The sequence below is a fragment of the Marinomonas rhizomae genome (assembly GCF_003315485.1).
Classification (GTDB): Bacteria; Pseudomonadota; Gammaproteobacteria; order Pseudomonadales; family Marinomonadaceae; genus Marinomonas; species Marinomonas rhizomae.
Map to the genome: position 1 here is coordinate 1 of NZ_QNSE01000012.1, position 57,671 is coordinate 57,671.

A 57,671-nucleotide genomic window follows, 5' to 3' on the forward strand; every position below is an offset into this window, starting at 1 on the left:
TTACCTAAGTAAGTTGCTCACTTTCGTTTGCGTTGTTGTCCGTGTCAGTGGGTGCGTATAATACATTCCAAAATTTTCTATGCAAGCTCTTTTTTGAAATTCTTTTAATTTATTTATATTTCACTTAACAAGCCATAGATAAACAAAAAGACACCGAAGTGCCTTTTTGTCAAAGTCGCTTTAAACACTAACCACCAACGTAGCTCAGCATTACACCAGCCGCCACGGCAGAACCTATAACACCAGCAACGTTAGGACCCATTGCATGCATCAATAAGAAATTTTGTTTATTCGCTTCAAGACCCACTTTATTAGCAACACGTGCAGCCATTGGTACAGCCGACACACCCGCTGCACCAATCAATGGGTTAATTGCTTCTTTCGAGTATCGATTCATTAACTTCGCCATTAAAACACCAGCGGCTGTACCGATAGAAAACGCGATCAAACCTAAACTCAAGATACCTAACGTTTCCAGGTTTAAAAAGGCTTCTGAACTCAACTTAGAGCCAACCCCCAAGCCCAAAAAGATCGTCACAATATTAATCAATGCATTTTGAGCAGTATCACTTAAGCGGTCAACAACACCACACTCACGCATTAAATTACCAAAACAGAACATCCCAAGCAGAGGAGCCGCCGACGGTAAAAACATCGCAACCAGAATAATCACTACGATTGGAAAGACTATTTTTTCTTTCTTCGTAACAGGCCTAAGCTGCTCCATCTTAATAGAACGCTCCTCTTTCGATGTCAGCGCTCGCATGATTGGTGGCTGAATAAGCGGTACTAGGGCCATATAAGAGTAAGCAGCTACCGCAATCGCACCCAATAAATCTGGCGCCAGTCGGCTAGCAACGAAAATAGCTGTTGGACCATCGGCACCACCAATAATACCTATTGCCGCCGCATCAGCTAAGGAGAAATCCATAATGCCAGATGCACTTAATAGCACTGCACCAATAACAGTAGCAAAGATACCAAACTGTGCAGCCGCACCAAGAAGCAAGGTTTTCGGGTTGGCAAGCATAGGACCAAAGTCCGTCATAGCACCAACACCCATAAAGATAATCAAAGGGAACAAGCCTGTTTCAATACCACCATGATAAATATAGTATTGAAGGCCGCCCGGAGAAACCATATGCCCAGTTGCATCATAAACAGGTGCAGCCATAAAGCCTGCACCTGGAATATTAACTAAAACCGCACCAATACCAATAGGTAAAAGAAGGAGCGGCTCAAAACCTTTTTTTATTGCCAAATAAACCAACAGCAAACCAACACAGATCATCACAAACTGTCCAAGTTCCAGTTGATAAATCCCTGTATCGTGATAAAGATTTAATAATTTATTTTCCATTGTCGATCAATTCCCTTAATTACAACGTAAGAAGTGACTGACCAACTTGCACGGAGTCACCTTCTTTTACATTAATAGAACCAACGACACCGGACTTAGGAGCAGAAATTTCTGTCTCCATCTTCATCGCTTCGAGAATCATGACAGTATCACCCTCTTCAACTTGCTGCCCTTGAGATACCAACACTTTAAAGATATTTCCAGACAATGGAGAAGGAACGTCTTCGCCAGATGACGCAGCAGGAGCCGCAGGTGCCTGACTTGCAGCTTTTTGAACATTCGCAACAGGCTGGATATCACTAACATCACCGCCCTCCGACACCTGAACAACAAAACTCTGCCCAGAAACAGAAACCGTATAAACACTCGCATCACCAGAGGAAACACTTGCAACCGCAGGCTTACTATCAACTGCATCCTCAAGTGTCGGAACAGGTTCAAAAGCACTAGCGTCACCACGATTCTGTAAGAACTTAAGACCTATTTGAGGAAACAAAGCAAAAGTTAACACATCATCAATCTGATCATCAGATAACTGAATATTTTTTTCTTTCGATAGATCAACCAACTCCTCAGTCAACTTATCCATTTCCGGCGATAGCAAATCCGCTGGTCGACAAGTAATCGCCTCAGCCCCATCTAAAACTCTTGCCTGCAACTCTTTATTAAACTCCGCAGGAGCGGCACCATACTCCCCCTTCAAAATACCCGCCGTCTCTTTTGAGATAGATTTATAGCGCTCACCAGTAAGAACATTCAAAACAGCCTGAGTACCAACAATCTGTGACGTCGGCGTGACAAGAGGAATCAAGCCTAAATCTTCGCGGACTTTTGGAATTTCTTTTAATACTTCGTCAAACTTATCAGCCGCACCTTGCTCTTTAAGCTGACTCTCCATATTGGTCAACATACCGCCAGGCACTTGAGCAATCAAGATACGAGAATCTGTACCGCGAAGAGACCCTTCAAATTTCGCGTATTTCTTTCTAACTTCTCGGAAATAAGCCGCAATCTCTTCTAACAACTCTAGATTTAAGCCTGTATCCCTATCCGTTCCTTGCAAAGCGGCAACAACAGATTCTGTCGCACTATGACCATAAGTCATCGACATAGAAGAAATAGCAGTATCAACTCTATCCACACCTGCTTCAACCGCCTTCAAAATGGTCATATCCGACAGGCCAGACGTAGCATGCGCGTGCAACTGCACCTCTAGCTGAGTCTGCGCCTTCAACAAACCAACCAATTCAAAAGCATCGTATGGCGTCAAAATGCCAGACATATCTTTTATAGCGATAGAGTCTGCCCCCATATCCTCCAGAGTCTTTGCATAGTCTACCCAGTTCTTAGTGGTATGAACTCGACTCTTGGTGTAAGAAATTGTTCCTTGAGCATGCTTACCTTGCTGCTTAACAGCTTTAATGGCCGTTTCCAAATTGCGCGGATCATTCATGGCATCAAAAATTCGAAAAACATCAACACCATTGAAAGCGGCTCGCTCAACGAATTTATTCACAACATCATCGGCATAGTGACGATAGCCAAGAAGGTTCTGCCCGCGCAACAACATTTGTTGAGGCGTTTTAGGCATAGCCTTTTTCAACTCACGAATCCGCTCCCAAGGATCCTCCCCGATAAAGCGAATACAAGAATCAAATGTTGCACCACCCCACGATTCAAGTGACCAAAAACCAACCTGATCGAGTTTTTCAGCAATGGGAAGCATATCGTCAATACGCATACGCGTTGCAAACAAAGATTGATGAGCATCACGCAAAACGACATCAGTAATGCCAAGAGGTTGCTTTGTTGTTGTCATATTTCAGCCTCAAAGAAATTAAGATTAGTATTAAGAAATTAAGAGTTTTTATTATTTCTGTGTTGATGAACCGCAGCTGTAATAACTGCAGCCATTTGCGCATCGACACCAGAAGTAGAAAGATTTTTAGCGGCAAGCTTTGGTGCTGCAACAGCAGGAGCTTCAGGAAATAAATAATTAAGCAGTCGCGACATGTAACCTGTCGCAAAAATCAATACCACCAAAAATAGAAATACAAACCCCATCCCTAGCACCATCAAACCCACACCATCTTCCAACAGCCCATTCATAACATAGCCACCTTTTTTTCTCGTCTTGTTTGTACCCTTCTAATGTGATCAGATGCGCACTCAAGAACACTATTTATTTTTGATAGTTAGTTTTTACCACAAACCAGAACAGTTTCATATTTTTATTGCATAACAGTTAGACTTATTTCGTGAACAATTCTCTAAAAGCGACCACACTTTGAAAAAACCAACAGACAACAACAGCATTGTACTGGCCGTTGCACCAATGGAAGGTGTCATGGATCACACAATGAGAGCATTACTATCAGAAATTGGCGGCATGGACTATTTGGTCTCAGAATTCATTCGAGTCACTCAATATCCAATCCCTGCAACAACATTCAGACGCCTTATTCCAGAAAATACCAACGAAGCAAAAACGAAACACAACCACCCAGTTCACACTCAACTACTCGGCAGCAATGCAGAACTTATGGCAGAGAGCGCTTTAAATGCCACCGAAGCTGGCGCCACGCATATCGATGTAAACTTTGGGTGTCCTGCCAAACGTGTAAATGGCCACGGCGGCGGTTCGGTTTTACTACAAAACCCCAATGTACTTTATGACATCATGAGCGCGATTCGAAGGATACTACCCACCGAAATCCCCGTGTCAGCCAAAATACGCCTAGGTTTCGAAAATGAAGATCTACTGTTTGACAATGTCGCCGCCATTGAAGCCGCTGGAGTCGGAACACTCACCATTCACGGCAGAACAAAAAAAGATGGCTACAAACCACCAGCAAGATGGGAAAAAATAGGCGAAATTCAAGATAAAACAAACATGATAGTGATTGCCAATGGTGACATCAAAGACACAGAGTCTTTACTACGCTGCCAATCCATTACTGGCTGCCAACATTTTATGATAGGCAGGGGCTCACTTAATAATCCGTTTATTTTCCAACAAATAAGAGAGGGGCTAAATGGAGAAAGCAGCACAATAGACACACTAAACCTAAACACACTGTTCATTAGTTACAGCTCTCAACTACAAGAACATTATGATGAAATAGCCACACTAGGTAGACTAAAACAGTGGTGTGGACATTTAAGGTTTGGTTTTGAAGAAGTTAAAGAAAACCTTCAAACATTAAGACGCTGCAAAAGCGTAAACGAATTGATGCAAACCTTTGAAAGGGCAGTAACTAGCACATGACGAGAGATTTTATACAAAGAAGAGAAACAGAGAAGAAATAGAAATGGTGCACCCGAGAGGATTCGAACCTCTGACCGCTCGGTTCGTAGCCGAGTACTCTATCCAGCTGAGCTACGGGTGCATAGCAAAATATTCACAACCACATTTTAAATAGGATAGTTTTAAAATGTTTTTTTTGGAATGGTGCACCCGAGAGGATTCGAACCTCTGACCGCTCGGTTCGTAGCCGAGTACTCTATCCAGCTGAGCTACGGGTGCATAGCAAAATATTCACAACCACATTTTAAATAGGATAGTTTTAAAATGTTTTTTTTGGAATGGTGCACCCGAGAGGATTCGAACCTCTGACCGCTCGGTTCGTAGCCGAGTACTCTATCCAGCTGAGCTACGGGTGCACAATGACAATTCCAATCTTTTTTCAATTAGAGGGGATAGACTCTAAAAGACAACTTGAAATGGCGGAGAGTGAGGGATTCGAACCCTCGATGAGTGTTAACCCATACACCCTTAGCAGGGGCGCGCCTTCAGCCACTCGGCCAACTCTCCGTAACAAGTGGTGCGCATTATATACGACACATTTGTCTTGTAAAGCCTTTTTTAAAAATTAATCTTCAGAAATTTGATCGTCTTGCTCTTTCTGAATACGAAGGTAAATCTCTTCACGGTGAACAGAGACATCTTTAGGCGCATTGATACCAATACGAACTTGATTTCCTTTCACACCTAACACAGTGACAGAAACTTCGTCACCAACCATTAAAGTTTCACCGACTCGACGAGTAAGAATAAGCATAAGAATATCTCCCTGTTATAGCTTTTAAATTTTTTTAGATGAATTGCCCGACAGTCAGTGTAGGGCAATTCCTACAAAATCAATTGTAGCCTCTCAACAAAAATTAAACTACGTATAACTAAAGGATTTTATGTATCCAATTGTTAAGCCTCTCGAACCCCTGATGCGACTTCACTCAACTTAAAAGCTGAATGCAGCGCACGAACCGCCAGCTCCATGTATTTTTCATCAATAATGACAGACACTTTGATTTCAGAAGTAGAGATTAACTGAATATTAATGGATTCGGCCGCAAGAGCCTTAAACATAGTACTTGCTACGCCCGCATGAGAGCGCATACCCACACCAACAATAGAGACCTTAGCAATTTTAGAATTAGAAAGTACAGCGCTAGCACCAAGCTCTTTAGAGATAATATTCAAAGTGGATAAGGCCTGGTCATATTCATTGCGATGCACCGTAAAGGTAAAATCCGTTGTACCATCAACCGATACGTTCTGAACAATCATATCCACTTCAATATTGGCATCACTAATAGGACCAAGAATACGAGAAGCAATACCTGGGATATCAGGAACACCTTTCAACGTTAATTTTGCTTCATCTCTATTAAACGCAATTCCAGAAACCGCTGGCTGCTCCATACCCTTACTCCCCTCAGTTGTAATCAACGTACCTTCACCTTCAACAAAACTAGACAGCACCCTAAGCGGCACTTGATATTTACCAGCAAACTCTACCGAGCGAATTTGTAGCACCTTAGAACCAAGGCTAGCCATTTCTAGCATTTCTTCAAAGGTGATTTTTTCCAAGCGTCGAGCACTATCCACAACACGAGGGTCCGTCGTATAAACGCCATCCACATCAGTATAGATTTGACATTCATCTGCCTTTAATGCGGCAGCAAGAGCCACACCAGTAGTGTCGGAACCACCTCGACCTAATGTCGTAATGTTGCCAAACTCATCTGCCCCTTGAAAACCGGCTGCGACAATCACTCGCCCCGCATCTAAATCTGCGCGCATTGCTTCGGTATCAATCTTTTGAATTCGAGCTTTACCATGAGCGCTGTCAGTCGTAATACGGATTTGCGAACCTGTATAAGAACGAGCATCAAGACCACGCTTCATTAACGCCATAGACAAAAGTGCAATAGTTACTTGCTCCCCTGTCGATAGCAGTACGTCCATTTCACGCGCACTTGGCGAAGCATTAATATTTTTCGCAAGATCAATCAGCCTATTGGTTTCACCACTCATAGCCGAAACCACGACAACTATGTCGTCACCTTGCTGCTTATGCTTTAACACTCGATCTGCAACAGCCTCGATACGCTCAATTGTACCTACCGAGGTACCACCGTATTTTTGAACTAACAACGCCATAATTCTTCCACTATTTAAATCAAAAAAATCGCAATCAACGCTTTTAAGGAAGGATTCAATTTAAACTCTTTCAGCAACCCAACCTGGCACCAACTCAAGAGCAGCAGACAAGCCATCTGGATTATTACCTCCAGCTTGAGCCATATCAGGACGACCACCGCCTTTACCATCAACATAAGGCGCAACCATCTTAATAAGATCACCCGCCTTCACATTTTTAGTCAGCTCTTTAGTCACACCGGCGATTAAACTTACCTTACCATCATTAACAGCAGCCAATAAAATCACAGCGGACTGAAGCTTACTTTTCAGTTCATCAAGCAAATCACGCAATGCTTTTGGATTTTCCACTTCAACCTGAGCAACCAACAACTTACCGCCATTGATATCAACTGCTTGAGAAGCCAAATCAGCGCCAGCCAAAGCCGCCATCTTACCTTTCAATACATCCAATTCTTTCTGCAAACTGCGCGCTTGATCATTCAAGGCAACAACCTTGTCTAACACACTGTCTTTATTACCTTTAACAAGACTAGCGATACCATCAAGAACCGACTCAGTCTGGCGTGTTGTATCAATTGCAACTTTGCCTGTAACCGCTTCAATACGACGAACGCCAGCAGCAATGCCACTTTCTGCAATGATTTTAAAGAAGCCAATATCCCCAGTACGGCTAACATGAGTACCGCCACACAACTCTATCGAATAATCCGCCCCCATCGTTAACACTCGCACTTCGCTGTCATATTTTTCGCCAAACAACGCCATCGCGCCTTTCGCTTTAGCAGACTCAACATCCATGATGTCTGTTTCCACCAAACGGTTTAAGCGAATTTGTTCGTTAACCATGTCTTCGATTTGTTCAATTTCTGTTGCCGTCACACCTTCAAAATGCGAAAAATCAAAACGCAAACGTTCAGGATTCACCAAAGAACCTTTTTGCGAAACATGATCACCCAAAACACGACGCAGCGCTTCATGCATTAGATGAGTAGCTGAGTGATTCAACGTAGTCGCCATACGCAAAGTACGGTCCACTTCACCTGTTACCTGATCGCCTATTGCCAAACGGCCTTCTTTTAGTTCACCGTAATGCAAATGCGCTTTAGCTTGCTTGGTTGTGTTAGACACTTTGAATGCTACAGCGCCACGCAACCAACCTTGATCGCCAACTTGACCACCAGATTCCGCATAAAAGGGTGTTGATTTCAAAACGACTGCCGCAACTTGACCCGCCTCAATAAACTCAACAGCCCCCCCATCGACAAGAATCATCTCAACTTCACAGGTAGCATGTAGATTCTCATAACCCGTAAACTCAGTAACAGAATCCAATTTAACACTGCTCGACATGTCCATAGAGAAGTTACTTGCTGAACGAGCACGAGCACGCTGAGCGTCCATCGCGACGTCAAATCCAACTTCATCTATTTCCAAGTCATTTTCACGCGCAACATCGTTGGTTAAATCCGCAGGAAAACCATACGTGTCGTAAAGTTTGAAAACAGTCTCGCCAGGGATAACTTTTTTATCGCCTAATTCGGATATCGCCTCTTCAAGAATCTTCATGCCTTGATCAAGAGTTTTGGCAAACTGCTCTTCTTCTTTTAACAGAATAGAAGCAACACGATCTTTTAACTTGGTTAACTCTGGGTAAGCTTGCCCCATTTCAACATCAAGCGCTTCTACCAACTTATGGAAGAACACACCTTTCTGTCCTAACTTATTACCGTGACGGATTGCTCGACGAATAATACGACGCAACACATAACCACGACCTTCATTTGACGGAATGACACCATCAACAATCATAAAGGAACAAGAGCGAATGTGGTCAGCGATAACACGTAGTGACTGCGCACTCAAATCTTGAGTACCTACTACCTGCGCCGCTGCTTTAATAAGGTTTTGAAACAAATCGATTTCGTAGTTACTGTGAACACCTTGCAAAATAGCAGCAATACGCTCCAAGCCCATTCCAGTATCAACAGAAGGTTTTGGCAAAGGCGTCATAGCACCATCAGCCGAGCGATTGAACTGCATGAAGACCACGTTCCAAATTTCAATAAAGCGATCACCATCTTCTTCAGGAGAGCCTGGAGGCCCACCCCAAATATGTTCACCGTGATCATAAAACACTTCAGAACAAGGGCCACAAGGGCCAGTATCACCCATTGCCCAGAAGTTGTCAGACTGATATCGACCGCCTTTGTTATCACCAATACGGATGATCTTTTCTGCAGCAAGACCTATGTCTTTATTCCAAATATCAAACGCTTCATCATCGTCTGCGTAAACCGTTACCAACAACTTTTCTGTTGGCAATTTCAACACTACTGTTAAAAACTCCCACGCATAATGAATCGCCTCTTTTTTGAAGTAATCACCAAAACTGAAGTTACCCAACATTTCAAAAAAGGTATGGTGCCGCGCGGTATAACCGACGTTTTCTAAGTCATTGTGTTTACCACCTGCTCGAACACAACGCTGAGACGTTGTGGCTCGTGAGTATGGGCGAAGATCTTCCCCCAAAAACACATCTTTAAACTGGACCATACCAGCGTTTGTAAATAGTAGTGTTGGATCATTTCCAGGAATCAACGAGCTGGATTCCACGATCTGATGCTGCTTACTTTCAAAGTACGATAAAAATGACTGGCGTAACTCAGAACTCTTCATAATGGGATGAGTCTCTATCTCTATTTTTCTGGACGAATTGGATTGCGTGAATGGCAGATTAACAGGCGCCGATTCGATGCAACGAAAAGCACAAAATAGTACACGCAAAGGATAGGTGTTTTCAAAAGAAACCGTAGTAATTTAAAGCTTATTTTGTGCACAACTTAAGCAAAAGTAGGATTTAAAGGCATAAACCCACTTTTACTTAAGAATTTTAGGGAAGAGATTATTGAGAACCTGCATCGCGAATATAGCGATAATGAGGTCGAGCTGTCATTCGAGTCACTAACTCATAACCGATAGTTCCGGCATAATTCGCAACTTCCTCAACTGGCACATCCCCCCCCCAAAGCACAACTTCTTGCCCCATAGCTGGATCATCTGCCAAGTCTTGCATTCGCACAGTAATCATATCCATGGAAACACGGCCAGCTAAACAAGCAGCTCTCCCATCGATTCGAAGTGGCGTACCATTTTCAGCATGGCGGGGATAGCCATCACCGTAACCTACAGCAACAGTTGCTAACACATGATCATCTTCGGCTATATAACCAAGACCATACCCAACTCTATCACCTTGCGTAAGCTTACGTGTCGAAATCACTTTTGACGATAAGGTCATCGCTGGGCGCAAGCCTACTGCTCGGCCACTTACTTCGGCAAAAGGCGAGATTCCATACAACATAATACCCGGACGAATCCAACCACCTTCTGGCACACTCCACTTCATGATCGCCGCAGAGTTCGCTACACTGGCTTCAATATCACCAATCGACTGGCGCGTTTGTTCAAAATAAGCGAGCTGCTGCATGGTTGCCAAATCTGACAAGTCATCCGCGCAAGAAAAATGCGTCATTAAAACAACCTCTCCCACTTGGCCGCTGTCTTTCAACGCCGTCACAAACGCTGGAGCCGTTTCTTTATCCACGCCAAGACGATGCATTCCGGAATCCAATTTCAGAAAAACCTTTTCGATTTTGGCGTGACTAGCGTGTAATTCATCCAGCTGCTGAGCATTTTCTAGAGCAGACCAAAAACCATGCTTCTCACATAGCGCCCACTCTTCCCCTTCAAATACACCTTCCAACAGCAAAATAGGCGAAACAATACCCGCTTCACGCAATGTGATTGCCTCCTCAATAGCCGCCACAGCAAAAGCATCCACTTCTTCATCTAAATAACGTGAAACTTCAACAGCACCATGCCCATACGCATTGCTTTTAACTACAGCAAACGCCTTGCAAGTTGGTTGTAATTTTTTTGCATAGCGGTAATTTTGAAGAATCGCGTCCAAATCTACCGTTGCCGAGAGTGGCCTTGCCATTTTTGCCCCTTAAACTTTCAAAACGTTTTATTACTTATAACGCTGAACAGAAAAATCTTGTGAATCGATCTCAGTTTTGTCACCAGCCATAATGTCGGCAATCACGGCAGCGGAACCGCAGCTCATAGTCCAACCTAATGTTCCGTGCCCGGTATTCAAATATAAACCATCAATACCTGTGCGACCGACAACTGGCGTACCATCTGGAGTCATTGGGCGAAGACCCGTCCAATAATCCGACTGAGATAAATCGCAACTCTGATTGAACAAATCATGCACAACATGAGTGATAGTTTCTGTACGCACTTTTGGCAAATCAAGGTTGTAGCCATTCAGCTCTGCGGTTCCGGCAGCACGAATCCGACCACCAAGTCGAGTCACTGCAACTTTATAGGTCTCATCCATTACAGTAGAAACTGGTGCAAACTGCTCATCCGTAATCGCTACTGTTAAGGAATAACCTTTTACCGGGTAAACAGGAATAGAAATATCAATCGCTTTAAGCAACTCTTTTGAGTAACTGCCCATAGATACCAGAACGTTATCAAATTCAAAGTCCCCCTGATCGGTTTTAACGGCGCGTATTTTACCACCTTCTACAACTAATCGATCAACTTCCACACCAAATGTGAATTTAACGCCCAATTCATCACAGTGTTTCCTAAGTTCTTGGCAAAAAACAAAACAATCTCCGGTTTCATCGCCAACCAAACGGAGCCCACCTTTGAACTTATTAATCACTGGAGCAAGACCCGGCTCAACGTCTAGAATTTGTGCCGGTGTTAATACTTGATGCGGCACATTCAAAGCCTTTAATACCTTGATGTCTTTTTCAGATGCCTCGACCTGTTCATCTTTACGAAAAAGCTGGGTCAAACCGCCCTGCCCATCATCATATTTAATACCAATATCTTTTCGCATAGCGATAAATTGATCGCGGCTGTATTCCGCCAATGCCACCATACGAGATTTGTTTACGTCGTAAGCTTTTTCATTGCAATTCGCTAGCATTTTCCCCATCCAAGCCAATTTTTTAAGCTCAGGATCAGCACTCACTTTCAACGGCGCATGTTTTTGCATTAGCCATTTAACCGCTTTAAGAGGAATCCCTGGCGCCGCCCAAGGTGCAGAGTAACCAGGCGAAATTTGTCCTGCATTTGCAAAGCTCGTCTCAAGAGCAACCCCTTCCTGGCGGTCAATCACTGTTACTTCAAAACCTTTTTTTGCTAAATAATAGGCTGAAGTTAACCCCACAACACCTGCACCTAACACGCAAACACGCATAAAAAACCTCAAATAAAGATAAAGTCATATCACCTATAATCACACAATAAATTCAGTTTTATCATCTTATTTTTTAAAAAATAAAAGAATAAAAAACTACAAAATAAAAAAAATAAAGTCGATTACAAAACGAATGTAAAAGCATTAATCAGCTGATAAAATAACAACTTCATAAAGATTCGCCGAGAAGCAGATATGAAAGAGCACCAAACGTCCATTTTTGACCAAGCTTTATCACTGCTCAGCCATAGAGAACACAGTAAAAAGGAACTGAGCACTAAACTAAAAATAAGAGGTCATGGCGAAGAAGAAATCGAATCCATTATTGAACGCCTTGAAGAAATGAACTATCTCAACGACGCACGTTTTGCAGAAATTTTTGTCAGAGGACGTATAAACAAACCCCTTGGCGCAAATCGTATAAGGCAAGAACTAATACAAAAAGGGATCAGTAGCGAATTAGCAAAAACAACCATACTAGAAGCCGGTGTCGACTGGTTCGAATTAGCAAAACAATTAAAAAAGAGGAGATTCGGGGAGGCGCCCAGCATGGACTTTAAAGAAAAGGCCAAACAATCACGCTACCTTCAATATAGAGGATTTGACTTCGAGCAAATAAAATATGCCCTCTCCTCCAAAGATGAGTATTAAGAACTTCTGATTTAAAACCAAGATTACTGGTAGATCAGCTCTGAACCAATACATCAGAGCTAGCATACATGAGTAAAATGGAGCTGAATATTATGCGTTATCCTCTTTTTCAATGAGTGCAGCTAAATAACGCTCTTCCATATCAACATAATTTTTTTGAACTATTTCTATCTTTTCATCCAATTCGTTGACTTTTTTTTCTAAGACTTCAAATTCTTCTAGCTGGTCTTGTTTATCAAACAACTCTGCTTCTAAACGTTTTCGCTCCTCTTCTAGCTCTTCATTTATCTCACGAAGATTGTCGACCTCTTCTTGATCTTGACTGGCTAGAATATCTTCATTACCTATAACTTCGTCATCAATTTTTTCAGGATGGAGCAGCTTATCCTCTAAGTTTTCACGCAAAATTCTCGCCTTATCCAAATCTCGTTCAAGCATTTCCACATACAGTTCCGACTCATTTACCATTAAACGTAAAGAACTTAATTTTGATGCCTGCTCATTAGCAAAGGCATCTGACTCTTCGGTGAATGAGTTCTGATGGAGCAAGTCTTCCATACTTTTCATAGCATTACGTTCTTCCTCCATGACATCATAAATATCTATAGCTTGAACATCATTTCCATGCTGCTTTTCAAGCATTGCTTTTTTCTGTTTTAGAGCCTCATCACGCTTAATATTATCAATATTAAGGTTGTATTTAATGGCCTGTAAACTGTCTAATTTACCTTCTAATCGTTTAACCACACGGCTACTTTCTAAAAGTACCTTCTCTAGTCGAACAATAGTAATATCGTAAATACCAATGTGTTTTCCATCACCTTCATAGTCCACTTTTACTTTACGAACTTGTTGTTTTAAATCTGCAATTATTATTTTTTGGTAGGCCGCCAGTTGCTTAAGATCTGACACTTTTTCATCCAACTCTGAACGAACAGAGTGCACAAAATCAGATTGGTCTGCACCACTCAAATATTCTTCTAAGGCATCAACATACAGTGGATTATCACCTTCTTCCTTGACTTCCGCTAAATGCAGTTTCAAACGCTCTGCAAACTCATAGAGACTGGCTATTTCAGAGCGAAGCACAGCGAGCGACTCATCAAGTTCAGCTTCTATATCAAGTTGTTTTTGAAGCTTCCCAAGCTGTGAGTTTAATTCAGATGTAACATTTACTTGCGCAAAGACCTTTTCACCAGCCTTTTGAATCACTTTATTCAACTCTCGAAGTAAAGACTGGTTTACTTTCAATGACTTCAAAAGTGCCTCTATTTCTTGGGCATGATCAACTTTATCCAAAAGACTTTTGAATGCTTCTAGCATTGCTAACACTTCAGAATTAGGCACTGAACGTTCAATAATTTTTATTTCGACATCCAAAAAAATAGCCCAACAGGACAAAGCTGCACGCCCCTGAAAATCAGATTTGGGTAATTCAACAAGTAGCTGAGCGCATATGTTTTTTTGTTGTTCCAACAATGCTAGCCACTGTCTTTTTTCACTTTCCGTTGCATCATGACCGCTTTCATGAGATTCAGCTGGTTCCAACACATCATCAGCACCTTGATCTGATACCTTTTTCCGTAGAGAAAAATACCTCATCAAGACAAATGCAAGCACCACAAACAAAAGTGCGCTCGACGCAATAAGTCCCCATTGCCAAATCAACATAGTATGACAGCCTTATAAAATGCAAAACTCAAAAAATAATCATAGAGGGATATGAATCAAGAAACCATAAAACCTACATTTTTTAACGCACTCACCACAAAAACAAAAAAAGCAGGTACAAGACCTGCTTTAAAAAACACTGTGTTTTATAAAAGAATTTAGAAGTCTAACTGTTCGGCTTCAGCTTCTTTATCATCAGTTTTACCATCGGCTTTAACCGTTTTTGGTAATAAATCTTCACGGATCTTAGCTTCAATCTCTTTCGCCATCTCAGGATTATCAGCTAAGAACTGAGCTGCATTGGCCTTACCTTGTCCAATTTTATTACCATTGTAAGCGTACCAAGCACCCGCTTTATCAACAAAACCTTGTTTAACACCTAAGTCAATCACTTCCCCCATACGGTAAATACCAGCACCATACATGATTTGAAATTCGGTCTGTTTAAACGGTGGTGCAATCTTATTTTTCACCACTTTAACGCGGGTTTCATTACCTATAACTTCATCGCCCTGCTTCACAGATCCAATACGACGAATATCCAAACGAACAGAAGAGTAGAACTTAAGCGCATTACCACCTGTCGTTGTTTCTGGGCTTCCAAACATCACACCAATTTTCATACGAATTTGGTTAATAAAGACAACAAGACAATTAGCGTTCTTAATAGAACCTGTCAGTTTACGCATTGCTTGAGAAAGTAGACGTGCTTGAACACCAACAGAAGAGCTTCCCATCTCACCTTCAATCTCAGATTTAGGAACCAAAGCCGCTACGGAGTCAACAATAACCACATCAACACTGTTAGAACGAACCAACATATCAACAATTTCAAGCGCTTGCTCACCAGTATCTGGCTGAGAGATCAAAAGGTCAGCAATATTTACGCCAAGCTTTTCTGCATAAGATGGATCTAAAGCGTGTTCGGCATCGATAAAAGCACACGTTTTACCTTGCTTCTGAGCTTCGGCAATCACGCTCAATGTTAGAGTGGTTTTACCAGAAGACTCTGGTCCATAGATTTCACAAATACGACCATAAGGAAGACCACCAGCACCTAGTGCAATATCCAGACCTAGCGATCCAGTAGAAACTGTATCAATATCAAGCTTGGCTCCTTCACCCATCTTCATGATGGCGCCTTTACCAAATTGACGCTCGATTTGAGACAGCGCTGCATCCAGCGCTTTTTTCTTGTTGTCTGCAATAGATGACATAATGAAATCCTTGTGGCTACTTTTCGTTGTGATTAATTGTCGTTGTGGGTAACTCTATCGTTTTTTTAGGGTAATCTCAAGAAATACTGTATATAAAAACAGTATTATTTTTGGCCGCTTTTAAGCCTCTCTTTCACACCATTCAATGCCGCCAAAACAGTCGCTTCCCTGACCGCTGAACGGTCCCCAGGAAACTCAAATCGCTCGACTGTGGCTTCTTGTCCCGAGACTTGCCAGCCGATATAGACACAACCTACCGGTTTTTCTAGTGAGCCCCCTCCAGGTCCCGCTACACCACTCACCGCAACAGCAACATCACCGCCTAATTGTAACGCACCAGCACACATTTCTTGCACAGTTTGTTCAGATACCGCGCCAAAGGATGATAAGGTCTCTTCTTTGACAGATAAGCCACGTACTTTGGCTTCATTTGCGTAGCTGATCACGCCACCAAAAAACCATGCAGAACTGCCCGCTATTTCGGTGCATACCGCACCTATTAAGCCACCAGTACAAGATTCCGCCGTGACGAGCAACAGCCCGCTTGCTTGTAAGAATTCACCAGCTTGCTGTGCGACCTGTGTCATTTTTTGCATGTGATTCATTATCGTTATCCCTTAAATCCTAGGAAAATATCCCGTAGAATACCCCTCTATTTTTTGGATCACAATCGAGCTTCCCGAATGAGTAAAACACCAGCAGATAATCACACGCCTATGATGCGCCAATACTTCGGCCTTAAATCACAGCATCCAAACCAGCTGCTCTTTTATCGTATGGGAGATTTTTACGAGCTTTTTTACGATGACGCCAAACGTGCGTCACAATTGCTTGATATTACACTTACGGCTCGAGGCCATTCAGGAGGAATGCCAATTCCAATGGCTGGTATTCCCTTCCACGCCGCGGAAAACTACATTGCACGCTTGGTTCGCATGGGCGAATCGGTAGTCGTTGCAGAGCAAACAGGTGATCCAGCCACCAGTAAAGGCCCAGTTGAACGAAAAATCGCTCGTATCGTCACTCCAGGCACGATCAGCGATGAAGCTTTCTTAGAAGAAAAACGCGAGAACTTATTACTTTCCCTAGCCCATCAATCCCGCAAAGGCCTCGATATTTTTGGTTTTTCCTATTTAGATATGGCCAGTGGTCGTTTTTGTCTATTCGAAGTGGATGGTCACGAAGCGCTTTCTAGTGAACTACAGCGTTTATCCCCTAGAGAAATTTTGATCTCTGAAGATTTTCCGATGCGAGCAGCACTAAAACTCGAAAAAGGAGTCGCTGAGCTTGGCCCTTGGCATTTTGATTATGAATCTAGCTATCGTCAATTGATTCAGCAATTCAACACCAAGGATTTATCTGGCTTTGGTTGTGAATCATTAACGGCAGCCATCTCATCAGCCGGCGCACTATTACAATATGCTAAAGATACACAACGCTCCGCTTTGCCACACATTCAATCCATTATGGTGGAGCATAAAGATGACTCGGTATTAATAGACGGTGCGACTCGACGCAATTTAGAAATTGACGTCAATCTTACTGGAGGCACCAGCAACACAGTAGTAGAAGTCTTAGATAAATGCTCTACTCCAATGGGGAGTCGTTTATTAAAACGCTGGCTGCACACACCAATTCGTGATTTAAATGAAATTCAGGCTCGCCAACAGGTCGTTTCGGAGCTACAGCAAAACCAGACGTATGAAACCTTTGAAGTACCGCTTAAAAAAATCGGTGATTTAGAACGCATATTGTCACGAGTTGCCTTACGCTCTGCTCGCCCGAGAGATTTATTGCGACTCCGACTTGCTCTTGAAGCGACCCCAGAAATCAACAATTTACTTGCTAACGCAACATCTGAGCGACTACAAGGGCTCAATCAACGTATTCATGCTCAACCTACTATCACCGAAAGGCTAGCAAAAGCCCTTGTCGAAAATCCGCCATCAGTTGTGCGTGATGGTGGTATTTTTGCAAAAGGATATGATGATGAGTTAGACGAGCTGTTAGCGCTATCCACCAACGCAACAGACTTCTTAGCGGAAATGGAACGTAGTGAAAAAGCTCGCACAGGTATTAGCTCATTAAAAGTTGGTTTTAATCGAGTTCATGGCTATTACATTGAAATTAGTCGTCTGCATTCTGACCAAGCACCCGTAGAGTACATTCGTCGCCAGACACTGAAAAATGCCGAACGCTTTATTACTCCCGAACTAAAAGCCTTTGAAGACAAAGCACTCAGTGCAAAATCCAAATCCCTTGCTCGAGAAAAAGAACTTTACGAAGCACTTTTAGAACAACTCAATGAGATCCTTGGCGAGTTACAAACCACCAGCCAAGCCTTGGCACAACTTGATGTGCTGAACAACTTTGCGGAGCGAGCTAGCACACTTAGCTTTACCTGCCCTGAGTTACACAATCGCGGTGGCATTAACATTGTTGGCGGCCGTCACCCTGTAGTGGAAGCGGTGATTTCAGAACCCTTCGTGCCAAACGACCTCAATCTAAATGATAAACGCTCATTACTGATGATTACAGGCCCAAACATGGGTGGTAAATCGACCTACATGCGTCAAATCGCCTTAATCTCTTTATTGGCACACACGGGCTGTTTTGTGCCAGCAGAATCGGCGTCGATTTCAGTGGTAGACCGAATTTTTACGCGGATGGGCTCATCCGATGACCTTGCAGGCGGTCGGTCTACCTTCATGGTAGAAATGACAGAAACCGCCAACATCCTAAATAACGCCAGCAAGAACAGCTTGGTATTAATGGATGAAGTCGGGCGTGGTACCAGTACTTTTGACGGTCTGTCATTGGCTTGGGCTGCTGTGGACTATTTAGCCAACCAGCTAAAATGTCACGTATTATTCGCAACGCATTACTTTGAACTCACGACATTAGCGGACCAACTAGAAAATGCCGCCAACGTCCATTTAACAGCAACGGAGTATGAAGATGAAATCGTCTTTTTACATAAAGTTCATGAAGGCCCAGCTAGCCAATCCTATGGCTTACAAGTTGCGCAATTAGCAGGGGTTCCTCGCGATGTTATTGGGCATGCAAAACAAAAGCTTAAAGAGCTGGAAGTCATCACAGGCATTGAGTTTGATACAAACGTCCAAGCAATTAAAACAGACTCAACCCAGTCCAAGACTAAGGTCAAAGAAAGCAAGTGTGACTATCAACCTCAACAAGTAGATATGTTTGCTCAAGCAGAACAAAATGCATTGAAAAATTCCATTGAAGAATTGGATATAGACAATATGACGCCATTAGAAGCCATTAGCGCTCTCTACCAATTGAAATCTCAACTGTAATGATAAACGACTGTTGGTATAAGCTAATAGCAGATAAATGTAGAATATTGACGATTGTCGCTTGCCGCGAAATGGCCTATACCTCTAAAATAGCCCGCAATCATTTTTATAGCTTGTAAGGAGAAGTCGAATGGCTTTCATCGTTACCGATAACTGCATTCGCTGCAAATACACTGACTGTGTCGAAGTTTGTCCTGTTGACTGCTTCTATGAAGGCCCTAATTTTTTGGCTATCAACCCTGATGAGTGTATAGACTGCGCATTGTGCGAACCAGAATGTCCAGCCAATGCCATCTTCTCTGAAGACGAATTGCCTGAAGATCAAGAAGTATTTGTCGAACTGAACAGAGACTTATCTCTGATCTGGCCAAATATCGCTGAGAAAAAAGATGCTCTTTCCGATGCTACGCAATGGGATGGTGTTGAAGATAAATTAGAGCACTTAGAACGCTAACTTACCGCCCTCGTAAAATAGCAAAAATTAAAAAGCGACTTAATTGTCGCTTTTTTTATGCCTCACCTTATACCGATAAAAACTGATAAATGACAAATTTTAGGCAAAAAAAAGGGCGCCTATTGGCAACCCTACTTTTTGCTCACATCCTGTTAAGCGACTCTTCCGATGAGTAAACATCACTGTTTGCTCCATCCTGAAGCATCCAAACTATCCTTTCGCATGGTGCATTCCATCAAACCACGTTATTCCTTTGAACAATCCATTGCTCTCGAACATCCGGTTCAATCCTCAACACCCTCAATGGTATTTCATTAAGCACCTCATGCGCTTTTCATCCATGAATTCCGTTTGGATAAGACACAATTTACCAGCTAAAAAATATATATCAACTTTTCAAAAAAAAACCAAAAATAAAAATTTTCTTATAAATCAAAAAGATAAAAACCTACTACAGAATAGAATGACATTTAGCCACATAACAAACGGGAAACACCTACAGGCATGTAAGAAAAGGACTACAAAGACTCAAGATTTATTGAAAACACACTCTCATCACACCATAACAAGAAACTCATCAGCCCACCTAATCGCATCTAAATAGGTTTTTTTCAGATCATCTAAATCTTGAGAGTTCTTTATGGCTTGACCATTACCATAATGCTCGACTAGATCAAGCGTATTACCTACTCTTCCTGATCGATGCACTATCGCATTAATAAATTCATTGGGTAAAGGCAACTCTCCGAGCACTTCGCCTAGCTTCATTCCGGTGCAGACATCAATCATTGATAACATCCCGGCTAAAAAGTATTTATCTTGATTGTTATAGCCTCGACGATGAGCAAACAATTCCGCATGTTTCGCACGAACCATAATTTGCTCCAGTAATACATGTCTATCACCAATCATTTCAGACATTAACAATAAATTAGTTAATGATTTAAGCTTTTCCACACCGATCAGCATGATAGCTAAGCGAACAGAATCTACCGAGGCGACTAAACCAGTAATAGGAGAGTTTAAGTAACGTAATAATTTATGAACAAGACCAGCATCTTGGCTGACTATCCGCTCCAATTCATCAATACTTAAAACAGAGGTATTTAACAGCGAGGACATTAGCTGAAGCAATGTCATACTGTTTACTTTAGATGCCTTACTGGTCACCATCTCAGGCTTTTCAAAAAAGTATCCCTGAAAATATTCGATGCCTAACAAACGACAAAATTGGTAGTCTTCCCATGTTTCAACTTTTTCAGCAATAATCTTGACGTTAAAGCCTCTAAGCGCTTCAAATTGTTTATGAAAATCATCATGACCTAAAGCCAATATATCTAATTTGATGTAGTCTGCCAGCTCAATAAAAGGGGTCAACTTACTACTGAATACAAAATCGTCTAATGCAATAGAGCAGCCAGCGTTTACCCAGCGACGCAAAGACGACAGTAAGACCGCATCAAAACCGGAATCCTCCAACACCTCAATCACAATATTTTCTTTGTTGATAGGCATGCCACTTGGGCTCAGCAAATAGGCACGAGGAAAATTAATAAATGCCTTGCTTGTTCCAACAAGGTTTTCCATACCTAATTCAAAAAGACTAGCAGCAATGACCTGAGCCGTTGCACCAACTTCATCAATGACATTGGCCTGTGTCGCAAGCGCATTATTGCGATAAAGGAGCTCATACCCCATTACAGCAAGGCGGCTATCCACAATTGGCTGTCTTGCCAATGCAACATTAGAGTGAGCTGATAGTGAATTTTCGGCCATATCGTTTCCGTTCAATAAAAGTATCAGTATTCATTCATACAGTGTCTCAATATTGCCTAAAAATTGCCATTGGGCATAGACAATAATCTTGGTAACATGGAGCCATTACATGTAGACAACTATATAAAACAAGATAAAGCAAAAATCTGTGGGGAAAATAATGCCAATATACCGTTCCAAGACAACCACCTCAGGCCGCAACATGGCAGGAGCTCGCGCTCTATGGCGTGCAACCGGAATGACAGACGATGATTTTCAAAAACCAATCATAGCAGTGGTCAACTCTTTCACTCAATTTGTACCAGGCCATGTTCACCTCAAAGACATGGGGCAATTAGTTGCTCGTGAAATTGAAGCCGCAGGTGGTGTAGCAAAAGAATTTAACACTATCGCTGTCGATGACGGTATCGCCATGGGACATGATGGCATGCTTTATAGCCTCCCCTCTCGTGATTTAATCGCTGACTCTGTTGAATACATGGTTAATGCCCATTGCGCCGATGCTATGGTTTGTATTTCTAACTGTGACAAAATCACACCAGGAATGTTAATGGCTGCGATGCGCATAAACATTCCGGTTATTTTTGTGTCTGGCGGCCCTATGGAAGCGGGCAAAACAAAACTGTCCGAGAACAAACTTGACCTAGTCGATGCCATGGTTATCGCAGCAGACCCAACGGCAACGGATGAAAAAGTCGCCGAGTACGAGCGCTCTGCATGTCCAACCTGTGGTTCTTGCTCAGGCATGTTTACGGCGAACTCCATGAACTGCCTAACCGAAGCGCTTGGTCTAAGTTTACCAGGTAATGGCACGACACTAGCAACTCACTCTGACCGTCGCCGTTTGTTTTTAGATGCAGGTCGTCGCATTGTCGACATTACCAAACGCTACTATGAAAATGACGAATTGCATTGGGCTCCTCGTGCCATTGCCAATTTTGAAGCCTTTGAAAATGCGATGACTCTAGACATCGCTATGGGCGGATCTACCAATACCATCCTGCATTTATTAGCCATTGCTCGTGAAGCGAATGTAGAATTTACTATGGAGGATATTGACCACTTATCCCGTCGTGTTCCACAACTTTGTAAGGTCGCTCCAAACTCACCTAAGTACCATATTGAAGATGTACACCGTGCCGGTGGCATCTTTGGCTTATTGGGTGAACTTGATCGCGCAGGCTTGTTACATAACCAATGCCACACGGTACATGCAACAAACCTAGAAGAGGCGCTTGAAACTTGGGATATAATGCGCTCACCAACACCAGAAGTGATTGAGTTCTACAAAGCGGGTCCAGCAGGCATTCCAACGCAAACTGCGTTTAGCCAGTCAACTCGCTGGCCTTCACTGGATGGCGATCGCAAAGACGGCTGTTTCCGCTCTATCGAAAACGCGTTCTCTCTTGAAGGAGGCTTAGCCGTTCTTTACGGTAACATCGCGCTTGATGGTTGCGTGGTGAAAAGTGCAGGTGTAGACGAGTCAATTCTTGTGTTTGAAGGCCGTGCTCACGTAACAGAATCTCAAGACGAAGCGGTTCAGAATATTCTTGACGATAAAGTGGAAGCCGGTGACATTGTCATCGTTCGCTATGAAGGTCCCAAAGGCGGACCAGGCATGCAAGAAATGCTTTACCCAACGTCTTACATTAAGTCAAAAGGGTTAGGCAAAGCCTGTGCACTACTAACCGACGGCCGTTTCTCTGGTGGTACATCAGGCCTGTCTATCGGCCACGCTTCACCTGAAGCGGCAGCCGGCGGCGCAATTGGTTTGGTTGAAAATGGCGACCGTATTTTGATCGACATTCCAAACCGCTCTATCAATGTTTTGCTTAGCGATGAAGAGCTGCAAACTCGTCGCAACGCGATGAACGCAAAAGGCGCAAACGCTTGGAAACCAGTAGACGAACGTCCACGTAAAGTTTCTCCAGCATTAAAGGTATACGCACACTTTGCGACCAGTGCGGACAAAGGGGCGGTACGCGACATTAGTCAAATCGACTAATGATTAAAAAGTAATACGCAAAAGGCCGCTTTGCCAGATATAGGCGCTGCGGCCTTTTTTATTCAAAATCTCATGACTCATTACAGGAAAAACCATGCTCAGCTATCGCCATATTTATCATGCAGGCAACCACGCTGATATTTTAAAACATTTGACAGTCAGTCAAATATGTCGCCATTTTATAAAAAAAGACGCGCCTTTTTTCTATTTGGATACACACGCTGGCATTGGTCAATACTCGCTAGATTCTGAGCAGGCGCAAAAGAACAAAGAGTTCCATTCGGGGATAGCACGACTGCTTAACGAAGATAACCTTCCTGAACCATTGGAAAATCTGTTAGACATCATCCGAGAAATGAACCCAACAGACACCTTAGAGCTTTACCCTGGTAGCCCAAAAGTGGTCGACTATTACGTTCGCCAAAAAGACAAGCTACACTTATGTGAGCTACATCCAAACGATTACCCAATTTTAGCGGCACTTTTCCCAAATAAGCGTAAAGCTAATGTTGTAAAAGACAATGGTTTTGCCGCCGTTAAGGCGATGTTGCCACCACCACAAAAGCGTGGATTCGTGCTAATGGACCCACCTTATGAAGTCAAAAAAGATTACCAATATGTGGTTCAGGCATTAGAGGATGGCTACAAGCGTTTTCCTCAGGGAACCTATGCTATTTGGTATCCGGTTTTAAATCGCCTACAAGCTAACGAATTATTAAAATCCGTAAAAGCAACGAATATTCGCAATGTGCTTTTACTAGAGCTTTGCATTAGAAACACAGAACAGGAGCGTGGCATGGCAGGAAGCGGTATGATTATCGTCAATCCACCTTGGACTTTAGAAAAAGAAGCAAAGGAGTTTCTGCCTGCTTTAAGCCAGTTACTAGCAGAAGATAATAATGCAGGTTACCAAATTACTTGGATCACCCCAGAATAACCATATTATAAAGGAGCGCGTCATGGACACGCCTTTCGAACTCGCGTTTAAGTACATGCCAACGCCCGCTTTTATAATAGAAAGCAGCACGGGTAAGTTGATATCATACAATCGCAACTTTGAAATTTTTTTTGAAAACTTTAATGCGACCCCTTCAGATACATGGGAATCTCTTTGCGAAAATGCCGTCTCTTTTGATGATTGGCAGGCACTCAACAGCAAAGTTAAAAACGGCAGCATCGAGCGCTGTGAAAATTTAATTCGTGTTGGCGATAAACTCATTAACATGCAACTTGAAATGCGCCATCTTGGTGATACAGTTTTGGCTTGCGTTTACAATACTGACCACATGGATCTTTCTGCTGCTGAAAACACCCTGCTAAAATTCGCACTCACTGAATCTTCTGCAGGATTGTGGATTTGGGAAACAGGGTCCGATTTAGTATCTTGTTCGAAATCTATTGCAACACTATTAAATTATCCGCTTGATAAAACACCACGTTCGACAGCAGAATGGCATGCACTCGTTCACCCAGATGATGTAAAAAGATTGGCCACTATCGTCAATGAACATGTCGCACTTAATCAAGACTATTATGAAGTGGAATACCGCATCCTGACCGGCGATCAACATTATCTTTGGGTCAAAGAACGTGGTAGAAGCTATACTAAAGGTCCTGATGGCAGTATTAAAAAAATCATTGGCTTCATGGTAGATATCAGCCACCAAAAAGCTCTAGAAGAACATTTGCGCAACCAGGCTACGTTTGATGAATTAACTGGATTATTGACCCGTGGTGCGGCGCTAACACATTTTAAAAAACAACTGGGCTTAGCAAAACGTCAATACACGCCATTAACCATGGCAAAAATCAACCTTGATGCCAATGAACGTCTTAGCAAACTTCCAATGGAAGCTCGTAACATTGCGATTCAAACCTCAGCCCGTTACATCTATAAAAAGATCCGCGAAGCTGATGTTTTAGCACGAGTAGAGCCTGATAAACTGCTATTGTTGCTACCTAATACCAGCGTCAAAGATGCAAAAAATTTATTAAAACACATCATCAACCCAACAGAAGATGAGAAGTCAACCTTATTCGAAGGTAACTCAGACCCAATGGATTTCTGTATTGGTATAGCCGCCTTTCCAGAAGATGGTGAAACCATTGAAGAATTGGCACTCAGCGCAAATCAAGCCGTTGAAGATGGCCAAGCGTCTTGTAAACAAATCGTCGTTAACTAAATTGAGTTTTCAAACAAAAACGCCGCATTTCCTAAATGCGGCGTTTTTATTTTTAGCAAATATTATTGCTTAGTATTATTCACCTTGCAGTGTTAAAACAATCCGCCTCACACCGCCATGATCTCGATGCTCTCCTAAATAGATCCCCTGCCAAATCCCCAAGCACAACCGCTTATCACGAATAGAAATCATCAGTGATGATCCCAGCATACTGGCTTTTATATGTGCCGGCATGTCATCACTACCTTCATAAATATGCTCATAATAAGGCTGATTTTCCGGCACCATGTGAGAAAAATGACGTTCCATATCTCGGCGTACCGAGGGATCGGCGTTTTCGTTGATCGTCAAAGAAGCCGAAGTATGCAACAGCTGAATATGCAATAACCCTATCGAAACTGGCGACATTTTTGACAAAGCGATTTCCACCTGCTCAGTGATCAAATGAAAACCTCGACGCATCGCTGGCAATTGAAACTCAATTTGTTGCCACATAACAAATTACTCTGCGCTGGTTCTTTGGTAAACCGAAAAACGGTAATCGTATGGATTCGGCCCTTCAGCAACAAACGCTTCTTCACCGATCAGAGTAAAAGACGGCCAATCTACCTCTGGGAAAAAGGCATCACCTTTTACTTCAGCATCAACGTGAGTAATGTACAAACGATCCGCACGCTCTAGCGCCAATTGATAAATTTGCGCACCACCGATCACCATTACTTCCTCTTGCCCATTCACCAAGCAAATATCTTCACCAAGGGAGATTGCATCTTCCAACGTCATCACCACATCAACCCCCTCTGCTTGATAAGCAGGATCGCGGCTAATGACAATATTGCGTCGACCTGGCAAAGGCTTTCCTATGGACTCAAAGGTCTTACGCCCCATCACAATAGGCTTTCCCATGGTCGCTTGCTTGAAGTATTTAAGGTCATTTGGCAAATGCCAAGGTAGAGAATTATTAATACCGATTGTTCGGTTCGTAGACATAGCGACAATAAGTGACAACATAAAATAACCTGCTTAAAAATCTTGGCTCTTCTCTGCTCCGACAATCCAAGAGCAAAGGCTTCTGATATAATCAATGGCATTTATTATACCCATGACGATGCAGATTGCATTTCCTAACCTGTATTACTAGCATTCGTCGAGGCCAAAACAGACAAGGCATTTTTATGAAACAGTATTTAGATCTCTGTAACCGTATCGTCAATGAAGGTGAGTGGGTCAACAACGAACGGACAGGCAAGCGCTGCCTGACCATTATTAATGCCGACCTTACTTATGATGTCAGCAAAGGCGAGTTTCCACTCGTTACCACTCGTAAAAGCTACTGGAAATCTGCCATTGCAGAAATCATCGGTTACTTAAGAGGCTATGATAATGCCGCAGATTTTCGAGCACTCGGTACAAAAACATGGGATGCCAATGCCAACAAAAATCAAACTTGGCTAAACAATCCTTATCGTAAAGGCGAAGACGATATGGGACTTTGCTACGGCGCCATTGGCCGTAACTTCCCCAAGCCAGACGGTGGTCATATCGATCTATTAAAACAAATTGTTGATGATCTCAGTCGTGGCATAGATAACCGCGGAGAAATTCTTACATTTTATCATCCTGGCGCGTTTCATATGGCCTGCCTTCGTCCTTGCATGTATAACCACCACTTTTCATTGCTTGGCGACACACTTTATCTTAACAGTACTCAACGCAGCTGTGATGTACCACTAGGGCTTAATTTCAACATGGTTCAAGTGTATGTATTGCTTGCCATCGTTGCACAAATCACAGGTAAAAAACCGGGCAAAGCCTTTCATAAGATAGTAAACGCTCATATCTATGAAGATCAGCTAGAGTTAATGCGTGATGTACAGCTGAAACGCGAGCCCTATCCATTACCAACATTAAAAATCAACCCAGAAATCAAATCACTAAAAGACGTAGAAACCTGGGTCACAATGGACGACTTCGAAATAGAAGGCTATCAATTCCACGACCCCATTGCCTACCCTTTCTCAGTTTAAGCTGCCTAACAAGCAAAACGGCGAGCCAATTATGGCTTCGCCGTTTGTTATTTACATCGACTTTTTAGGATTGATTCAGCTTATAAGAACTTTTCTATCAAAACCTCATTAATATATTTTTCACGAACTTTAGCGTGCTTTTTCGCAACACCAACGACATTAAAGCCTTGCTTTAAATACGTTGCTAAAGCATTTGGGTTATCTTCTCTGACGTAGGCAAACAACTTCTCATAACCTTTTGCTTTTGCTCGCTCAAATGTTGACTCAAATAAGCTAGATGCAACACCTTGCCTTCTACAACTAGCATCAACAAAGGTTCCAATAACACCGACATGGTCAAAAGCATGAGTATAAGCAGCAAACGGCTCGACATTTTGAAAGCCAACGACATTTGAACTCTCTTCATTTAACGCCACATGAAACACACCATGTTTAGGAAAATCTTGAATAAACTGCCTTTCCTCTTCCTCTGAAAAAGTAATATCAAGCACGGTGAAAAGACCTTCCTCAATAATTGGGTTCAAAATATTGACTATGCCTAGTGCATCTTTTACTTGCGCCTCTCTAACCAAGAGCATCATGTTTTTCCTTAACGAATTTATGATATTCAATACAATCAATGCCTTCACCTCGTACTTTTGCGAAATTGGCATGACACTTAACATCAAAAAATCCGTTGTGTACCAGCACTTTCTGCGAAGCAATGTTATCCACCGAAGCAAAAGCAATTAACGTTTGCAGATTAAGTTCATTAGCCACTTGAATAATTTGCTCCACTGCACGTTTAGCGATACCACGTCCGGCAAAATTTTCGCCTATCCGGTAACCTAAATAAGCCTCGCTCAAAACCAAATTAATATCCGTGAGATTGATACGTCCGGCCATTTCACCACTGTCATCAATAATAAGCATCGGCAACATGACTTTTCTTTGGTGCTGTGAGAGAAGTTCTTCAATATGCTTTTTTACACCTTCATCACTGTAAAAACCAACTTCCCGTGGATTGATATGTGCTTCAAACCACGTTCTATTTCCTGTTTCAAATTGCAGCAAAGCTCGAAAATCAGATCGAGATAATAAACGCAGTTCCATTCGCCTCAAATCCTTTATACAAGCTAATTTCTGATGATGTTAAGACCCTCATCTTCGGATGGAGCCTGAAAATATTGAATAACGTGATAGAAAACTGTTTCATTATCAAACTGAGCTCGTTCAGGTTGCTCGACTCGACGTTTTGCAAGTTGAGTCAGGCATTGCTCATCGCTCAAATCGAGAAAAATAAGCTCGTGTTGGCTTTGAACTTCAGAACACAATTGCTTGAACCATGCTCGCTGGTTAACAGTATTGGCAGGAAAATCCATCACCACATTGGCTCCTGTCTGCAAGATACTCTGCACATGTGCTTTCACAAAAGGTTTTATCAACGCAGAGAAAGTTAAGTAATCATCGAAAGAGCGAATTTGATTAGGGTAGTGGGCTGTAAGCCAATCATCTTCCGATAGCAGCACTGCGTTTTTTTCAACGGATAAAACTTTAGACTTAGTTGATTTACCTGCGCCCATTTTTCCACAGAAATAAGTGAGCGTTCCTGCATTTTTCATAAGCAATCCTTCTCAATAATGCCAAGCAACAAGATTAAAAGCAGGAAAACAAAAAAGCCAGCGAGGCTGGCTTTAATCGTAACTCTAAATCTTTTTAGCTATTTTGAAGCATCCGCTTTTGGAAAAGCATTCAGCTTGAAACCTGCAATGATTAGACCTGCACCAATTATCACCATAGGCAAAGACAGGAGCTGCCCTTCTGTCAACCAACCAAAAGCAAGGTAACCAATTTGTATATCTGGCTCGCGGACAAATTCTACTAAGATTCGGAAAATACCGTAGAGAAATAGGAACATACCGGAAACACAATAACGAGGTTTTGTTCTTTGCGAGAAGAACCACAGAATACAAAACAACGCGACACCTTCAAGTGCAAACTGATACAGCTGCGAAGGATGACGAACAAGTTGCAAAGGATCATTAGGAAAAATCATCGCCCAAGGAACGTCTGTCGGCTTACCCCATAATTCACCGCCAATAAAATTACCTAAGCGCCCAGCCCCTAAACCAATAGGTACAAATGGCGCAAGAAAATCAGTTACATCAACAAGATGCTTATTATAGCGACGAGCGAAGAAGAACATTGCGACAATGACGCCTAATAATCCTCCGTGAAAAGACATACCACCTTCCCAAATCCGCACGAGAATAAGTGGGTTATCAACAAATGCAGGAAACTGATAAAACAGAATATAACCAACTCGACCACCTAAAATGACACCAAGTGCACCATAAAATATAGCGTCACTCACCATTTCAGGCGTCCAAAGCCCGTTAGAGCGTTTGGCGCGATACATGCCGCATAGGTAAGCTCCGGCAAAACCGATTAGGTACATAATACCGTACCAATGCACGGAAATTGGTCCTATTGATACGGCAATAGGATCAATGTCTGGATATGAAATCATAATATTGAAGCAAACCTCTGGTAGGGATTATTCCACATTCGTGGTTTTAGATGGTCGAATCAAACGCTCGATATTGGCTTCGCGCATGAGCCGTGTCATGGTCTGTGTGACCGCTTCGGCATGAGATAGTTTCATAACTTCGTTAAGCATAACCTGAGATTGTTCCATTGAAATGTTGCGAATCACCGCTTTTACCTTTGGAAGACTAGTCGAACTCATCGATAATACGTCATATCCCATGGCCATCAACAAAATAGCCCCCATCGGATCACCAGCCATTTCACCACAAACGCTTAAACCGACACCTTCGTCTCTCACTTGATCCACAATACTAAGCAAGGCACGTAATACTGAAGGATGGAAAGAGTTATATAAATCTGCCACACGTGGATTATTCCGGTCTACAGCTAGTAAATATTGCGTTAAATCGTTACTTCCTACGGATACAAAGTCGACTAATTCGGCCAGTTCTTTGACCTGATAAACCGCAGCAGGAATTTCAATCATGACACCAACCTGCGGCATTTTGACATCATAGCCTTCTTCTTTAACTTCAGCGTAACCCCGACGAATCAATGCCAAGGCCTCTTCCACTTCTGCTACATTGGAGATCATAGGCAACATGATCTTAAGGTTATACAAGCCAGCACTGGCTTTTATCATGGCACGAATTTGCGCCATGAAGATTTCCAAATGATCCAACGTGACTCGAATACCGCGCCAACCTAAGAAAGGATTCGCTTCATTTATCGGAAAATAAGGCAGCGCTTTATCACCACCAATATCCAAGGTCCGAACTGTTACAGGAGAAGGTGCAAAGCCTTCTAATTGCTGACGATAAATAATCACCTGTTCCGCTTCAGTAGGAAAACGGTCGCGTACCATGAAAGGCACTTCCGTGCGATAAAGACCAATGCCTTCCGCACCACGATCCAATGAACGAGCGATATCTGCGGACAAGCCAGTGTTCACATATAAAGATAAACGATGGCCATCAAGGGTTTCACAAGGTAAATCTTTAAGAGTCTCGTACTCTTCTTCTAACAGCCGTTCTTCATCAACAATTTGCTGATAGTTTTCAATTAAAGCCTCAGAAGGATAAGTGAAAACCTTCCCTAAATAACCGTCAACAATAAGGTCGACTTTATCCAATTGTGCATAAGGTAGATCTAAGGCTCCCATAACCGTCGGAATACCCATAGCACGAGCTAAAATTGCCACATGAGAGTTGCCCGACCCCATGACAGACACTAGCCCCTTGATCTTATCAATTGGGATTTCACCCAACATAGATGCAGTGAGTTCCTCGCCGATAATAATAGAAGGCTCACTAAAGCGCTCTGCGACATTAGGAGCCTTTTCTTGAAGATGGGATAGAATACGACGACCAAGATCACGGAGGTCTGATGCCCGCTCACGTAAATAAGGATCATCCATGCGGTTAAACTGCTGAATATGCGCCTGAATAACCTGCCTTAATGCTCCTTGTGCCCACTGCCCTTCTTTGATTTTCCGGACAACTTCTCCAGCAATAGAGTTATCATCAAGAATTTTTAAATAGACATCAAAAAGCGCTTTTTCATCTTTAGAAAGGTGTTGACTGATACGGTTACTGGCTCGACGTATATCTTGCCTAACGGCGTCCAACGCTTGATAAAAGTCCTGAATCTCTTCATCAAAATCTGTCGTAATACGATCGGGGATAACATCCAAATCCGCAGGGGGAAACACCACAACACCACGACCAATCGCGACACCAGAACTGCCTGGAATACCTTTGTAACGAAAGTCTGATCCGCTCGGAATAACATTGGGATTGATGCTAGTAATTGCTCCTGTTGCTTCCGCATGGGCAATAACGCCGGCTAATTGCGCTGATAATGTAATAAGAAAGGCTTCTTCGCCTTCATCAAAACGACGTTTATCTTCATGCTGAACCACCAGCACGCCTAAAACTTGTCGATGATGGATGATAGGAACACCTAGAAAAGAACGGTACCTTTCTTCACCAGAGCCCTTTAAATAATGGAAGGATGGGTGAACATGAGCATCTTCAAGGTTAACAGGTTCAGCCCTTCGACCAACCAAACTCACCAAACCTTCATTCGCTTTTAGACTAACATTACCGGCAACATCGGCATTCAAACCACGAGTTGCCATCAAGATATATTCTTTAGTATTTTTATCTACCAAATAAATAGAACACACCTCTGCGCGCATTGCTCTGCGGACACGACGGACGATAATATCCAGTGCCGCAGATAAAGACTGCGCGGCGGTCACCTCTTGGGTAATACGTCTCAACAAACTTAGCATAGCTCTCCCATCAATCTATATAACCTCCAGCATCCAGTCACCAAGTTTATCACTTTTCCAGTCGACGATGTGCGCAAGGAATAAGCTCTTTTAGAGCTCGTCGGTAAACATCTTTCTTAAACGCAACCACTTGGCCAAGCGGATACCAATAACTTACCCAACGCCAGCCATCAAATTCGGGAGCTTCGGTTCCATCCACACACACAGAAGCATCAGGACAGCGAATAGAAAGAAGAAACCATTTCTGCTTCTGCCCAATACATAAAGGCTTACTATTGTGTCTAAGCATGCGCTTTGGAAGACGATAACGCAGCCAACCACGAGTTTTACCAATTACTTCCACCTGATGAGGATCTAGGCCCACTTCTTCTTTAAGCTCTCGAAACAACGCTTCTTCAGGCGTCTCGTCGGATTTGATACCTCCTTGAGGAAACTGCCAAGCATTCTGCCCTACGCGCCTCGCCCAAAGAAGTTGGCCACGCTCGTTCATCAGTATGATGCCCACATTCGGTCTGTATCCGTCTGCATCAATCACGAGCTATCACCTTTTAATATAAAAATAAATTAGTTTCATTGTTCCATAATTCCCCCATCCGCACAATTAAGACTACTGTTATTTCTTGTCTCCAAGGCTATAATTCGCGGACTTTAGAAGAATTGAGGACAGCTTGTGACACTCGCAATATTTGACTTAGACGGCACGTTATTAAACGGTGACAGTGATTACACTTGGGGACAATTTCTCGTTGAGAAAGGCTTAGTAAACAGCGAAGACTACAAATTGGCCAATGACAAGTTCTTCGAAGAATACCAAGAGGGGACGCTAGACATTCATGAATACTTGGCATTTAGCTTAGAGCCATTAACCAAGTTTTCGAGAAAAGAGTTAACCAAACTACATAACACCTTCATGCAAGAAAAAATTCAGCCAATGATGCAAGAAAAAGCCGACGCTTTACTAAAGTATCATAAAGACCAAGGCCACTTTTTACTCATGATTACCGCGACCAACCAATTCGTTACTGGACCCATTGGCGATGCTTTGGGGATGGATCACATTATTGCGCCTGTGCCAGAAATCATTAACGATCATTACACAGGCAAGATTGTGGGTGTACCAAGTTTCCAAGCAGGTAAAGTCACTCGCCTAAACGATTGGTTAGCAGAAACAGGTCACACAATGGAAGGCAGCTATTTTTATAGTGATTCTCGTAATGATTTGCCACTACTAGAACTAGTCACACACCCAATTGCTGTTGATGCCGATGAGACATTAACAAACATTGCCCAAGACCGTGGTTGGCAGCACATCTCATTAAGAGATTAATCAACAAAGCGATAGCAATATAAAAAAGCGCAGCCAGAATCAGATCTGACAGCGCTTTTTACCACGAAATCATATAAACAAAATGAGTTTATAAACCCATATTATTATGAATACGATAAAACATTGCTTTTAGGTATTCTGTTTCCTCAATCGCAGGATGCACTGGATGATCTGGTGCTTGCGTTCCACGATATATTAACTGTGAAAAACGCTCTAGCTGACGACTATTACTACGAATAATATCGTGTAATCGACCCGTTTCGAGGTGCATAGAACACGACCCTGAAACCAGAATCCCCCCCTTTGCAACTAAACGCATCGCTAGTTGGTTAGCACGATGATAAGCGCCTTCGCCTGCTTTAATATCTTTTCGACGAGCAATAAAGGCCGGAGGATCCATAACCACCACGTCGAAGCGTTCTTTGTCTTCAATCAAAGACTGCATCGCTTCAAATGCATCACCATGCATCAAGTTAGAACCCCCTTCATATTGGTTCAACTTAAGGTTTTCATCCACATGACTTAACGCACTCTCAGACGCATCAATAAAGGTAACGTCTGTTGCCCCAGCCGAGGCCGCTTGAACACCCCAACCACCAATATAAGAGAACACGTCTAAGACGCGTTTGCCATCACAATAACCTTGCATGGTTTTACGGTTTTCGCGATGATCATAGAACCAACCTGTTTTTTGGCCATCCCAAACAGGCGCTTGGAATAACACACCGTTTTCTTGTAGAAAAACCAATTCTGGGACAGTACCGAAAGCTTCCTCGACATAGGTCTCAAGACCTTCAATTTGACGCATCTTGCCATCATTTTTCATCAAAATAGCGGATGGTTTCAGCACATCTTGCAAAGCTTCAACGATTTCATTTTTCACTCGCTCCATGCCTGCCGTCGAAATCTGCACAACCAAAATATCGGCAAAGCGATCAACAACCAAACCAGACAAGCCATCGGAGTCACCAAAAACAAGGCGATAATATGGCGCAGGGTAAGTAAGCTCGCGCAAAGATAAAGCAATCTTTATACGATGAACTAAGGTCGATTTATTTAAAAAGGTATCCTTACTTCGGCTCACCAAGCGACCACAGATCAATGTATTAGGATTGATTGTCGCAATCCCAAGAGGTTTACCTTGAGCTGTTTCGACAACAACCTGATCCCCTGGAGTGAATTGCTTTAATGGCGTCGCAGAGGTATCTACCTCATTACTGTATATCCATTGATGTCCAGCCCTTAAACGGCGATCAGCTTGACCTTTTAGTCGAATAACACTCAAAATTTTCACCTTGTATATTTAAAAAACGCTATTATAAAGACTCTTGATTCAATTGCTACGAATTACGTGGCAGTATAGTTACTTGCCTTAAAGAAGTGTGTCCATGTCATCTACATTAAATGAAAATCAGCTTAAACTCATCTTGCAAGGCATTAGCATTCCAACACAACCGCAGGTAATGGTGGATCTACACATGGAACAAGCCATGCCGGATCCTGACATGGATCGTATATCGGAAATTATTTCACAAGATGTGAGCCTTTCGGCGGCCGTGTTAAAATTGGTCAACTCTGCGTCTTTTAATTTACCTAAAAAAATTGCCTCCATTCAGCAAGCCGTGATCTTACTTGGTCCAAATAGTGTCACGAATATTGTTAATGGACTTGCAGTAAAAAGCGAATTGTCTGACGAAGCAATACAATCACTGCACAGTTTTTGGGACACAGCCAACGATATAGCAGCAATTTGCTCAAGCTTAGCAAACCAACTTGGTTTTAAATATCAAGATGAATGCTATGCATTAGGGCTTTTTCATAACGCTGGAATGCCTTTGATGCTAAAGCGTTTTGATGGTTACCAAGAGGTGTTAAAACAAGGCTATCAAGATCCAAAATTCAACCTAACCGACGTTGAGAACCAAGCCTTTAAAACCAACCATTCCGTTGTCGGTTATTATTTGGCAAAGTCATGGGGATTACCTAAAAGCTGCTGTGCGGTCATCGCTAAACACCACCGCGTCGACTACCTATTTCGCCACAGAGTACCAGGCGACTCTATCAACCTAACCTTCGCTTCCATTTTAAAAATGGCCGAGCACATAGCATCCACTTTCAGGCACATAGGTGGGGCAAATGAAGACTATGAATGGAAAAAAACAGGCCATTACGTTCTGGATCATTTAGAACTGACTGAATACGATTTCGAAGGCATGATTGAAGTATGCCACGAGCAAGGGATAGGAACGGTTTAACACTTTTATTAGTGTTATTTTATCAGCAAGTAGCCATAAAAAATGTCCAAGTAATTTATAAGAAAACCACTTGGGCATTTTTATTTATAAGCCTTTCCTAATATCCCTCTAACGCGGAAACATCACAAGATGATCTAAATGAACGCTCAGGCCGATTTCCTGACCAACAGAATGATTATGATGAGAAGAAGCAAAACAATAGATTACTTTGCCAGAAGACAGTTTCACGCGGTATAAAAAGTGCGACCCACGAAACCATTTACTCACAATCACACCAACAAACTCACTAGTATCATCATGCAAAATATCATCAGGTCGAACCAACAAATCCACTTCAGTGTTATCAGCGAAGCCATGATCTAAATCACCACGAATATTACCTAAGGCAGAATGCACACAATCTGGCCCACAAACCTTTGCACTCAAAAAATCACCATGACCAATAAAACTGGCTACAAAACGTGTTTCCGGACGATGATAAATTTGATATGGAGAACCAGTTTGATGAATCACTCCTTCGCTCATCACCGACACTTGATCCGCCATGGCGAATGCTTCCATCTGATCATGAGTAACTAATAGCGCGCTCATCTTTTCATGCTGCAATATGGCACGTATATCGGGCACTAGCTCTTCTCTCAACTTGGCATCCAGTCCAGAAAAAGGCTCATCCATCAATAATAATTTAGGCTTAGGAGCAATCGCGCGTGCCAGAGCAACGCGTTGCTGTTGCCCACCAGAGAGAGAGTGCGGATAGCGAGATTCAAACCCAGACAATCCAACTAGGCTTAATAAATAAATAACACGTTCCTGCGCCGCCTCTTTAGGCCAAGCAGATAAGCCAAAAGCAATATTCTGTGCAATGGTAAGATGCGGAAACAAGGCAATATCTTGAAACACCATACCGATAAAACGATGCTCAGGATTAACACTGCGTGAAGGACTTGAAATCACTTCACCATCAATATTTATCTCGCCCGTCATCAAAGATTCAAAGCCAGCGATTGCACGCAATAGCGTTGATTTACCGCAACCGCTAGGCCCAAGCAAACAACCTATCTGGCCTTCTAACAGCTTGAAGGAAGCATTTTTGACAACCACATTACCATCGTAACCAACCGAAACATCGGCCAGCGTCATTTCTTTCAATAGTTTATGTGGAGGTAACGATGACATATGCAATCCTATTTTTAATAAACTTTATTTAGCGCTGTCAGTGCGGGATGAAATGGAACGACTCAACAAAATTACTGGCACCAACCCTACCAGCACTATCATTAACGAAGCAGGAGCGGCGTCAACAAGACGTTCATCTGACGCTAGCTCAAAAGCTCTTACTGCCAACGTATTAAAATTAAAGGGACGTAATACCAAAGTAGCTGGCAATTCTTTTAGCACATCGACAAAGACAATTAATATGGCCGTTAAGACCGAACCTTTTAATAGCGGAATATGAATACGCGTTAATACTTTAAAAGGCGACATACCAAGCGAGCGCCCTGCCATGTCCATACTAGGCTTAATCTTTCCAAGACCATTTTGTACCGCACCTAAAGACACCGCCATAAAACGAACCGTGTAGGCAAACAACAGTGCGACTAATGTGCCTGAAAAAATAAGGCCTACTCTTTCATCGCTGTAATGCTTAACCAAGTCAATAATTCGATGATCTAGCCAAGCCAACGGAACAATAGTACCAATGGCAATAATTGTCCCTGGTAAGGCATAACCTAAACCGGCAATCCCAACCGATGCTCTGACCGCTTTACCATTATTCAAACGAATCGCATAACTCAGAACCAAAGCTAAACTCACTACAATTAAAGAGGCCATCGCAGCAAGATAAAAAGAATTCCACGCCAATTGAATAAAGTTTGCTCCCGGCATTTCGGCTTTAAATACCGCCCAATACGCTAACACGCTGACAGGAATAAGAAAGCCAACAATAATAGGTAATAAACAAAAAATACAAGCAAATAATCCACGTCCACGGCTTAAAATCATACGTCGATTACTGGCCTTTTTTAAACCAGATGCATGATAACGAATACGATGTCGTGAATATCGTTCAAGCAGAATCAATACAGCTACAAACATCAGCAAAACGCCTGCTAACTGAGAAGCAGCCGCCACATCACCAAAGCCATAAAAAGTTCGTAAAATCCCCGTGGTGAAGGTGTTTACGCTGAAATATTGCACCGTGCCATAGTCTGCTAATGTTTCCATAAGCGCCAGCGTCAGGCCTGTGACAATCGCGGGACGAGCAAGAGGAAGAGCCAGTTTGAAGAATACAGCTCGGCCGGAATAGCCAAGTGTCCGGCTGACTTCTAAAGTGTTCTCAGATTGCTCTAAAAAAGCAGCTCGACTCATCAAATACACATAAGGATAAAGTACCAAAGTCAACATAGCGATGGCACCACCAAGTGAGCGTATTTCAAAGAACCAGTATTCACCATATCGCCAACCAGTTAGCTCACGAATAAAGCTTTGCACTGGGCCAGCAAAATCCAACACACCAGTGTAGGTATAAGCAATAATATAAGCGGGCACCGCCATAGGTAACAGTAAAGCCCAAGAAAGGAAGGTACGGCCAGGAAAATCGCACATGCTTGTCAACCAAGCACAAGGCACACCAATAATAAGCACGCCAACGCCAACGCCAAGCATTAACAACAATGAGTTCGAAATGTATTCTGCTAATACCGTCTGATAAAGGTGTTTCCACACTTCACCGTTACCAATCAGAACATTAACCAGAACAACTAAAATGGGTAATGCCAAAATGGCAGCAATAAACATTGCCGCCACCTTTAACCAATCCCACTTAGACTTACTTGCTAAACTCGAGCGAGCTAAATTTGCCATTAATCATCAAAAACCATGTCAGAAAGCTCATTATACGGAGCCGATGTCAAAAAAATCACTTCCAGCCGGCAACATCCATAATTTCAACGGCTTCACGATTATTTTCACCAAGTTGGCTTAATGAAATAGTATCCGCTCGGAAAGTACCAAATGGAGCAAGCATTTCTGGCGCTCCGATACCTTTTACCACTGGGTATTCGTTGTTCACATGGGCGTACCATGCTTGAGATTCTTTATTAGTAAGAAACTCAAGCAGCAAGGTCGCATTGTCAATATTGGTGGCCGCTGCAGTAATGCCCGCACCACTGACGTTGACATGAGCACCTCGTTCACCGTCTGCCTGATTGGGCCAGAACAATTTCACCTTGTTATAAACAGCCCTTTCGTCTGCGCTATCACTTTGCCCAAGACGACCATAGTAATAAGTATTTGCCAGTGTGAGATCACAAACTCCCGCTGAGACAGCTTTTAATAAATCCACGTCACCACCAAAAGGTGGGCGCGCTAAATTAGAAACTAACCCCTTAACCCAAGCTTGAGTCTTCTCTCGGCCATCTGCTTCTAACATGGAAGCAACTAAAGATTGATTATATATATTAGCGGACGAACGCACACAAATACGCCCTTTCCACTTCGAGTCGGCAAGATCTTCGTAGGTCGACAAATCATTCGCAGAGATTTCTTGAGGGTTATAAAAAATCACGCGAGCCCGCTGAGACAAACCAAACCAATAACCATCACTATCACGTAGATGACTAGGAATATTGGCACTTAATACATCACTGTGAATTGTCTTCAATACGCCAGCCGCTTTGGCACGATGTAAACGTCCCGCATCAACCGTAATAAAAATATCTGCTGGGCTGGCATCGCCTTCGGCCTTTAAACGGCTCAACAAGGCATCAGCTGAACCAGTAATAAGGTTAACAACGACATCGTTTTGTTCTGAGAACTTATCCAAGGCAGGCTTAATAAGAGATTCTTTACGGGCAGAATAAATGTTCACTTCGCCTTTAGCTTGTAAACCAGTAGAAAGAAGCAATGAGGAAGCTAGCGCAGCAAACCCAACATAGCCCAACACAGACTTTCGTCTTTGCTTTTCAACCGATTGGCACAATTTTACGGACATATTAACCTTCCACCTATTCCAGAAATTCACTTTTCCCTAAGGCAAAACACACCCCACATAACGAGAGAAAAGACCATAAAAAAATGAGACAAGAAATTAGCACAACACGATATTAAACACTAGCGATTATCATTTATTTATGGCGTTATAAACCTGACGTTAAGCAAAGAAAACCAAGACACAGTTTGGCCAATGTCTTTATCAAATACGCCAAACCATTGACTATATGAATAAAAAAAAGAAAGACTTCAGGTGATGAGATTCGTTCTTAGTGAAGCAATTGGTTAAGTCCATCACCAACAGCCAAAGCATCATCTAATTCATAAATGATCCCCTCGGGCAAACCCGCCGCTTTTGCTACCGCTGAAGGGAAACCCTCTCGAACTAAGTCGTATTCTCTTTCATTACGAATACAAGCATTTATGTAGCAGGCTAGATTCAAAACACAAGCTAGCGGATTGGGCTCACCATCAGAAAATGGTCGTTTATGGTGCTGTACTGCATCCCCAATACCGGCGGGAAACTTCCATAAATCCATTAACGCTTTCCCTGCATCTTGAGTGGTAAACCCCATTAAGTCTTGTTCGGCTTTAACACGTCCAGCTTTACGGTTTGCAACCAAGGATTGAATTTCTTTCGCTATCTCAGGTTCGGTTAAATGCAATAACAATCGACCAATATTGTGAACAATACCAACGGTAAAGGCCTCATCTTCTTGAACCAACGGCGTTCGCTTGGCAAACCATTGCGCTAATTCAGCAACTCGAAAGGAGTCTGCCCAAAACTCAGGTAGTTTTATGCCTTCAACTTTTTTTACTGAGTTAGAAAAACCGGAAGCAATAACTAAGGTTTTGAGCTTATCAATGCCAAGTAAAACAGTCGCCTCATCTATCGAAGATATTTTCCTAGATAAACCAAAATAAGCCGAATTCACCACTCGCAACACTTTTAAAGAAATGGTCTGATCATGGGAAACACGTTCCGTAAGATCGGAATACTTAACATTAGGGTCACTAAGAAGCTGAATTAGTTCGCGTACAACATCTGGGACATTAGGAAGTTTATCCGTTTTCTTCAGAAGATCAGTTGCTTGCATACTATTCTGCCTTTTACTCTAATTAGGGACATATTTATACATGCAGAATAAAACAGCCAATACGTTTTGCAACCGAAAATACGTAGCGTTTTGAAAATATACTCTTCATCTACCGACAATAAAAAATGGCAAAGGGGACAAATTAAGAAAAAGAAGACAGACCAGCCGCACGAGCGACTAATTTTTTCTTCAAAGATTCTCCCTTGTTAAATTGCTTCATACCAATATTTCTTAGCTGAACCACAAGGGGTTGTTGAGTCGAAAATAGACGTTTAAACGACTCCATACCTGCAGCCATAGCAATGTTATCCAACATACGAGCGCGCTGATAACGGCGTAAAACATTGCTTACCCCAAGGCCCTCACCTCGTCGATGCGCTTTTTCTAGCACTTCCACCAGCGCCTTAACGTCACCAAAACCCAGATTTGCACCTTGTCCGGCTAGGGGATGAATCGTATGCGCGGCATCCCCAATCAATACAAGTCCAGCTTTTACATATTGCTTAGCATGACGCTGTCTCAATGGAATCGCTTGACGAACTTGGGTCAACCCCAAAATGTCAAAGCGCTTACTAATTGCGTAATGTAAACGACGACAAAAAGCACTGTCATCAAGAGCCATTAGAGAGTTCGCTTCTTTTGGTGGCACAGACCAAACAATAGAGACAAAATGCTTTTGATCAACAGAAGGTAGCGGAAGAAAGGCTAAAATCCCCTCCTCCCCAAAACTTTGCCAAGCTGTATTTTCATGTGGTTGAGCAATTTCGACTGTGGTGACAATTGCATGGTGCCCATAGTCCCACTCTATGGTATCGAACGCATTTTCAGTGCGCAGTTTAGACAAAGCACCATCTGCAGCAACAATCACCTGAGCATCTAGAACTTGCCCTGAAGTCAGCTCGACTCTGACACCTGACTCGCTTAATTCATGAGACTCTAAGGTATCACCTAAATAAAGATCGATATTTTCGGAGCGTCTAACCTGCGCTATTAACTGCTGATTTAATACGGCATTTTCAACTAAATGACCAAGTTCAGGCATCGCTGTCGCTTGAGCATTAAAGTCAATATATCCCTCACCAAGGCCATCCCAAACCACCATATTGTCATAAGAAGCAATACGGTCTTGACCAATACCTTGCCAAACATTGGCTTTTTCAAGTAAAGCTTTTGATTGACTGGAAATAGCACTGACACGAGCATCATAAGCAGGAGGCGAAGACAATTGATATTCGCCGTCATGTCTATCAATAAGAGCGATTCGTAAAGAAGATTTAGCCAATAATATCGCAGACAAAGCGCCAACCATACCAGCACCCACAATAATCACATCGTACGATTTAGCCATTTTCTTTACTCCGTCTCTCATAGGGATTATCGGCTTTCAGCCATTAACGCTTCAATCTCTGTCATTTCTTTAGGCAAACCATGAGTCAAAACATATGGGCCATCGGCGCGAATGAGTACATCGTCTTCAATACGAATACCTATGCCCCGCCATTTTGCATCCACTGATTCATTATCAACTGACACATATAACCCAGGCTCTATGGTCAACACCATACCTTCTTCTAACAAGCGAGATTCACCAGCGATTTTATAAACGCCACAATCATGGACATCCAAACCTAACCAATGTCCAGTATTGTGCATGTAAAAATCTCTATATGCCTTGCTCTCGATCAGCTGATCTACATCCCCGGTTAATAATCCGTGCGTAACTAGACCTTCTGTCAAAGTCCGCACCGCCGCATTATGACAAGCTTCGTAAGGTGTACCAACTCTCAGCTCTTTCATGCCAGCATGATAAGCATCTAGCACCAGTTGGTATAAAGCTGCCTGCGACTCACTGAATTTACCATTCGCTGGAAAAGTACGAGTAATATCCGCCGCGTAGCAACCTAACTCCGCACCAGCATCAATCAATATTAAATCACCGTCCTCGATCACTTCATCGTTTTTGATGTAATGTAAAACGCAAGCGTTACTACCTGAAGCGACAATATTGTTATACGCAGGTTGGCGCGCACCGGATTTCATAAACACATAATTCAATTCTGCTTCTAGCTGATATTCATTCATACCCGGACGAACAGATCTCATAGCCTGTTTATGAGCCTCAACACTAATTTGCGCAGCTGTTTCCATAATGGCAATTTCTTCCGCGTCTTTGCGCAAGCGCATTTCAGACACCAATGGCAATAGGTCGATAAAACGTGTCGGTGCCGCCGCGCCTATTCGGACTCGTGCGGCAATAGCATCACGCCAACCAGCTATTTTTTCGCGAAGAACATCGTCATTAAACAAATACACAACTTGCTCAGCGCCATTCAAAGCATCAAACGCGACTTTATCTAATTCTTCTAACGGAGCGGCATCATCCGCACCAAAAGTTTTTATCGCTCCTTGGCTACCAAACCGAAAACCATCCCATTGCTCACGCTCAGGATCTTTTGACAAAGTAAGTAAAGTAATTTCGCCTTTACCATGAATAATGGCGTAAGCACTTGGCTCTGGAAATCCGGTTAAATAGAAAAAACTACTATGTGGACGAAACTCATACTCACAATCATTATTACGAGTTGCTAGCTCACCCGTTCGCAAAACAACCACACTATTGTCAGGCAACGATTGCATCAAGCGCTCACGACGAGCCTGATAAGTTTGAGTATCAATTTTCATAGAAGGTCTCACTTATTAATTGTTATTCCATTAAACACTAGCGATAACATTTTGATTTAATAAAAAATCTAGTGTAAGGAGTTTTGTTTAGTATGATCTACATCGGGATTAATATCATGATGTTCGGTGTACAACATCATCGCAGACAGTCTGACGTACTCAACCAATTCGGTTAAATCAGCCTCGTTGTCATTGTTGTCTTCAAGTGCACGCATTTCCGCTTGCATGCCTGAGATATTGGCAAAATCACGCAGAATTTGTTTAGTTTCATCGGATAAATCATTCTTTTGTCCTGACAAGCCATACCCTGCTAAAAAGCCATGTGCCCATTGCGCCAACGTTACACCTCTTTCGCATAATTCAGCATCTTCATCCGAAATACTTGGTTCAAGGGCAAACTCACCATTTTGAAGTAAAGTCAGGGTAGCCGTATAGAGTTCAATAATCACCGCTCGGCTAGCCTCTTCCTTCCAGCCTTCGATATCGCAAAACTCCACTACCATAGTAAGCCAGTCTTCTAACGGTAACGTCACACCAGAGGCGAGATAACCACAAAGTTGACCATGTAATTCTGACGGTGACGCGGTAATGGACTCGGTGACAAAAACATCGGCGATTAAATCGAAGTCCAATGCGTCTTTTAACATTTCTGTGGACATAGTGTGCCAACCTTATAGCTGTTCAATTCATTAAAATTTATGGTTTAACTTAGAAAATTACGGTTTAACTTAGAAAAAAGAAGCCGCACCTAGTGGCGCGGCTTTCTGTCTCATTTTGAGATCTCATATCAACAATATGGGGCAGTGATACAAACCTTTCAAGTCTATTGGCCTAGTTGCTTCAGGCCAGACTCCACTGTTTGTAAAATCAAAGTATTGATTGTCATTGGACCAACACCACCAGGAACTGGCGTATAAGCAGCAACGCGATCAGTCAAAGGAGCAAGCTCAATATCGCCAACGCCACCAGGATGATAACCAGCATCAACCACAACCGCGCCGTCTTTAATCCACTCTGCTTTGATAAATTCTGGTTTACCCACAGCACCAACAATCACATCAGCTTGCTTAACAAATTCAGACAAATTTTGTGTGCGCGAATGACAAATCGTCACGGTCGCATTAGCATTCAGCATCATCATCGCCATTGGTTTGCCAAGAATAGGGCTACGACCAACCACAACAACGTGTTTGCCTTCTAGATTCACATCGTATGCTTCAAGCAGGCGCATTATGCCAGCAGGCGTTGCCGCACCGTAAGCAGGCTCTTGCATTGCCATACGACCAAACCCAAGACAGGTTACACCATCTACGTCTTTATGAGCCGCAATAGCGTCAAAGCACAAACGCTCATCGATTTGCTCTGGCACTGGATGTTGTAACAAAATACCGTGTACATCTGGGTTATTGTTTAGCTCGTCAATCTTTTCTAGTAGCTGCTCAGTGGTCGTCGTTTCAGGCAATTCAATTGCCATAGAATCCATACCAACGCGACGACACGCGTTGCCTTTCATCTTCACATAAGTGGCTGATGCTGGATCAGCACCCACTAGAATTGTCGCTAAAATTGGGGTGCAACCGGTACGCGCTTTCAACTCGGTAACTTGAGCCTGTAGGCGGTTTTCAGTTTCTTTGGCGCAAAGTTTGCCGTCAAGAACCAGTGCAGTCATGAATGAGCTCCAGTAAAATTAGAGTGATATATGAGGGAGGCACATTATACCTCAACTTTTACCTTGATACGCAGTGCCAAAACCAATTTGTTCGGCAAAAGATCGAATCTCCACTTTTTTGTTATAAGGGCCACAATTAAGCAGGTTCGAGATAGTCCACCAACAACTGTAGATTGCGCTGTCCGCGAAACTCATTCACATCCAATTTATAAACCAAGCGTGCTTGCGTCGCTTTATCATTCGGCCATTGATCCAGATCGACAAAAAAACTAATCGCATCCAATAAAAGCCCACTGTTCGGTTCACGCACCATTAGTTTAAGATGCTTCTCACCGACAATACGCTGCTGCAAAATATCAAACACGCCATCAAAACAAGGTTCGGGAAACATCTGCCCCCACGGCCCAGATAAGCGAACTTGCTCAGCAAAGCTCAAACTAAAGTCTTCTGGCGCCAACGCCCCATCAGTAAGCAATGTCGCTTCTAATTGCTCCGGTGTTACCCATTCGGTAATGATGGCATCGAACGCCAATTGGAATGCTTCATAGTGAGACTCTTTAATCGACATCCCCGCCGCCATAGCGTGACCGCCAAATTTACTAAGCAACTGCGGGTAACGCTTTGCCAATAAATCCAAAGCATCACGAATATGCACTCCAGGGATAGAGCGAGCCGAGCCTTTTAGCTCATCTTCACCCACTCGAGCAAAAGCAATCACTGGACGATGGCATTTATCCTTCATTCGTGACGCTAAAATCCCAATAACGCCTTGATGCCAATCCGCATCGTAAAAACACATACCGTTTGGCATGTCGTGATCTTCATCCAACAAAGACACCAGCACCAATTCGGCCTGTTCTTTCATATCAGATTCAATGGCTTTGCGTTCTCGATTAAATTGATCCAACTGCTGTGCGTAGTCACGCGCTTGATGAGGATGAACCGCCAACAAACATTCAATACCGATCGACATATTATCTAGACGACCTGCTGCGTTTAACCTTGGCCCAACGACAAAACCCAAATCTGATGCTTTCAACTGAGTATAATCACGACGCCCGACTTCTAATAAAGCAAGAATGCCCGGACGCGCCAAACCCGCTTGAATACGCTTAATCCCCTGCTGAACGAGAATGCGATTATTGACATCCAAAGGCACCACATCGGCTACCGTTCCGAGTGCGACCAAATCTAAAAAGTCTGCCATTTTCGGTTCGGGGATGTGCTGCTCGGTAAACCAGTTACGGCGATTCAGCTCGGCTCGTAAAGCAGACATAACATAAAAAATCACCCCAACACCGGCTAAATTCTTACTTGGAAAACCGCAATCTGGATGATTCGGGTTCACAATAGCATCGGCGTTTGGCAATGTATCGCCAGGTAAATGGTGATCAGTAACCACCACCTTCATACCATAGGACTTTGCAGCGAGCACACCATCAATACTGGCTATACCGTTATCCACTGTCACCAAGACATCTGGTGATCGCTCTTGTGCGACCGCTACAATTTCAGGCGTCAATCCATAACCAAATTCAAAACGATTCGGCACCAAATATTCTGGAGCAATCGCTCCCATTGCTTCTAAAGCTAGAACCCCAAGGCTAGTACTAGTCGCGCCATCCGCATCAAAATCACCAACGATCAGAATCTTTTGGCCATCCACAATTGCATCTGCCAAAATTTTGGCCGCCGTAGTTAAATCAAATAAAGAATCAGGTCTTAATAAATACGGCAAACGGTAATCCAACTGGGCAACAGACATCACATCACGAGATAAAAAGACTCGCTGCAAAGTTGCAGACATTGTTGATGGAAAGTCATTTGCTTCAGCCGGTACAGCTCGGCGCTCGATACGCATGTAAACCTCAAAGTCAGGATAAGCAGAAGACAAAGAATAACACGAAAATAACACCACCCTCACCGCAACTGGCGCAAAATGGAATCATTAGCAAAGGCAACTTCGCGCACACTTCTAAACCGCCATAAAATAATGACAAATCAAACCTCAGTGCCGAAGCAGCCATTAGTAGTTTATTGATTAACTCCTTTGGCCTTGAAACACAGCAGAACTAGCAAAAGCCGATGTCACTTATTATTCGGGGCGCGCAATGGTAGGTCGTTTTATTGGTGCGGCATTTATTTCGTTTATCGTCATACAAAAAAACAAAGCCCCCGCTTAAACACCTTAAGCAAGGCCTTCTACTGATTAAACAAGCTTCAATCGAACTTTCCTATTCAGCTGCTACGAGTTTGATTTCGACCTGCTCGCTTTGCGCTATATAAATGATTATCGGCCAAGGTAATTGCCTCTCTAAGTGAAATCATTTCATTCATCGTCGCCACACCAAAGCTCATAGTCATACGAAACTTCTGATCTAAATAAACAAACTCATATTCTGCCACGCGTTGTCGAATAGACTCAGCCAAAGCAATAGCCTGCGACTCACTGCAATCACAAACTGCTATTAAAAACTCTTCCCCACCCCACCGAGAAGCCAAATGGCCTTCAGAAAGAGAGGTTTGAATGATCTTACTAAGTTCAATAAGCGCATAATCTCCGGCATCATGACCATATTCATCATTAATACTTTTAAAGAAATCAACATCCGCCAATATTAGATGAAAACTTCTATAAGTGCTTGCTTCAAGCCGTTGAAGCATTCCCCTTCGGTTCAGCAACTCAGTCAATGAATCGGTATAAGCAACTAATTTAAGTTTCGCTGAAGTCTCCTTTAATTCTTGATTAAATCTCGACATCGAATATTCATAAATCCAAGAAAGAAACACCACCAAGATAAAAGAAAATATGATTCTCGACTTTAACATAGGGTCATAACCAAACTCAGTAAAATGGCTATTCATGAAAAACATCGTAACAATTAAAGCAAGAGTAAAAATACCAAGCTCAATCATACCTCTCTTCATACCGTGCAAAAATAACGACACGGCAGGCACACAAAATACCCAAACATGCCCTGTACCCTTAGCTCCACCAGTATACATAAGGTAAATCATCAAAACATATAGGGGATAAATGACAAATTTGCCGGATAAATTATGATTATGAGTACGACGTAAATAGATATGATTTATTGCATACAATAATGCAACAAATAGAAGTAGCGAACCGAGGACAAATTTCCCTTCTATGAGAGACCCAATACCCAATGGCAGCGTAAAAAGTACACCAACGGATGCAAAAAGATTAATAACAAAAACTCGCCGAATATCTTCAGAAAAAACATCCTCTGCTCTACCAACATAAAAAGAAATCAGCCAAGAAAATCTAGCGTTATTATATTTAGAGTGTTCGACTTTTGCTTTATAGGAGTGTTTTGTCATATATATTCTCCGGCCCAGCGCTTTTAAATCGCAATGGTGGGGAAAATATGAAAAAACTCCCCCAATACGAACAATCCTACACCAAAGCCTAAAAGAGCTCTTCTTATAATCTCCTATGGTTACAAAATACAACAATTCATACCTAAACTCAGATATATAACGAACTAAGCTGGGTATAAACGCGACAATAAAACAGGCACCACCGTTTCAACCTTTAAAATACGATCACCTAAATGAACAGACTCCATTCCAGCCTCATGCCATTTACTCACTTCAAATTCATTCCATCCACCTTCGGGCCCGAGCGCAAGAACACAAGGTTGCTGGATATCGATAGGACATCGCTTAGCTAAATAAGGATGAGCAAGTAACCCAACTTTGCCTTTCAGAATAGCCGGCAATTGATCTTCTACAAAAGGACGAAAACGAGGAATAAGCGTCCAGTTAGGCATTATCGTATCTTTTGCTTGCTCTAGACCTTCTAACAAACACTGCTGAATAGATTCAGTTTGTAAAACAGGGCTTTGCCAGTAACTTTTTTCCACTTTGGCTGAATGAATAAGGTATAAATCCTTCACCCCCATCGCGGTTATATTCAGCAAGGTTCGCTTCAGCATATTTGGTCTTGGCAAAGCCATAACCAACACCATAGGCAAAGGTTCTGGAGGTTGTGAAGATAAATTTAGCGAATGGATATAGCCAAATTGATTGTCGTCGTTGGGCGGTTCATAAATACCCTCTCCAATTTTACCATTCAACACCCCCACTCGTAGAACATCACCTCGCTTCGCTTTAATGACTTTTGAAATATGGGTTTGCTGACGCAAGGTCAGCCCGTAAAGACCGTTATCAAAGGTGTTTTTAGGATCAAGTAAGATGATATTCATATAAGAGGCGCAAAAGTATGAGGAAAAAAGAAACGGCCAATCAGGGATTGGCCGTTATTATTAGTCTTGCTCAGCTATTTTAAAGCTAGATCTTATCTGCAACAAAAGTCTGAATATCACTCAGGCTATTATCTAGCACACTATAAGATTCGTCACGCTCGAAAAGATCTTTCATATGCTCTGGCAACACAGGAGTTTCACAACCCGCCTTCTCAACGGCTTCAGGAAACTTCACAGGATGAGCCGTTGCCAAGGTAATCATTGGGACTGACGGGTCTTTCCAGCAATGGCGAGCCGCCTCGAGACCAATCGCAGTATGCGGATCAAGAAGGTATTGCGTCTTAGCAAATACATCAGCAATGACTTCGCAGGTTTTTTCATCATCGACTTTATAGCTATCAAAGTTATCTTTTACAAAAGACCAAGCTTGGTCATTTAACGACACATCACCTTTATTAAAGCGCGCCATCAAATCATCAATTGCTGCGCCATCACGACCATGAGCATCAAACAACAAACGCTCAAAGTTACTAGAAACCATGATGTCCATACTTGGCGATAAAGTCACGTTCAAAGACTGACGACTCATGTCGTTTTCTGCGATAACACGATGCAAGATATCGTTTTGATTGGTTGCAACCACCAGCTGATCGATCGGTAAGCCCATTTTCTTCGCTAAATAACCGGCAAAAATATCGCCAAAGTTACCAGTCGGCACAGAGAAAGATACCTTACGATGTGGCGCGCCAACAGATAAAGCTGACGAGAAATAATAAACGATCTGAGCCATGATACGGGCCCAGTTAATTGAGTTAACCGCGCCTAATTTAGCACCTTTCAAGAAAGACTGATCAGCAAAGCTGGACTTCACCATACCTTGGCAATCATCAAAATTGCCTTTCACCGCAATGTTAAAGACATTGTCATCAATAACCGTCGTCATTTGGCGACGCTGAACTTCGGAGACTCGCTGATATGGATGCAAGATAAAAATATTCAGATGTTCTGAATGGCGGCAACCTTCAATCGCAGCTGACCCAGTATCCCCTGAAGTAGCACCAAGAATAACCAGTTTTTCTTTACGCTCAGAGAGAACATAATCCATCAAACGACCAAGCAACTGCAAGGCAAAATCTTTAAACGCCAAGGTTGGACCACGGAATAACTCCAGTATCCATTCGTTATTACCAACCTGAACCATAGGCGCGATAGAAGTATGATTAAAGCTCGCATATGCATCATTAATCATCACCTTAAAGGCATCAGCAGGAATGTCACCTTCCACAAAAGGCCACATTACTTTGAAGGCTAAGTCTTGATAACTAAGATTCGCCCAAGACGCGATCTCTTCTTTACTGTAATGCGGCAAGGTCTCTGGTACATACAAGCCACCATCATTTGCCAACCCAGCCAACAACACATCACCAAAAGAAAGCGCAGGCGCCTTACCACGAGTAGAAATGTATTTCATATTTGCTCTCTCTTACGCCAAGTTTTCAACACGGATTCGCTGCACTGTTCCAGCAACATCCGGCAAGGCTTCAATCGCCGCTATTGCAGCATTCATATTGCGTTCTTTTACATCATGAGTCATAACAACCAGTGGTACCAGTTCACTGCCTTCGCGTTCACGCTGAATAAGAGACTCAATGCTAATATCATTAGTCGATAAGATTTGCGTGATATTCGCAAGAACCCCAGCACGATCTTTAATAGTCATATTAAGGAAGAAGCCACACTCAATCTCTTCCACCGGTAGAACGCTAGTGTCAGACAAAGAGTCCGCTTGAAACGCTAAATGAGGGACACGATTAGTTGGGTCTGCAGTTAAAGTACGCGCCACATCAATGACATCAGCGACAACAGAAGAGCCTGTTGGCAATGCACCAGCACCAGCACCATAAGTCAAAGTCGGCCCGACAACATCACCTTGAACCATAATCGCGTTCATCACACCATTTACATTGGCCAAAAGCTGCTTATGAGAAATTAAAGTAGGATGAACTCGTAATTCAATACCTGCTTTAGAGCGACGAGCAATGCCTAAATGCTTAATGGCATAACCAAGATCATCAGCAAAAGACACATCTTCTGAAGTAATACGACTAATACCTTCGGTATACGTCTTTTCAAATTGCAGAGGAATACCAAACGCAATAGACGCAAGAATTGTCAGTTTATGTGCAGCATCAATACCTTCAATATCAAAGGTTGGATCTGCTTCGGCGTAGCCAAGTGCTTGTGCTTCCGCTAAGACGTCTTCAAATTCACGACCCTTTTGACTCATTTCTGTCAGAATAAAGTTACCAGTTCCGTTGATAATGCCTGCTAGCCATTCGATTCGATTGGCAGACAAGCCTTCACGAAGCTGTTTAATAATTGGAATGCCACCAGCAACCGCTGCTTCAAAAGCAACAATGACGCCTTTCTCTTGAGCTTTGGCAAAAATTTCGTTGCCATGCTCAGCAATAAGCGCTTTGTTTGCCGTAACAACATGCTTACCATTTTCTATGGCGGCAAGAACAAGCTCTTTCGCAACAGAAGTCCCACCAATCAACTCAAGAACAATATCGATCTCTGGATTGTTAACCACATCAAAAATATCACGGCTAACATTAATATTGGTGGTATCACAAGCGTCGTTATCACGACGGGCACCTATTTGCTCAATAACAATACTGCGACCCACACGTCGTGTAATCTCTTCCGCATTATTACGAAGAATGTTAAAACTACCGGACCCCACTGTCCCCAGTCCACAAATTCCGACTTTTACCGGTTTCAAAACAATACCCCACAGAGATAATTTAATTTTTATAAGACACTTAATTAAGTGACAGTTGACTCATTATAACGCCAGTATTATTCAAACCCAACGTAGAAAAGGCTGAAGAAGACTCATGTTTAGAGGAATATTTCGCGATAAGACTATAACCCAAGGTGTTTAACCAACTCAGCCGCTGGCAAATAACCTGGTAAAAACTCACCATTTCCTAGCACTATGCTTGGTGTACCACGCACACCTACTTCATTACCTAGCTTATATTGATCCGCAACCGGGTTAACACACTTATTTTCAGGAATTTCAGAACCTAATTTAGCCTTAGTCAACCATTCTTTAGGTTCTGCCGAACACCAAATACTTACCATTTTTGTGTAGGCTTCTGAACCGATGCCTGCTCTTGGATAAGCCAAGTAGCGAACAGTAACACCTGCCGCATTAAGTTTTGGCACTTCTTTATGAAGCATACGACAGTAACCACAATCCACATCAGTGAATACAGTAATGTGCGCTTTCTCGTCCTTCGCTTTATAGACGATCATTTCCGACTCAGGAAGTGTTTCAATTTTAGTCAGTTTTGCTTTTTCTGTTTCATTTTCCAGCACTGTATTGTCAATCCGGTAAAGGTCACCAGGCACAAAATACTTACCATCTTGCGTCACATGCAATGTGGGACCATTTTTTAAGACAACAACATACAAACCTGCCCCTTTATGCAACTCAGCACTCTCAACTTCGTATTGAGGCAGAGCTGTTTGAACAGCAGATAAAACAGCGGATTGATCAGCAAACACGGCACAGGAAAGAGGAAAAAACATACTTATTGCAGTAAAGCGAAACAATGAACGAAAAAAACTCTTCATGGAGAACCTCAAAGACATGATAAACAGTCTCTATTAGGCCATACGATAGGGGGTTAGTTCCATAAAAAAAGGCGACTCGCGTCGCCTTTTTTTAATAAGAAAAAATTAACGTTTAGCCAATTTTTCTTTGATACGTGCAGATTTACCAGAACGCTCGCGTAGGTAGTAGATCTTAGCTTGACGCACGTCACCGCGGCGTTTAACAGAGATGCTTTCAACCAAAGGGCTGTACGTTTGGAAAGCACGCTCAACACCGATACCGCTAGAAATTTTACGAACGGTAAATGCTGAGTTAAGACCACGGTTACGCTTAGAGATTACAATACCTTCATAGGCCTGTAGACGCTCGCGTGAACCTTCTTTAACTTTAACTTGAACAACAATAGTGTCACCAGGACCGAAGGCTGGGACTTCTTTTGTCATTTGTTCAGCTTCAATCTGCTGAATCAGTTTAGTTTTATTACTCATGGATGTGACTCCTAATGATATGGTTTCTTATCAGCACGAAGGTTCTTCTTTCTGATAAGCTCGCAATTCCTACTCTGCCGAGGTTGAATCTTCAGTTTCGCGAATAAACTCTTCTAACAGCAACTGCTGTTCCTTGTCCAACTCAAGGTTCTGCAGAAGGTCTGGCCGGCGCTGAAAAGTTCTTCCGAGCTTTTGCTTTAAACGCCAGCGTCTAATCTCCTCGTGGTTGCCACTAAGCAGCACTGATGGCACAAGTTCACCATTTAGCACTTCTGGGCGAGTATAATGCGGGCAGTCCAACAAACCATCAGAGAATGAATCTTCATCCGCAGACGCCTGCTTTCCCAATACCCCTGGAACCATACGAAATACAGCATCCATGAGCACCATTGCCGGCAACTCACCACCGCTTAGGACAAAGTCGCCAATTGACCATTCTTCATCAATCTCAGATTGAATCAAACGCTCATCAACGCCTTCATAACGACCTGCTACCAGAATAAATTCTGCTTGTTTAGCAAGCTGTTGCACGCCTTCTTGCGTTAGCGTACGCCCTTGAGGGGATAGATAAATAACTTTTGCATTGGGCACCGATAACTTGGCACTCGCAATAGCATCTTTGAGAGGCTGAACTTTCATCAGCATCCCTGGACCACCACCATAAGGTCGATCATCTACAGTCTTATGCTTGTCATGTGTAAAGTCTCGGGGATTAACATAATCCACCTCAACTAACCCAGACTTAATGGCTCTGCCTGTTACTCCATACTGGGTAATGGCCTGAAACATCTCCGGAAAGAGCGATATAACGCTAACCTTCACGTTGTGACCTCAGCTTATCTGTTTAAAATTCTGGATCCCAGTCAACGACCATTTCCTGCTGTTCTAAATCGATGTTTAAAACATAAGTTCCTGGAGCATAAGGAATCAATCGCTCTTCACGATCAAAGCTACCTTCACACGCACGGACAACAATTACATCATTCGCACCAGTTTCCATAAGTTGAGAAACCTTCCCTAAGAGGACACCCTCTTTGGTAATAACCCTCAGTCCTTCCAGTTGGCTCCAGTAATAATCACCTTCTTCCAAATCTGGTAGTTCTGCTGCATCAATATAAACATCCATACCGCAGATATCTTTTACTTGATCTCTGTCGGTATAACCTTTTACCGATGCGACCAAACCTCGTCCTTGCAGACGGCCTTGGCTTAATTCAACGATTTTCCACCCACTAGGAGTTTTCAACCACCAATGCTTGTAATCAAAGATCCCTTGCATTGGATCGGTGTGCGAATATAACTTCACCCACCCTTTAACACCATATACCGATGTAATGCGTCCAACCACAAGGGCTTGCTCAGGAGCGGCCGCTTGTTTTAACTCAGACATAGCATTACCTCAGTATTAAGCGTTTTTGCTAGCATCTTTTACAAGCTGCGCAGCACGGTCAGAAAGTTGAGCGCCTTGGCTAACCCAATGATTTACGCGATCTAGATCGATGCGTAGACGTTCTTCTTGACCACGAGCAACAGGGTTAAAGAAACCCAAACGCTCGATATAACGACCATCACGTGCACGACGGCTATCAGCCACGTTCAAATGATAGAATGGGCGCTTTTTAGAGCCACCACGAGAAAGACGAATAGTTACCATATGATTGGTTCCTTATTGCTTAACGAAACACCCCTTGCCGAGTCGAATTTTTGACTCATACAACAAGAAGGCGGCATATTCTAGTCGATTAACTAGAAAAACAAAAGGGCGAATTGCTCACCCAGACATTAAAAATGGCAGTTTTTTAACTGCCATTAGTAAAAACAAGAAGATATCCTTAAAACTTAGGGAAATTCCCACCGCCTGGCATACCACCACCAGGCATCATTCCACCCAAACCACGCATCATTTTCTTCATTCCGCCTTTGGCGGTCATCTTCTTCATCATTTTTTGCATTTGCTTATGTTGCTTTAGAAGACGATTCAAATCTTGAATTTGTAAACCCGCACCTGTTGAGATACGCTTTTTACGAGACCCATTTATCACATCAGGGTTATGACGTTCAGCTGGCGTCATGGAATTAATCAGAGCCTCCATCTGAACAAACATCTTGTCATTCACTTTATCTTGAATATTACCAAGCTGCCCTCCCACACCGGGAAGTTTATCTAACATGGAACTCATACCGCCCATGCTCTTCATTTGCTGCAGCTGCTCCTTGAAATCTTCTAAATCAAAGCCTTTACCTTTTTTCAGCTTACCGGCAAGCTTTTCCGCTTTCTCTTTGTCGATCTTTTGTTCGGCTTCCTCTATTAAGGAAAGCATATCCCCCATACCAAGAATACGAGACGCCAAACGATCCGGATGGAAAGGTTCCAGTGCATCGATTTTCTCACCCACGCCTAAGAACTTAATCGGCTTACCGGTAATATGGCGAACAGATAAGGCCGCACCACCACGAGCATCACCATCCGTCTTGGTAAGAATCACACCAGTTAGCGGCAACACATCACCAAACGCTTTGGCCGTATTCGCTGCATCTTGCCCCGTCATGGCATCTACCACGAACAAGGTTTCGATTGGGTTAACCGCCGCATGCAACGCTTTGATCTCTGCCATCATATCTTCGTCAATGGACAAGCGGCCTGCGGTATCGACGATCAAAACATCTTTATGACCTTTCTTGGCATAATCAATAGCATTATTAACAATATCTATTGGTTTTTGCGACAAGTCACTAGGGATAAAATCCACACCCACTTCACCCGCTAGGGTTTCAAGCTGCTTAATCGCGGCAGGGCGATAAACATCAGCACTAACAACCGATACAGATTTTTTCTCGCGCTCTTTTAAGTATTTCGCCAGTTTAGCGGCAGATGTGGTTTTACCTGCACCTTGTAAACCAGCCAATAAAATTACTGCAGGGCGAGCGACGCGAAGGTTAAGACCATCGTTCGCTTGCCCCATTACGCTTTCAAGTTCCTGCTTAACAATTTTTAGAAAGACCTGACCTGGGCTCAAGCTTTTAGAAACTTCAGTTCCTATCGCACGCTCTTTAACGGCGGAAATAAAGTCTTTTACAACAGGCAAAGCAACGTCTGCTTCAAGAAGAGCCATGCGCACTTCACGCAACACTTCTTGTATGTTGTCTTCAGTTAATTTAGCTCGACCTCGAATACGATCAAGCGAGGAAGTTAAGCGATTCGATAAATTGTCGAACATATTGCCCTCAAATTTTGGCTCTAAATGGAAAAAACCTACGGTTTCAGTTTATCCAAGGTGAAATTGTCTCTATTATAACGGATAAATGATTTTCACCCTATACCTTTACTCTGCGGAACCCTTAGTTTCATGACTCAATTATCGCTTTGGCTTGCTTGTATCGCTTGTTTGATTGCTGGCACAGCGTATTACCTGCGTCCAGAAAATCGCTCAATCCAGTACATTGGGGCGTTTACGATTGCCCTACACACTTTTTCTCTCACTCAAGTATTACTTAACCGAGATGGTTTTAATTTTTTAACCATAGGGCTATTAATTGCTTTAATTGGCAATAGCTTGCTCTGGTTCAGTAATCGCAACAAAGATTTGTCCCTACTACTTGGCACGGCATTCCCTCTCGGAGCGGTAATCATCGCGCTAAATGCCATCGAGCCATGGAATTTGACTCAATTGCATAGCAACTCTTGGGGCACAAGCGCCCACATTTTAATCGCTTCCGTTGCTTACAGTTTATTTACCACCGCCTGTGGCGTTGGCATTTTACTTTCCATGCAAGAATACCAACTTAAGCACCACAAGCTAAAACAACTACTTAGAGTGCCACCATTACAAGTATTAGAACGCTTGATGTTTGAGTTTATCTGGGCAGCCTTCGTCTTGTTGACCATTACAATAGCAACAGGCTTTTATTTTATTGAAGATATGTTTGCTCAACATCTAGTCCACAAAACATTTTTTACAATTGCTTCTTGGTTTGTGTTTGCAGGTTTACTACTTGGCAGACATATAGCAGGCTGGCGCGGTCAGCTGGCGGTCAAGCTAACGTTGAGCGGCTTTTTCTTGCTAATGCTAGGTTACTTTGG

Annotated in this window: 51 protein-coding genes and 4 tRNA genes (1 of these 55 running past the window's edge); 11 read left to right on the forward strand and 44 right to left on the reverse strand. The window is 42.8% G+C overall.

Annotation, left to right across the window (positions count from 1 at the left end; translation table 11 throughout):
* Positions 1-187 precede the first annotated feature (187 nt).
* Genes DFP80_RS15540 through DFP80_RS15550 form a run of 3 tightly spaced genes read right to left on the reverse strand, consistent with a single transcriptional unit; the run spans position 188 to position 3,469 of the window.
* Positions 188-1,360 carry a sodium ion-translocating decarboxylase subunit beta gene (locus tag DFP80_RS15540; protein ID WP_113917733.1) on the reverse strand — a complete coding sequence of 391 codons (1,173 nt, stop codon included), beginning with the start codon at positions 1,358-1,360 and terminating at the stop codon, positions 188-190.
* 19 nt (positions 1,361-1,379) lie between these two features.
* Positions 1,380-3,179, reverse strand: a complete 1,800-nt coding sequence (gene oadA, locus DFP80_RS15545; protein WP_113917734.1) for a sodium-extruding oxaloacetate decarboxylase subunit alpha — start codon at positions 3,177-3,179, stop codon at positions 1,380-1,382.
* A 38-nt stretch (positions 3,180-3,217) separates the two neighbouring features.
* Positions 3,218-3,469, reverse strand: a complete 252-nt coding sequence (locus tag DFP80_RS15550) for an OadG family protein (protein ID WP_113917735.1) — start codon at positions 3,467-3,469, stop codon at positions 3,218-3,220.
* A gap of 178 nt (positions 3,470-3,647) precedes the next feature.
* Between DFP80_RS15550 and DFP80_RS15555 the strand changes: the two genes are divergently transcribed.
* Positions 3,648-4,628 (forward strand): tRNA dihydrouridine synthase, encoded by a 981-nt coding sequence (locus tag DFP80_RS15555; RefSeq protein WP_113917736.1) that lies wholly within the window; start codon positions 3,648-3,650, stop codon positions 4,626-4,628.
* Between the two features lie 44 nt (positions 4,629-4,672).
* Here DFP80_RS15555 and DFP80_RS15560 read toward each other — a convergent pair.
* From DFP80_RS15560 to DFP80_RS15600, 9 genes are all read right to left on the reverse strand, one after another.
* Positions 4,673-4,749, reverse strand: a tRNA-Arg gene (locus tag DFP80_RS15560).
* 60 nt (positions 4,750-4,809) lie between these two features.
* Positions 4,810-4,886: transfer RNA gene (locus DFP80_RS15565), tRNA-Arg, on the reverse strand.
* A gap of 60 nt (positions 4,887-4,946) precedes the next feature.
* Positions 4,947-5,023, reverse strand: a tRNA-Arg gene (locus DFP80_RS15570).
* A 61-nt stretch (positions 5,024-5,084) separates the two neighbouring features.
* Positions 5,085-5,174: transfer RNA gene (locus tag DFP80_RS15575), tRNA-Ser, on the reverse strand.
* Positions 5,175-5,232: 58 nt separating this feature from the next.
* Complete coding sequence (csrA, locus tag DFP80_RS15580) at positions 5,233-5,421, reverse strand: carbon storage regulator CsrA (protein ID WP_012071293.1); 189 nt, start codon at positions 5,419-5,421, stop codon at positions 5,233-5,235.
* 143 nt (positions 5,422-5,564) lie between these two features.
* Positions 5,565-6,806: an aspartate kinase gene (locus DFP80_RS15585; RefSeq protein WP_113917737.1), complete on the reverse strand. Its 1,242-nt coding sequence runs from the start codon at positions 6,804-6,806 to the stop codon at positions 5,565-5,567.
* A gap of 60 nt (positions 6,807-6,866) precedes the next feature.
* Positions 6,867-9,485, reverse strand: coding sequence for an alanine--tRNA ligase (gene alaS / locus DFP80_RS15590; RefSeq protein ID WP_113917738.1), 2,619 nt, complete (start codon positions 9,483-9,485; stop codon positions 6,867-6,869).
* Positions 9,486-9,711: 226 nt separating this feature from the next.
* Positions 9,712-10,809: an alanine racemase gene (alr, locus tag DFP80_RS15595; RefSeq protein WP_113917739.1), complete on the reverse strand. Its 1,098-nt coding sequence runs from the start codon at positions 10,807-10,809 to the stop codon at positions 9,712-9,714.
* 30 nt (positions 10,810-10,839) lie between these two features.
* The gene (locus DFP80_RS15600; protein WP_113917740.1) at positions 10,840-12,093 is read right to left on the reverse strand and encodes a D-amino acid dehydrogenase; all 1,254 of its coding nucleotides are present in this window, start codon (positions 12,091-12,093) and stop codon (positions 10,840-10,842) included.
* 195 nt (positions 12,094-12,288) lie between these two features.
* Here DFP80_RS15600 and DFP80_RS15605 point away from each other — a divergent pair, with 195 nt between their 5' ends.
* Positions 12,289-12,744 (forward strand): regulatory protein RecX, encoded by a 456-nt coding sequence (locus DFP80_RS15605; protein ID WP_113917741.1) that lies wholly within the window; start codon positions 12,289-12,291, stop codon positions 12,742-12,744.
* A gap of 90 nt (positions 12,745-12,834) precedes the next feature.
* On the opposite strand, the gene DFP80_RS15610 is transcribed toward DFP80_RS15605, so the two are convergent.
* The 3 genes from DFP80_RS15610 to DFP80_RS15620 all read right to left on the reverse strand — a co-directional run bounded on the left by DFP80_RS15610 (position 12,835) and on the right by DFP80_RS15620 (position 16,237).
* Positions 12,835-14,415, reverse strand: coding sequence for a coiled-coil domain-containing protein (locus DFP80_RS15610; RefSeq protein ID WP_113917742.1), 1,581 nt, complete (start codon positions 14,413-14,415; stop codon positions 12,835-12,837).
* Positions 14,416-14,573: 158 nt separating this feature from the next.
* On the reverse strand, positions 14,574-15,632 hold the full coding sequence (recA, locus tag DFP80_RS15615) for a recombinase RecA (RefSeq protein ID WP_206610603.1): 1,059 nt from the start codon (positions 15,630-15,632) through the stop codon (positions 14,574-14,576).
* 104 nt (positions 15,633-15,736) lie between these two features.
* A complete protein-coding gene (locus DFP80_RS15620) occupies positions 15,737-16,237 on the reverse strand; it encodes a CinA family protein (RefSeq protein WP_113917743.1) in 501 nt (166 codons plus the stop codon).
* A gap of 78 nt (positions 16,238-16,315) precedes the next feature.
* Between DFP80_RS15620 and mutS the strand changes: the two genes are divergently transcribed.
* On the forward strand, positions 16,316-18,952 hold the full coding sequence (gene mutS, locus DFP80_RS15625) for a DNA mismatch repair protein MutS (RefSeq protein WP_113917744.1): 2,637 nt from the start codon (positions 16,316-16,318) through the stop codon (positions 18,950-18,952).
* A 130-nt stretch (positions 18,953-19,082) separates the two neighbouring features.
* Positions 19,083-19,406: a ferredoxin FdxA gene (gene fdxA / locus DFP80_RS15630; protein ID WP_113917745.1), complete on the forward strand. Its 324-nt coding sequence runs from the start codon at positions 19,083-19,085 to the stop codon at positions 19,404-19,406.
* 555 nt (positions 19,407-19,961) lie between these two features.
* Here the strand turns inward: fdxA and DFP80_RS15635 are convergent.
* On the reverse strand, positions 19,962-21,182 hold the full coding sequence (locus tag DFP80_RS15635) for an EAL and HDOD domain-containing protein (RefSeq protein WP_113917746.1): 1,221 nt from the start codon (positions 21,180-21,182) through the stop codon (positions 19,962-19,964).
* Positions 21,183-21,342: 160 nt separating this feature from the next.
* Between DFP80_RS15635 and ilvD the strand changes: the two genes are divergently transcribed.
* The 3 genes from ilvD to DFP80_RS15650 all read left to right on the forward strand — a co-directional run bounded on the left by ilvD (position 21,343) and on the right by DFP80_RS15650 (position 25,370).
* Positions 21,343-23,187, forward strand: a complete 1,845-nt coding sequence (ilvD, locus tag DFP80_RS15640) for a dihydroxy-acid dehydratase (RefSeq protein WP_113917747.1) — start codon at positions 21,343-21,345, stop codon at positions 23,185-23,187.
* A 94-nt stretch (positions 23,188-23,281) separates the two neighbouring features.
* Positions 23,282-24,124, forward strand: coding sequence for a 23S rRNA (adenine(2030)-N(6))-methyltransferase RlmJ (locus DFP80_RS15645; RefSeq protein ID WP_113917748.1), 843 nt, complete (start codon positions 23,282-23,284; stop codon positions 24,122-24,124).
* A 22-nt stretch (positions 24,125-24,146) separates the two neighbouring features.
* Positions 24,147-25,370, forward strand: coding sequence for a PAS domain-containing protein (locus DFP80_RS15650; RefSeq protein WP_113917749.1), 1,224 nt, complete (start codon positions 24,147-24,149; stop codon positions 25,368-25,370).
* Positions 25,371-25,445: 75 nt separating this feature from the next.
* On the opposite strand, the gene DFP80_RS15655 is transcribed toward DFP80_RS15650, so the two are convergent.
* Positions 25,446-25,865: a secondary thiamine-phosphate synthase enzyme YjbQ gene (locus DFP80_RS15655; protein ID WP_113917750.1), complete on the reverse strand. Its 420-nt coding sequence runs from the start codon at positions 25,863-25,865 to the stop codon at positions 25,446-25,448.
* 6 nt (positions 25,866-25,871) lie between these two features.
* On the reverse strand, positions 25,872-26,381 hold the full coding sequence (gene folA, locus DFP80_RS15660) for a type 3 dihydrofolate reductase (protein ID WP_113917751.1): 510 nt from the start codon (positions 26,379-26,381) through the stop codon (positions 25,872-25,874).
* Between the two features lie 164 nt (positions 26,382-26,545).
* Between folA and DFP80_RS15665 the strand changes: the two genes are divergently transcribed.
* A complete protein-coding gene (locus DFP80_RS15665) occupies positions 26,546-27,397 on the forward strand; it encodes a thymidylate synthase (protein ID WP_113917752.1) in 852 nt (283 codons plus the stop codon).
* 80 nt (positions 27,398-27,477) lie between these two features.
* On the opposite strand, the gene DFP80_RS15670 is transcribed toward DFP80_RS15665, so the two are convergent.
* The 6 genes from DFP80_RS15670 to DFP80_RS15695 all read right to left on the reverse strand — a co-directional run bounded on the left by DFP80_RS15670 (position 27,478) and on the right by DFP80_RS15695 (position 32,757).
* Positions 27,478-27,978, reverse strand: a complete 501-nt coding sequence (locus DFP80_RS15670; RefSeq protein ID WP_113917753.1) for a GNAT family N-acetyltransferase — start codon at positions 27,976-27,978, stop codon at positions 27,478-27,480.
* Complete coding sequence (locus DFP80_RS15675; RefSeq protein WP_113917754.1) at positions 27,962-28,489, reverse strand: GNAT family N-acetyltransferase; 528 nt, start codon at positions 28,487-28,489, stop codon at positions 27,962-27,964. The genes DFP80_RS15670 and DFP80_RS15675 overlap by 17 nt, the downstream gene beginning before the upstream one ends.
* Positions 28,490-28,512: 23 nt before the next feature.
* Positions 28,513-28,998, reverse strand: a complete 486-nt coding sequence (locus tag DFP80_RS15680; protein ID WP_113917755.1) for a P-loop nucleotide/nucleoside kinase family protein — start codon at positions 28,996-28,998, stop codon at positions 28,513-28,515.
* 98 nt (positions 28,999-29,096) lie between these two features.
* The gene (gene lgt / locus DFP80_RS15685; RefSeq protein ID WP_113917756.1) at positions 29,097-29,906 is read right to left on the reverse strand and encodes a prolipoprotein diacylglyceryl transferase; all 810 of its coding nucleotides are present in this window, start codon (positions 29,904-29,906) and stop codon (positions 29,097-29,099) included.
* A gap of 27 nt (positions 29,907-29,933) precedes the next feature.
* The gene (gene ptsP, locus DFP80_RS15690) at positions 29,934-32,222 is read right to left on the reverse strand and encodes a phosphoenolpyruvate--protein phosphotransferase (RefSeq protein WP_113917757.1); all 2,289 of its coding nucleotides are present in this window, start codon (positions 32,220-32,222) and stop codon (positions 29,934-29,936) included.
* 49 nt (positions 32,223-32,271) lie between these two features.
* A complete protein-coding gene (locus tag DFP80_RS15695) occupies positions 32,272-32,757 on the reverse strand; it encodes an RNA pyrophosphohydrolase (protein WP_113917758.1) in 486 nt (161 codons plus the stop codon).
* A 135-nt stretch (positions 32,758-32,892) separates the two neighbouring features.
* Between DFP80_RS15695 and DFP80_RS15700 the strand changes: the two genes are divergently transcribed.
* The gene (locus tag DFP80_RS15700; protein ID WP_113917759.1) at positions 32,893-33,549 is read left to right on the forward strand and encodes a histidinol-phosphatase; all 657 of its coding nucleotides are present in this window, start codon (positions 32,893-32,895) and stop codon (positions 33,547-33,549) included.
* An 88-nt stretch (positions 33,550-33,637) separates the two neighbouring features.
* Here the strand turns inward: DFP80_RS15700 and DFP80_RS15705 are convergent, their stop codons facing one another.
* Entirely contained in the window at positions 33,638-34,834 is a 1,197-nt protein-coding gene (locus tag DFP80_RS15705) for a class I SAM-dependent rRNA methyltransferase (protein WP_113917760.1), read from the reverse strand.
* Between the two features lie 103 nt (positions 34,835-34,937).
* Between DFP80_RS15705 and DFP80_RS15710 the strand changes: the two genes are divergently transcribed.
* Complete coding sequence (locus DFP80_RS15710) at positions 34,938-35,804, forward strand: HDOD domain-containing protein (protein WP_113917761.1); 867 nt, start codon at positions 34,938-34,940, stop codon at positions 35,802-35,804.
* A 108-nt stretch (positions 35,805-35,912) separates the two neighbouring features.
* Here DFP80_RS15710 and DFP80_RS15715 read toward each other — a convergent pair whose 3' ends face one another.
* The 19 genes from DFP80_RS15715 to ffh form a co-directional block, all read right to left on the reverse strand.
* Positions 35,913-36,980: an ABC transporter ATP-binding protein gene (locus tag DFP80_RS15715; protein ID WP_113917762.1), complete on the reverse strand. Its 1,068-nt coding sequence runs from the start codon at positions 36,978-36,980 to the stop codon at positions 35,913-35,915.
* A gap of 24 nt (positions 36,981-37,004) precedes the next feature.
* Complete coding sequence (locus DFP80_RS15720; RefSeq protein WP_113917763.1) at positions 37,005-38,669, reverse strand: ABC transporter permease; 1,665 nt, start codon at positions 38,667-38,669, stop codon at positions 37,005-37,007.
* A gap of 55 nt (positions 38,670-38,724) precedes the next feature.
* Positions 38,725-39,798, reverse strand: a complete 1,074-nt coding sequence (locus tag DFP80_RS15725) for a Fe(3+) ABC transporter substrate-binding protein (RefSeq protein WP_113917764.1) — start codon at positions 39,796-39,798, stop codon at positions 38,725-38,727.
* A gap of 268 nt (positions 39,799-40,066) precedes the next feature.
* On the reverse strand, positions 40,067-40,894 hold the full coding sequence (locus DFP80_RS15730) for an HDOD domain-containing protein (RefSeq protein WP_113917765.1): 828 nt from the start codon (positions 40,892-40,894) through the stop codon (positions 40,067-40,069).
* A 142-nt stretch (positions 40,895-41,036) separates the two neighbouring features.
* On the reverse strand, positions 41,037-42,242 hold the full coding sequence (locus DFP80_RS15735) for a UbiH/UbiF/VisC/COQ6 family ubiquinone biosynthesis hydroxylase (RefSeq protein ID WP_113917766.1): 1,206 nt from the start codon (positions 42,240-42,242) through the stop codon (positions 41,037-41,039).
* 26 nt (positions 42,243-42,268) lie between these two features.
* The gene (locus DFP80_RS15740; protein ID WP_113917767.1) at positions 42,269-43,576 is read right to left on the reverse strand and encodes an aminopeptidase P N-terminal domain-containing protein; all 1,308 of its coding nucleotides are present in this window, start codon (positions 43,574-43,576) and stop codon (positions 42,269-42,271) included.
* 68 nt (positions 43,577-43,644) lie between these two features.
* Complete coding sequence (locus DFP80_RS15745) at positions 43,645-44,235, reverse strand: UPF0149 family protein (protein WP_113917768.1); 591 nt, start codon at positions 44,233-44,235, stop codon at positions 43,645-43,647.
* A gap of 164 nt (positions 44,236-44,399) precedes the next feature.
* The gene (gene folD, locus DFP80_RS15750; RefSeq protein ID WP_113917769.1) at positions 44,400-45,245 is read right to left on the reverse strand and encodes a bifunctional methylenetetrahydrofolate dehydrogenase/methenyltetrahydrofolate cyclohydrolase FolD; all 846 of its coding nucleotides are present in this window, start codon (positions 45,243-45,245) and stop codon (positions 44,400-44,402) included.
* Between the two features lie 136 nt (positions 45,246-45,381).
* Positions 45,382-47,106, reverse strand: a complete 1,725-nt coding sequence (gene recJ, locus DFP80_RS15755; protein ID WP_113917770.1) for a single-stranded-DNA-specific exonuclease RecJ — start codon at positions 47,104-47,106, stop codon at positions 45,382-45,384.
* A 377-nt stretch (positions 47,107-47,483) separates the two neighbouring features.
* Positions 47,484-48,590 carry a GGDEF domain-containing protein gene (locus tag DFP80_RS15760; RefSeq protein WP_113917771.1) on the reverse strand — a complete coding sequence of 369 codons (1,107 nt, stop codon included), beginning with the start codon at positions 48,588-48,590 and terminating at the stop codon, positions 47,484-47,486.
* Between the two features lie 164 nt (positions 48,591-48,754).
* Positions 48,755-49,477 (reverse strand): 16S rRNA (uracil(1498)-N(3))-methyltransferase, encoded by a 723-nt coding sequence (locus tag DFP80_RS15765; RefSeq protein WP_113917772.1) that lies wholly within the window; start codon positions 49,475-49,477, stop codon positions 48,755-48,757.
* 85 nt (positions 49,478-49,562) lie between these two features.
* The gene (gene thrC / locus DFP80_RS15770) at positions 49,563-50,948 is read right to left on the reverse strand and encodes a threonine synthase (protein ID WP_113917773.1); all 1,386 of its coding nucleotides are present in this window, start codon (positions 50,946-50,948) and stop codon (positions 49,563-49,565) included.
* A gap of 12 nt (positions 50,949-50,960) precedes the next feature.
* Entirely contained in the window at positions 50,961-52,262 is a 1,302-nt protein-coding gene (locus tag DFP80_RS15775; protein WP_113917774.1) for a homoserine dehydrogenase, read from the reverse strand.
* A 143-nt stretch (positions 52,263-52,405) separates the two neighbouring features.
* A complete protein-coding gene (locus tag DFP80_RS15780; protein WP_113917775.1) occupies positions 52,406-53,122 on the reverse strand; it encodes a thioredoxin fold domain-containing protein in 717 nt (238 codons plus the stop codon).
* A 105-nt stretch (positions 53,123-53,227) separates the two neighbouring features.
* Positions 53,228-53,590, reverse strand: a complete 363-nt coding sequence (rplS, locus tag DFP80_RS15785) for a 50S ribosomal protein L19 (RefSeq protein WP_113917776.1) — start codon at positions 53,588-53,590, stop codon at positions 53,228-53,230.
* A 69-nt stretch (positions 53,591-53,659) separates the two neighbouring features.
* Positions 53,660-54,412: a tRNA (guanosine(37)-N1)-methyltransferase TrmD gene (trmD, locus tag DFP80_RS15790; protein WP_113917777.1), complete on the reverse strand. Its 753-nt coding sequence runs from the start codon at positions 54,410-54,412 to the stop codon at positions 53,660-53,662.
* 22 nt (positions 54,413-54,434) lie between these two features.
* A complete protein-coding gene (gene rimM, locus DFP80_RS15795) occupies positions 54,435-54,980 on the reverse strand; it encodes a ribosome maturation factor RimM (RefSeq protein WP_113917778.1) in 546 nt (181 codons plus the stop codon).
* Positions 54,981-54,995: 15 nt separating this feature from the next.
* A complete protein-coding gene (rpsP, locus tag DFP80_RS15800) occupies positions 54,996-55,244 on the reverse strand; it encodes a 30S ribosomal protein S16 (protein ID WP_012071436.1) in 249 nt (82 codons plus the stop codon).
* Between the two features lie 178 nt (positions 55,245-55,422).
* On the reverse strand, positions 55,423-56,808 hold the full coding sequence (gene ffh, locus DFP80_RS15805; protein ID WP_113917779.1) for a signal recognition particle protein: 1,386 nt from the start codon (positions 56,806-56,808) through the stop codon (positions 55,423-55,425).
* A 129-nt stretch (positions 56,809-56,937) separates the two neighbouring features.
* Here ffh and DFP80_RS15810 point away from each other — a divergent pair, with 129 nt between their 5' ends.
* Positions 56,938-57,671, forward strand: the 5' portion of a protein-coding gene (locus DFP80_RS15810; protein ID WP_113917780.1) for a cytochrome C assembly family protein. 34 nt of this gene lie beyond the right edge of the window; the window shows 734 of its 768 coding nt (coding positions 1-734); the start codon lies at positions 56,938-56,940; its stop codon lies beyond the right edge, outside the window.

Coding starts and splice junctions, on each gene's coding strand:
- DFP80_RS15540 (WP_113917733.1), bottom strand. CDS start 1,360: ATGGAAAATAAATTATTAAATCTTTATCACGATACAGGGATTTATCAA.
- oadA (WP_113917734.1), bottom strand. CDS start 3,179: ATGACAACAACAAAGCAACCTCTTGGCATTACTGATGTCGTTTTGCGT.
- DFP80_RS15550 (WP_113917735.1), bottom strand. CDS start 3,469: ATGAATGGGCTGTTGGAAGATGGTGTGGGTTTGATGGTGCTAGGGATG.
- csrA (WP_012071293.1), bottom strand. CDS start 5,421: ATGCTTATTCTTACTCGTCGAGTCGGTGAAACTTTAATGGTTGGTGAC.
- DFP80_RS15585 (WP_113917737.1), bottom strand. CDS start 6,806: ATGGCGTTGTTAGTTCAAAAATACGGTGGTACCTCGGTAGGTACAATT.
- alaS (WP_113917738.1), bottom strand. CDS start 9,485: ATGAAGAGTTCTGAGTTACGCCAGTCATTTTTATCGTACTTTGAAAGT.
- alr (WP_113917739.1), bottom strand. CDS start 10,809: ATGGCAAGGCCACTCTCGGCAACGGTAGATTTGGACGCGATTCTTCAA.
- DFP80_RS15600 (WP_113917740.1), bottom strand. CDS start 12,093: ATGCGTGTTTGCGTGTTAGGTGCAGGTGTTGTGGGGTTAACTTCAGCC.
- DFP80_RS15605 (WP_113917741.1), top strand. CDS start 12,289: ATGAAAGAGCACCAAACGTCCATTTTTGACCAAGCTTTATCACTGCTC.
- DFP80_RS15610 (WP_113917742.1), bottom strand. CDS start 14,415: ATGTTGATTTGGCAATGGGGACTTATTGCGTCGAGCGCACTTTTGTTT.
- recA (WP_206610603.1), bottom strand. CDS start 15,632: ATGTCATCTATTGCAGACAACAAGAAAAAAGCGCTGGATGCAGCGCTG.
- DFP80_RS15620 (WP_113917743.1), bottom strand. CDS start 16,237: ATGAATCACATGCAAAAAATGACACAGGTCGCACAGCAAGCTGGTGAA.
- mutS (WP_113917744.1), top strand. CDS start 16,316: ATGAGTAAAACACCAGCAGATAATCACACGCCTATGATGCGCCAATAC.
- fdxA (WP_113917745.1), top strand. CDS start 19,083: ATGGCTTTCATCGTTACCGATAACTGCATTCGCTGCAAATACACTGAC.
- DFP80_RS15635 (WP_113917746.1), bottom strand. CDS start 21,182: ATGGCCGAAAATTCACTATCAGCTCACTCTAATGTTGCATTGGCAAGA.
- ilvD (WP_113917747.1), top strand. CDS start 21,343: ATGCCAATATACCGTTCCAAGACAACCACCTCAGGCCGCAACATGGCA.
- DFP80_RS15645 (WP_113917748.1), top strand. CDS start 23,282: ATGCTCAGCTATCGCCATATTTATCATGCAGGCAACCACGCTGATATT.
- DFP80_RS15650 (WP_113917749.1), top strand. CDS start 24,147: ATGGACACGCCTTTCGAACTCGCGTTTAAGTACATGCCAACGCCCGCT.
- DFP80_RS15655 (WP_113917750.1), bottom strand. CDS start 25,865: ATGTGGCAACAAATTGAGTTTCAATTGCCAGCGATGCGTCGAGGTTTT.
- folA (WP_113917751.1), bottom strand. CDS start 26,381: ATGTTGTCACTTATTGTCGCTATGTCTACGAACCGAACAATCGGTATT.
- DFP80_RS15665 (WP_113917752.1), top strand. CDS start 26,546: ATGAAACAGTATTTAGATCTCTGTAACCGTATCGTCAATGAAGGTGAG.
- DFP80_RS15670 (WP_113917753.1), bottom strand. CDS start 27,978: ATGATGCTCTTGGTTAGAGAGGCGCAAGTAAAAGATGCACTAGGCATA.
- DFP80_RS15675 (WP_113917754.1), bottom strand. CDS start 28,489: ATGGAACTGCGTTTATTATCTCGATCTGATTTTCGAGCTTTGCTGCAA.
- DFP80_RS15680 (WP_113917755.1), bottom strand. CDS start 28,998: ATGAAAAATGCAGGAACGCTCACTTATTTCTGTGGAAAAATGGGCGCA.
- lgt (WP_113917756.1), bottom strand. CDS start 29,906: ATGATTTCATATCCAGACATTGATCCTATTGCCGTATCAATAGGACCA.
- ptsP (WP_113917757.1), bottom strand. CDS start 32,222: ATGCTAAGTTTGTTGAGACGTATTACCCAAGAGGTGACCGCCGCGCAG.
- DFP80_RS15710 (WP_113917761.1), top strand. CDS start 34,938: ATGTCATCTACATTAAATGAAAATCAGCTTAAACTCATCTTGCAAGGC.
- DFP80_RS15715 (WP_113917762.1), bottom strand. CDS start 36,980: ATGTCATCGTTACCTCCACATAAACTATTGAAAGAAATGACGCTGGCC.
- DFP80_RS15720 (WP_113917763.1), bottom strand. CDS start 38,669: ATGGCAAATTTAGCTCGCTCGAGTTTAGCAAGTAAGTCTAAGTGGGAT.
- DFP80_RS15725 (WP_113917764.1), bottom strand. CDS start 39,798: ATGTCCGTAAAATTGTGCCAATCGGTTGAAAAGCAAAGACGAAAGTCT.
- DFP80_RS15730 (WP_113917765.1), bottom strand. CDS start 40,894: ATGCAAGCAACTGATCTTCTGAAGAAAACGGATAAACTTCCTAATGTC.
- DFP80_RS15735 (WP_113917766.1), bottom strand. CDS start 42,242: ATGGCTAAATCGTACGATGTGATTATTGTGGGTGCTGGTATGGTTGGC.
- DFP80_RS15740 (WP_113917767.1), bottom strand. CDS start 43,576: ATGAAAATTGATACTCAAACTTATCAGGCTCGTCGTGAGCGCTTGATG.
- DFP80_RS15745 (WP_113917768.1), bottom strand. CDS start 44,235: ATGTCCACAGAAATGTTAAAAGACGCATTGGACTTCGATTTAATCGCC.
- folD (WP_113917769.1), bottom strand. CDS start 45,245: ATGACTGCACTGGTTCTTGACGGCAAACTTTGCGCCAAAGAAACTGAA.
- recJ (WP_113917770.1), bottom strand. CDS start 47,106: ATGCGTATCGAGCGCCGAGCTGTACCGGCTGAAGCAAATGACTTTCCA.
- DFP80_RS15760 (WP_113917771.1), bottom strand. CDS start 48,590: ATGACAAAACACTCCTATAAAGCAAAAGTCGAACACTCTAAATATAAT.
- DFP80_RS15765 (WP_113917772.1), bottom strand. CDS start 49,477: ATGAATATCATCTTACTTGATCCTAAAAACACCTTTGATAACGGTCTT.
- thrC (WP_113917773.1), bottom strand. CDS start 50,948: ATGAAATACATTTCTACTCGTGGTAAGGCGCCTGCGCTTTCTTTTGGT.
- DFP80_RS15780 (WP_113917775.1), bottom strand. CDS start 53,122: ATGAAGAGTTTTTTTCGTTCATTGTTTCGCTTTACTGCAATAAGTATG.
- rplS (WP_113917776.1), bottom strand. CDS start 53,590: ATGAGTAATAAAACTAAACTGATTCAGCAGATTGAAGCTGAACAAATG.
- rimM (WP_113917778.1), bottom strand. CDS start 54,980: ATGTCTGAGTTAAAACAAGCGGCCGCTCCTGAGCAAGCCCTTGTGGTT.
- rpsP (WP_012071436.1), bottom strand. CDS start 55,244: ATGGTAACTATTCGTCTTTCTCGTGGTGGCTCTAAAAAGCGCCCATTC.
- ffh (WP_113917779.1), bottom strand. CDS start 56,808: ATGTTCGACAATTTATCGAATCGCTTAACTTCCTCGCTTGATCGTATT.